This window comes from Micromonospora sp. CA-269861 (genome assembly GCF_050948505.1).
Taxonomy (GTDB): domain Bacteria; phylum Actinomycetota; class Actinomycetes; order Mycobacteriales; family Micromonosporaceae; genus Micromonospora.
The window spans coordinates 2,056,354-2,112,270 of the sequence record NZ_CP192014.1 but is presented as its reverse complement, the minus strand read 5'-3'; the positions used below and the strand labels follow the sequence as shown (position 1 = coordinate 2,112,270).

Here is a 55,917-nt window from a genome sequence, read left to right as displayed (position 1 = left end):
GTCGAGCCCCTCGGCGTCGGCGATGTCGATCGCGGCCCGCACGATCCGCTCGACGCTGAGCGCCGGACCGGCGCTGCGGCTGGTCGGCTCCCGGGTGCGCCAGAGAAGGGCCAGGCTGCGGGCCGGGTCCGCGGTCGCCTTGCGCTCACTCGCCATGGTGCGGCCATCCTAACAACGCGGCCGTACGCCGTACGTCCGCGCCGGCCTGCTGGCGGATGCGCCGTGCGGTCGCGACAGGGCGTGGTTCAGAGCGCCTCGCGGTCGTCCGACAGCGTCGGACCGGCGGCGGCGGGCACCAGGTGTCGGACCTCCGGCTCCCCGTCGGTCAGCTCCCGGGCCCGTTGCTCGGCGGCGCGGTCCTCACCTGTCAACCGGCCACCGTGCTGGCGCAGATGCTCGTCCCAGGACGGCACCAGGTACACCTCGACGAACCGGTCGGTCGTCTCGGCCGGGCGGAACAGCCCCCAGCGCATCGCGCCGGTCCGCTGCCGCGCGCCACGCACCAGGTCCATCGCCGACAGGAACCGTTGGGTCCGCTCCGGCCGCACCGTGTACTGCACCGTCACCAGCACCGGCCCCACCCCCGGGTCCGGCTCGTGCGCGAGGTGCAGTTGGGGCCAGTAGGCCGCCGGTTCACGGTTCACCGACCGCAGGTCCGGCAACGGCCAGATCCGACTCGTCAGGGTGCCGACAAGCATCAGCGCCGCCGCGGCCAGGTACGCGACCACCAGCCCGGCCATGTCGGCCACCAACCCCCAGACCAGCGCGCCGAGCGCCTGCCCACCGGCGAAGCACACCTGGTACACGGCCAGGCCCCGGGCCCGTACCCAGCTCGGCAGGTAGAGCTGCATCTCGGCGTTGACGTTGGCCAGCACCGTCACCCAGGCCGCACCGGCGGGCAGCAGGGCGAGGAGCACCAGCGGCACCACCCGCACGGTGCCGACCACGGTCAGCGCCACGGTGAACAGCGCCCCGGCGATCAGCAGGAGCTGGTTGGCCGACAGCCGGGTACGGATCACGGCCAGCAGCACGCCACCCGCGATGGCGCCCACCCCGAGGGCGGCCAGCAGCACCCCGTACCCGCCGGAGCCCAGCCCCAGCCGCCGATTCGCGACCAACGGCAGCAACGCCCACAACGCGCTGGCCGGGACCACGAAGACCAGCGCACGGCGCAACAGCCGGCGGACGGTCGGCGAGTGGCGGACGTAGCGGCTGCCCGCGCGCAACGCGGCGGCGAACCGCTCGGGCACCTCGACCGCGCGGGCGTTGCCGGGCCGCCAGCGCCACAGCGCGTACGCGAAGATCGCGAAGGCGACCGCGTTGATGCCGAAGACCGGGGCGACGCCGGTACGGGCGATCAGCACGCCTGCCACCGCGGGCCCGACCGCCCTCGCCACGTTCACGCTTATCGACCCGAGCGCGGACGCCGACCGCAGTTGGTCCTGCGGCACCAGCTCCGGGATCACCGCCGCCCAGGCCGGCAGGGTCAGCGCCTGCCCGACCCCGAACGCGAAGGTGAGGGTGAGCAGCAGCGCCGGCGGCATCCGGCCGGTCAGTGTGAGCAGGGTCAGCGCCACCGCGACCGCCACCAGGAACAGCTGCACGGCGATCAGCAGGTGCCGGCGGTCGAAGCTGTCGGCCAGCACCCCGGCGGGCAACGCCAGCAGCAGGACCGGCAGCAGACTGGCGGTCTGCACCAACGCGACAAGGGTCGAGGCGTTGGAGTGGTTGATCAGCAGCCATTGCGCGCCGACGGTCTGCATCCAGGTGCCGATGTTCGCGGCGAGCAGGGCCAGCCACAGGTTGCGGTAGACCGCCGTACGCAGCGGCGCCCAGGCCGAGGCCGGACGGTCGGCGGCTCCGGCTGCGGCCGTCACCACCGCCCGTCCGCGCGCAGCACGCGCTCACCGGAGACGTAGAGGTCGTCGGGTTCGAGCAGCAGCAGCCGGACGACCTCGGTGGCGACCTGTTCGGGCATGGCGTACACCTCGTCCAGGAACTCGGCGCCCACCCGTTCCTGTAGCCGCGTCGGCATCGGGCCGGGATGCAGCTGCATTACCTTGACCCGGTTGCTGTGCTGGGCCTCGGCCAGCGATTCGACAAGGCTGTTGCCGTAGCTCTTGGTGGCTCGGTAGACGGGGATGCCGGGCCGGGGGGCCGCCAGCGCCAGCGCGCCGATGTACACGACGTTGCCGTGACCCTGCCGGTGCAGATGCTGCACCGCTTCCCGCAGCAGGTACGTGATGCCCAGAACGTTGATCTCCACGGCCCGGCGGATGTGCTCCACCGACAGATCCCCCAGGTCGCCGCCCGCCCACATCGAGGCGCAGGCCGCCACCCCGTCGATCGTGCCGTAGCGCTCGACCACCTCGGCGAACCCGTCGCGTACCTGCTCGTAGGAGGAGATGTCGCAGACGGCACCGTCGCAACCCAACTCGTCGGTTGCGGCAGCGACCTCGGCCGGCACGTTGCCGAAGACCACGACCTGATGCTCGTTCACGAGCAGTCGGGCCACCGCGAGGCCGAGACCGCTGGTCCCGCCGACCACCACGAAGGTTCTGGCACCCATGTCTCTCCAGCCGCCGCCAGCACAGGTCACGCGGGCCGCGCGACGGCGCGTTCTTCCCGTTTTCGGACCTCGCACACCCGTTCGGCGGTAGTGCTGGGCATACCCCGAAGAGTGGATCTGGACGGCTGGGGCGGCCGGTCGCTCCCGATTAGCGTCTGCTGCATGACCACGGAACACCCTTCGCACCTGGCCGAGGCGCTGCGCCGCCGCCGCTGGCTGATCTCGGCGTGGCCCTGGCGCGCACTGGCCTACCTGGTGACCACCGTGCCGATCGCCGGCGTGCTCGGCGTCGGGCTGCTCATCATCGGCGCGCCCATGCTGCCCGTCTTCAGCACGCTCCGGCAGCACGGCCGACCGCCGAGCATCGCGCTGATGCTGTTCCTGATCACCGGAAGCGTCATCCTGGTGGCGCTGGCCCCGATCCTGAGCTTCGCGGTCTCCGCCGTCGAGCGGTGGCGGGTCCGGCTCGTCGACAACCGTCCGCTGCCCTCGTCGCCGTGGCCGGGCCTGGCCGCCCGCTACCGCAGCGCCGCGACCTGGCGGGAGGTGGCGTACCTGTTCTGGCTGGGCGGGTTCACGCCTGTCGCGTACTGGGTGTTCCTGGTGCTGGTGCTCCTCGACCTCGGAATGATCACCAGCCCCTGGCTGGCCGGCGACGCCAACGAGCCGGTGGTGATCTGGCAGCCGATCGACAGCACCGGCGAGGCCGTTCCGTACGCGATCGTGGGGGTGCTGCTGATCCCGGTGCTCTGGTACGCCGCCGGGCTGCTCGCCGCGCTCCAGGGGGCCGTGGCCCGGTGGGTGCTGGCCCGACCGGTGGACGCGGCGGCGCTGCGCGAGGTCACCCGCTCCCGCACCCGGCTGGTCGGGGCGTACGAGGCCGAACGCCGCCGCATCGAACGCGACCTGCACGACGGCGCACAGCCCCGGCTCACCAGCCTCACCCTCCAGCTGGGGCTGGCCCGGCTGGACGTACCCGAGGACTCCCCCGCCTCCCGACCCCTCGCCGTGGCGCACGACCAGGCCCGGGGCCTGATGGTGATGCTGCGGCAGTTGGTGCACGGCATCCGCCCGCAGAGCCTCACCGACCTCGGCCTTGCCGGCGCCGTACGCGAGCTGGCCGACGCCGCCACCATCCCGGTCACCGTGCACGCCGACCTGCACGACGAGTTGTCGGAGATCGTGGAGACCACCGCCTACTTCGTGGTCTCCGAGGCGCTGGGCAATGTCGCCCGGCACGCCCAGGCGACGCGCGCCGACGTACGCCTCACCCGGGCCGGCGGTGACCTCGTCGTCGAGGTGACCGACGACGGCCACGGCGGCGCCGACCCGGCCCTGGGCACCGGCCTGACCGGGCTCGCCGATCGGGTCGCCGCGGTGGACGGCCGGCTGCTGCTGTCCAGCCCTCCCGGCGGGCCTACAGTGGTCCGGGTGGAGCTGCCATGCCGCCGGTGACCCGGGTGGTGCTCGCCGAGGACGAGGTGCTGCTGCGGGAGGGGCTGGTCGCCCTGCTGACCCGCTTCGACTTCACGGTGTGCGCGGCCGTCGGCTCCGCGCCCGAACTGCTGGCGGCGGCCCGCGAACACCAACCGGACCTGGTGCTCACCGACATCCGGATGCCGCCCGGCCGCCGCGACGACGGGCTGCGCGCGGCCGTCGCGCTGCGCGCCGAGCGCCCCCACCTCCCGGTCGTGGTGCTCAGCCAGTACGTGCAGACCGGGTACGCGGCGGCGCTGCTGGACAGCGGCGACGGCCAACGGGTGGGCTACCTGCTCAAGGACCGGGTCGCCGAGGTCACCGAGTTCGTCGACACGCTGCACCGGGTCGCCGGAGGTGGCACCGCCATCGACCCGGACGTGGTCCGGCAGCTCCTGCACCGCCCCCGCGACCCGCTCGCCGCGCTGTCCGCCCGGGAACGCGAGGTCTTGGCGCTACTCGCCGAGGGGCGGTCCAACGCGTCGATCGCCGGCCGGCTGCACGTGAGCGAGGCGGCGGTCGGCAAGCACGTCGGCAACATCCTGTTGAAGCTCGACCTGCCACCCAGCGACGACACCAACCGTCGGGTGCTCGCCGTCCTCACCTACCTGCGCGCCGATCCGGCGAGCTGACGGGCCGAGATCGGGCCCGGCCACCCCGGGCGTAGATTCACCTCAGCGGTACCGACGCCAGGTCAGGGCGCGGACCAGGGAGACGGGGGCACGGCATGGCGAAGGCGCTGCGGGTTGGTCTGCTGGGGTACGGGCTGGCGGGCCGGGTGTTCCACGCACCGCTGATCGCCGCAACCCCCGGGCTGCGGCTCGACGCCATCGTGACCCGTGATCCGCAGCGGCGCGAGCAGGCGGGACAGCACTTCCCGGACGCCCGCCTGGTCGACGACGCCGACGAGTTGTGGCGTACCCCGGACGCCCTGGACCTGGTCGTGGTGGCGACGCCGAACCGGCACCACGTGCCGCTGGCGCGCGCGGCGCTCGCCGCAGGCCTTCCGGTCGTCGTCGACAAGCCGTTGGTGGCCACGGCGGCCGAGGGTCGCGCGCTGATCGACGAGGCGACCGAGCGTGGGGTGCCGCTGACCGTCTTCCAGAACCGGCGCTGGGACGGCGACTTCCTGACCGTCCGCCGCCTGGTCGAGCAGGGCGAGTTGGGGCAGGTGCTGCGCTTCGAGTCCCGGTTCGAGCGGTTCCGGCCGACCATCAAGCCGGGCTGGCGGGAACTCGCCGGTCCGGAGGAGGCCGGGGGTGCCCTCTTCGACCTCGGCGCCCACCTCGTCGACCAGGCGGTGCAGCTGTTCGGCCCTGTCGACCGCGTCTACGCGGAAGTAGACCGTCGCCGCGCCGGCGCGGCCGTCGACGACGACGCCTTCGTGGCGTTGACCCACGCCAACGGGGTCCACTCGCACCTGTGGATGGGCGCGGTGACCGCCCAGCTCGGGCCGCGCCTGCGGGTGCTGGGCGACCGGGCCGGCTACACCAGCTACGGGCTGGACGTGCAGGAGGCGGCGCTGCACGACGGCGGCCGACCGGACCAGCCGGGCTGGGGCGAGGTCCCGCCGGACCGCTACGGCCTGCTCGGCGTCGACGGTGACCTGCGGCCGGTGCCGACCGAGCCCGGCGCGTACCAGAGCTTCTACGCGCAGGTGGCGGCCGCGCTGCGTGACGGCACACCGATGCCGGTGGACCCACGGGACTCGGTCGACACCGTCGAGTTGATTGAGCTGGCGCACCGGTCGGCGGCCGAGGGCGTCGTGCTGCCGGTCCCGGCCGCCTGACCGGGCCGGTCGGCGGCCGAGGGCGTCGTGCTGCCGGTCCCGGCCGCCTGACCGGGCCGGTCGGCGCCTCCTGCCACCTGGGCTGCTGAGGTCTGCGCGAAAACCAGTGGAGCGGCGCCGCCGTGCGCCGTTACCGTGCTGCGCAACTTGGTCGTCTAGGCAAGGACGTGCCGTTGTACACCCTGTGAGACCTCCCGAGAGCTGATCTGTCGCGCGTCGCGCCATCTGCGCCGCGCTCCTTTTGCTGCGGATTTCTCACTGAAACCGGTGTACCTCTGTGCTCAAAAATTGGGCCGTCGTGCCCACCTGCCTGCCCATCATCAAGCGCCGTTGCCACGCGTGCGCGTCCCAACGCCTTCGGGCGAGCGGCAAGTTCCGCGTCAACGCCAACCACAAGCTCCTCGACGCCTGGCTTCTCGCGCTCTGCACCGCGTGCGGGGAGACGGCGAAGCTCACTGTCCTGGAGCGGATGACCGTGCGCTCCATCCCACCCGAACTGCTGGACCGGCTCCATGCCAACGACCCGGGCCTGACCGCCGACCTGCTCCAGGACCCGACCGTTCAGCACCGAAACCGGTTCGTCCTGGACTGGACCGACGCCTGGCGTCTCGACACCGGCGGATCGGATCACCTGGACCGCGACATGATCGATGTCGCGGTCCGCAACGCGGCGCGGATCCCGGTCCGACCGACCCGACTGATCGCCGACGGTATTGGTCTGTCGCGGGCCGAGGTCGACCGGCTGATCACGGAGGGGAAAGTCGTTTCGGCGGTCCGGTTGAGCGGCAAGCTCTCCGGCGACTTCACCTTCACGCTGAAGCGCTGACCCACCCTGGGTGCCTGTCCGGCAGGACGCCGGGCAGGCACCCTCGGCGATTGCGCGCGTTGATCAACTCGGTTTTGTGAAAGTCGCGGTGTCAGACCGCCTGCAACACCGCGATTTCACGGAAGACGAGTGGATCATGCCTACGGGCAGCATCAGTCGGCGTCCCGCTCGGAGGGGGCGTCGTCCGGCGCCCGGGCGTCGTCGTCGGTCAACGCGTCGTCGTCAACCAGCGCGTCGTCGCTCAGCGCGTCGTCGGACGGGGTGGCGAGGTCGGCGAGCCGCCGCTCGGCCTCCCGGACCTCCTCGTCGAGCCTGGGGTTGTCCTCGTCGGGACCCTGCGACATGGGCGACCTCCATCGGGCGCGACCGGCACATCTGCGTGTACCCGACCTGAGGGCGGAGACACGGAGGTCTGCCACCATCCCTTGATCAGATGTCCTCGGCGACCCACAAGCCACGGCCCTGGAGACCCACCACCAAGCCGCGGGTCTGAAGAACGATGATCGCCCGCTGGACCGTGGTCACACTGACGTCGTAGAGGTCCGATAGTTCGTTGTACGTGGGAAGACGCTCCCCTGCCGCGTACTCGCCGCTCTTGATGCGAGCGGCGAGGTCATCGGCCACCTCTCGGTATCCGCCGGTAGGTATGGGCATGTGAAGGTTCCTTCGTTCGGCACCTTTCATCGGACCACGCTGCCAACACACCTTCAACACCAACATTGCCTTAGGTACTAAAGGTCTCTAAGGTCGAAGGCAGTGGTCAGTTTCCTTCGTTCGGCAACGGCGGACCGGGCCACCCCCTCCCAGGGGCGACGCTGAACCTGTCGGCTCTGGGAGGGCCTGATCGCGTCTCGCGGAAGGGTGCCGATCATGGCGATCGACGAGCCCGTGTCCAAGGCGACCGAGTTGTTCACGGCCGGACGGGTATTGAATACGCACTGGACTCGGGCGTACGACAGACCGTGGCGAGCGGGCGGCTGCCTTGAGTGCCGAGGTCGCGACAACTGCCCGCAACTGGATTGGGCGTTGGCGCTTCTGGCCGAGGTTGCTTCCGTCATGCTGCAGAAGCGGTGACCCTGTGCGCTACACGTGGCCGGAGAGCGACCGCTGAGCGCGTTCGGTGGACCGGTGTACCGAGCGCCGGGCCGGTCGGCGGGCGCGCCGGGCTGGAGCCCGGGAGCGTTGCCGACCCGGCCCGGTGCCGGATCAGCGCTGCTTCAGCTCGCGCCAGGATGGGTGGGTGCCGCGCCAGGCGTCGGCGAGGATGGCCGCCGAGGCCCGGCTGGGGCACTGCTGCACCCGCTCACGACCCGACGCCCCACCGATCTGGGCGCGGACCTCCCAACCCTGCCCGTCAGTACGGATGTACACGTCCCGGCGCCCGCGCGGGGTCGTGTCTCCGTTCCACCAGTGTTCCTCCACCTTCATTCGCCGACCGTATAGCAATTCCCGCGCCGAGGGTACGGCGCAGGTATGCCCGGACTGGGGCAAGGGCGACATTCCAGGCGCATTTCGGCCCAACCGTTGACGGTTCGAAACCATAACGGGCGGTTCTCCCGCTCCTGACTTGCAAATCAGGAAGCCCTACTGTGCACCCTCCCCGCAACCCCCACCCCCGAACCCTGTCGATCAAGAGGTTCGCGTCATCAAGCACGCTCCCGATGACGCAAACCTCTTGATCGACGCGCGAGGACCCAGGGCGGTCAGGTCTGGGTGGTCAGGAGGTAGTCGTCGGCCTCCGGGCTCCAGCGCAGATCCAGTACGCCGGCGGTGGCCGCGGCCTTGCAGAACTGCAGGAAGCTGCGGTAGCCGAGCTTCTTCTCGCTGAAGTCCGGGCGGGCCCGGCGTACCTGGTTCTTCAACCCGGACAACGCCACCGGGTTGCCGCTGCTACCGAGGTCCGCCACGACGCCCCGGAGCAGGCCGAACGCCACCTCCCGGTCGCCGTGCTCGGGCAGCGAGACCTCGGGGTCACCCTTGGCCGGGCCCTCGGCCAGCTCGATCACGTTGCGCTCGGCGAGGTGCCGCAGCAGTTCCCCGAAGGTGCGGAAGCCGTAGTCGGACTCGCTGAAGGTCGGGTCCTTGCGCAGCAGGGTGCGCTTGAGTCGGGAGGCGGTGACCTCACCGTTGGCGCTGCCCTGCAATCCCGCGACCGACTGGGCGACGAGCACGGCGAGGGTGTCAACGTCCCGTTCGGGTTCTTCGCCCTCCGGTCGACGGTCCACCTCCCGCTCCGGCTCCGGTGGGCGCTGCTCCGCGCCGGCCTGCCGGGTGGTGGGACGAGCACGCCGACCGCGGGCCGGCGGGATGTCCACACCCTCCAGCCGGTCGTAGTAGAGGAACTCGTCGCACGCCGGGGGAAGCAGGCCCGAGGTGGACCCCTCGACCCCGACGCCGATGACCCGCTTGTTCAGCTCGCGAAGCTTGTGCACCAGCGGGGTGAAGTCGCTGTCACCACTACAGATCACGAAGGTGGAGATGTAGTCGCGTTCGAACGCCAACTCGATCGCGTCGACCGCCATCTTGATGTCCGCGGCGTTCTTGCGGGACGCGCCCATCCGCTGCGGGATCTCGATCAGCTCGACATGGGACCTGGTGAGCATCCGACGGTCCTCGTCGAAGTAGGACCAGTCGGCGTACGCCCGGCGGACCACCACCCGACCGCGTTCGGCCAGCGCGTCGGCGATGGGCCGGAAGTCGAAGGCCGCGCCGCCGCGATGGTCACGCGCGCCCAACGCGAGGTTCTCGTAGTCGAGGAATAGGGCGATCCGGTCTTCTTGATCCACGCGGATCAGCCTACGCCGGGCGCGAGCTGGTCGGGGCGGGCGACGCGCGACACCTCAACTCGACGACCGTCCATTTCTTGCGGCCTGATAGTCGTTTATTTTCGTTGTTCGATAGGCGTCTTGCAGTGGCATGTCTGGTGCTGCATCATGACGATCAATGTCGGGCGTCGGGGGAGCGCCGGGCGGACCTCCACCACCACCCACCCAGGAGGGTCACCGATGTTTCGCAGCCTCATGCCGGCCCGGGGACGCCCCGGCCGGCCCGGCGGCACCGCCGTCGCGCTCGCGGCCGGTCTCGCCGTGCTGGTCGCCGGGCCCACCGTGGCCACCGCCAGTCCACAGGCGTCCGCCGGCACGCAGCCGGTGGTCACCCGGGCCGCCCTCGATCCGGCGCTGGTCGCCGGACGGGGCGCGGACGTCGACTTTCTCGAGCAGGAAGCCGAGAACGCCCGCACCAACGGCGAGATAATCGGGCCCGACCGGTCCGCCTACACGCTGCCCGCGGAGGCTTCCGGCCGCCGGGCGGTCCGGCTCACCCCCGGCGAGTACGTCGAGTTCGTCCTGCCCAGCGCGGCGAACGGGATCACCGTGCGGTACAGCATCCCGGACGCCCCGCAGGGCGGTGGGATCACCGCGCCGCTGCGGGTCGCGGTAAACGGCAAGCACCTGCGCACCATGACGCTCACGTCGCAGTACTCGTGGCTCTACAACCAGTACCCCTTCACCAACGACCCGCAGGCCGGGCTGCTGCACCCGGACTGGTGGATCACCGAGTGCCAGTGCGTGCCGTCGGCCACCACGCCGTACCCGAGCATCAGCACGCCGTTCCGGCCCACCCACTTCTACGACGAGCAGCGGCTGCTGCTCGGGCGTACCTACCGGGCCGGCGACAAGGTCCGGCTCACCGCGCCGCCCGGTAGCGCCGCCGCCTGGACCGTCATCGACCTGCTCGACTCCGAGTTGGTCGCGGCGCCGCACGTCCGGCTGCTCGCGGCGAACGTGCTCGCCTTCGGCGCCGACCCCACCGGCCGGCGGGACTCCGCCGACGCGCTGGACCGGGCCATCGCCTTCGCCCGGCGCGCCCACCTCAAGGTGTACATCCCACCGGGCACCTACCAGGTCAACCGGCACATCATCGTCGACGACGTGACCATCGAGGGCGCCGGCAACTGGTACACCATCATCAAGGGCCGCGAGGTCGCCCTGCCGACCCCCGCGCCGGACGGCTCGGTGCACACCGGGGTCGGGTTCTACGGTCGCGACGCTGCCGACGGCGGCAGCCGTAACGTGCACCTCTCCGGCTTCACCATCGAGGGCGACGTGCGCGAGCGCATCGACACCGACCAGGTCAACGCGATCGGTGGGGCGATGAGTGACTCCACCATCGACGGGCTCTACCTGCACCGCACCAAGGCGGGCCTGTGGTTCGACGGCCCGATGCGCAACGTCCGCGTCACCAACAACATCATCGTCGACCAGATCGCCGACGCGCTCAACTTCCACACCGGCGTGACCGACTCCCTCGTGGCGCACAACTTCGTTCGCAACACCGGCGACGACGGCCTGGCGATGTGGTCGGAGAAGACGGCCAACGCGCGGAACACGTTCGACCACAACACCGTGCAGTCACCGACCCTGGCCAACGGCATCGCCATCTACGGCGGCACCGACACCACCGTCTCGCACAACCTGGTCGCCGACCCTGTGCGCGAGGGCAGCGGTCTGCACGCCGGGTCCCGTTTCGGCGCGGAGCCGTTCACCGGGTACCTGCGGTTCACCAACAACACCACGGCCCGCGCCGGCACGTACGAGCTGAACTGGAACATCGGGCTGGGCGCGATCTGGGTCTTCGCCCTGGACCGCAGCATCGAGGCGCCCATCGAGGTGACCGGCGACGCGTACCTGGACAACACGTACAACGCGATCATGCTGGTCAGCGACTGGCCGGTGAAGGATCTCTACTCGATCAATGACGTGCGGTTCCGGGACGTCCGGGTCGACGGCACCGGCACCTCGGTGGTCAGCGCCCGCGCGGCCGGGTCGGCCTCGTTCGCCAACGTGGACGCCCGCAACGTGGGCGCGGTCGGCGTCAACAACTGCGGATCGTTCCACTTCACCCCGGCCGGTTCGGAGTTCACCCTGACCGACAGCGGCGGTAACGACGGCGGCTGGCTCGCGCCGTGGCTGCTGCCCAACACCATCACCTGCGACGACCGGCCGCCCGTGTCGCCGCCCCCGCCTCCGGCGCAGTGGTGAGAGCGGTGGGCGGCCCGACCTTCTCGGGCCGCCCACCGCACGCAACAGATCAGCGCGTCCTGGCGTACGCCAGCGGCACGGTCGTCGACTGACCGTGCCAGCGGCCGCTCAGCGTGGCCCCGGCCGACGCGTCGGCCCCGGCCCCCGGCCGGCGCACGACGACCAGCTCGACGGTGTCGGTGTCGATGAGCGTGGTGTCCTCGTCGACCACCCGTCGCACCGCGCCGACGGCCGGTACGCGGACGCCGGTGACGCCGTCGACGACGACAGTCACCGTCGGCTCCCGCACCTCGCGCCGGCCGTCGACCTCGAAGTACTGCTCCGCCTGGCCGCTGCCGGTGAGGATCGCGTGGGCGAGCGCGGCGGCGTACACCGGGTCGACGCAGCCGTCGTACACCCAGCGCCGGCCGAGCACCGAGTGCTCGGTGGTGCCGACCAGCCAGCCGTCCGCACCGTCGAGGGGCGCGGCACGGTAGGTGAGCGGAACGTGGTGGACCGGCCCGTCGGCGGCTCCGATGAGGATCGTCTCGATGCCGACCTCGCCGGCCGGGTCGTCGAAGCGGTAGGCGCCTCGGCTCACCACCTCGACGCCCTTCGGTCCGGCGAACCACTGTCGGTCGGGCAACCAGGCCGTCAGCAGGTCCAGCTTCGTGGGGTGCAGGGTCGCCTTGTGCAGCAATGCCATGACGGCAGCCTAGTCAGAGGCCTGCGCAGGGTTGCCCGCCGATCGCGCAGCTCTCCGGTTCCCGGGCCTTCGGCCGGCTGTCGCGGACGTCGAAGTTGATCGTCCGGGATCCCCCGGGCGCCACGGCGGCGCCGGTGAAGGTGATCGTCCGTCCGTCCTGTCGCCAGTTCGCGCCGTCGACGTCGTCGACGGTGGTGCCTTCGGCGAGGGTGACCACCACGGACCAGTCCGCCACCGGCGCGCCGCCGGGGTTGCCGACCACGATCTCGCCCGTGTAGCCGAACAGGCGGTCGGAGTCGGTCTCGTAGCGGGCCACCATGGGCGTCGCCTGCGGCGGGGGTGGCGCGGCCGACGTGGGCGTCCGCGAGGGTTTCGCCGACGGGGTCCGGCTCGGGCGGGTGGTCGCCGACGCGGTGGTCCGCGTGGGGCGTACCGAGGGGGTCGCCGTGGGCGCAACTGTGGTCCTGCCTGCCGCCACGCTCGGCGACGCGGTGGCTGTCGGCGCGGGCGCGGCGACCGGCTTCGCGTCGGGAGGCAACGTCACCCACGCCGCCGTCCCCACCACCAGCACGGCCCCGGCGACCACGGCGACAAGCGTGCGACGCCGACGGGGGTTGCGGCCGGCCCTGCCGCGTACGCCGACCAGCGGCAGTTCGGCTGTCATCCCGCCGTCGCCGCGGCGCAGATCGACCTGCTGGAAGGCGAGCCAGTCGAGGATGGCCGGCAGCCGCACGGTCAGCGCCTGCCGGAGCTGCTGCTCGCGGGGCTCGTGCTGCTCGGCGGACCACGCGCCGTGCGTGGTGACCTCCCGCAGCTCCATCCGGCAGCCCTGCTTCGTGGCCGTGACCGTGCAGGTCAGCTCACTGAGCCGGCCGGCCTCGTCGCAGGCCAGCACGAGGAGGTCCGGCTCCTGCCGCTCGGTCACCTCGACCTCGACGTTGGCCTCGAAGCCGGGCAGGTCGGCCGTCTGCAGCAGCATCCGGTCCGGTACGCCCTCGACCGTCTCGGCCTCGGCGAACCACCGGCCGAGCAGCTCCCGATCGGTAAGTGCGAACCAGACCCGCTCAGGCGGGTGGGACAGGTCGACCTGCGCACCGATCTCAATCACGGCGAGACTCTAACGGGTTGCCCGCCCGGCCTGTCCCGCCCGCCCGAGTCGGTCGCCGGTGTGCTGGTCAGCCCCAGCGGCTGGACCGCTCGACCACTGTGGCCAGCGCGGCCCGGGCGTCGGCACTCACCTCGGCGACCACCTGCGCCGCGGGCAGGTCCCGGGCCAGCGGGTGCGCCTGCCCGGCCCACAGATTGGCCACCGACGCGTCCCCGTCGCGCCGGGCGGCGGCGAGCAACGGACGCGTCAGGTGCAGCACCTGGGGGTAGCCGCGCGGTGCCACCGTGTCGTGCTCGCGCAGGAAGTCGTTGGCCACGCCACGGGCCCGCTTACCGGTGTACGACCGGGTCAACGCGGTGGGCGTAACGCCGGCCACCGCCGCCCGGTGCATCGGCGAGCTGCCCGCCTCAGGGCAGCGCAGGAAGGCCGTGCCGAGTTGCGCGGCGGCGGCGCCGGCGGCCAGCACGGCGGCCACCGCGGGGCCGTCGACGAGGCCGCCGGCGGCCACCAGCGGCCGGTCACAGCGGGCTGCGGTCAGCCGGAGCAGCGGCAGCAGCCCGTAGTCGTCGTCGTCCGGTAGGCCACCGCGATGTCCGCCGGCCTCGGTGCCCTGCACCACCACCGCGTCCACACCCCTATCGGCGGCGGCTATCGCTGCCTCCGGGCGGGTCACCGTGGCCCACACCTCGGTGCCGCGCTCGCGCAGGGCGGTCACCGCCGCCCGGTCGGGCAGCCCGAACACGAAGGACACGACCGGGACCGGGTCCGCGAGCAGCGCGGCCAGCTTCTCCAGGTACGCGTCGTCGCCGCCCACCGGCTCGCCCAGGCTCACCCCGCGCTGCGCGGCCTGCGGGGCGAGACGTTCGGCGTACGCCTGGATGGCGGCCTCGTCGACGCCGCCGGGGTCGGGCAGGAAGACGTTGACCCCGAACGGCCGATCGGTACGGGCACGGACCTCGGCGACGTCGGCGACCAGCCGGCCGGCGTCGATCATGCCGGCGGCGAGGAAGCCCAGCCCACCCGCTGCGGACACGGCGGTCACGAGCGCGGGCGTGGACGGGCCACCGGCCATCGGGGCGGCGATGATCGGGTGGCGCAACGTGGACAGGACGGACATCCCCCCATCCTGCCGCAGGCCTGGTCCGCTCACCGGCGCGCGGTGTGCCTCCACCGCAGCACCCCGGCCAGCGCGAGCAGGACCAGCAGTGTCCCGGTGCCGACCGCCAACGGCCAGGTCCGCTCACTCAGCCCGGTGGTGTCCTCGGCGATCGGACGGTCGAGGGTGGGCAACACCGGAGCGGCGGACTCCGTGGGAGGCGCGGCGGTGGCGGTGGTGGCCGTGGCCGGGTAGCGCAGGATCGTCGAGCGGGTGCCGGCAGGTTGACCGGCGGACTCGGAGACGGTGAGCAACGACCGGCCGTCGCGACTGTAGGTGATCGACTCGCCCTGGGGCTCGTCCGGCAACGGGGTGATCCGTGGGGTGCCGGTGGTCAGCGCGCGCACCACGTCGCCGTCGGGCACGTCGTACTCGAAGGCGTCGGCGTAGCTGCGCAGCACCACCCGCCGACCGTCCGGTGCGCTCGCCGCGCCGGTGATCACCCCGCGACCCAGGAACGAGAACGGGTTGCTGGTCGTGGTCGTCGGTACTGTCACCTGGCCGAGCGCGGTCAGCGGCGTCGTCGCCTCCGCCCGCAGCGCGGTGGTCGGCGCGTACAGGAAGACGGTGCCACTGCCGCCCTTGGTGACGATCAACGGTTGACCGGACGCGTCCAGCAGCAGCGCCTCGGCGTCGTGCGGACGGTCCGGGTAGGTCATCCGGTGCAGCACCGGCTGCTCCGCCCCCGGCGCGAGCCGCCACACGCCGACCGTCGGCCGGGAGCGGTCGTTGTCGCCGATGTCGGCGACCCAGACGGTGCCGTCCCGGCCGACGGCGAGGTCCTCGGTGTCGCGGGGCCGGGACGGGAAGGAGACGGTTCGCGCCACCGCGCAGCGCTGGTCGAGGAAGAAGATCCGGCGGCGGGCCTCGTCGTCGGCCCCGTCGTTGATCACCACGTACCCGTCGTCGGTGGCGACCATCCCGGAGATCTCGCGGAGCCGGTCGTCGCGCACCTGGCAGACCGGGGTCCCCGCCGCCGCCGCGCCCGCCGTGGCGGCGCCCGGCACCAGCGCCACGGCCGGCGGCAGCACGCCCGCGAGCAGCGCGGTCAGCACCACCCCCGCGCGAGCACGCCGCCCCCAGGTCAACCGTCCGCGTACCCGCATCGCCCACCCTCCTCGTCGCGGCCGGGACCGGCCACCCGCCCATCCTGGCCGATCCCGGCCACCGGCGGCGGTCATCGGGGGGACACGCGCGGGCCCCTGTCGATGTGCTGTCGCCCGGCCTGATTCTGGAGCGGGAGGGTGGCCGCGTCCGCTGGGTGTCCGCTAGCGGACGGACCAGCGCTGGGCGCCGCTGCCGTTGCACGTCCAGAGCTGCGTGGTCGTGCCGTTGGCCGTGCCGCCGGAGGTCACGTCGACGCACTTGCCGGCGGCTGTGAGCACGATCGTGCCGTCCGTGCGGAACGTGAAGCGCTGCGCGGCGGTGCCGTTGCAGGTCCAGATCTGCACCCTCGTGCCGTCGGCGCTGGCTCCACCGTTCACGTCCAGGCACCGATCGCCGTAGACGCGCAGCTCCCCCGTGGCGGTGCGGGTCCAGCGCTGGTTGGTGCCCCCGTGGCAGTCCCAGATGATCGTGGGGGCGCCGGCGGTGGTGCTGGCGCCGGAGACGTCGAGGCATCGCCCGGAGGCGGGGTTGACCAGGCCGACGGCGGTGCCTACCGGCGGCCCGCCCGCCGGGACCAGGCTGCCGGGCACCGACTGCAGCGCGGTGAACCAACGGGCCGCCATCTTGTCGTACCCGCCGGCGTTCGGGTGGACGCCGTCAGCGAGGTCGGCGGTGGTGAGCGCGGCGTGCATGTCGACCAGGTGCACCCTGCTGCCCTTCTGCGCCACGATCCCGGGGATCGCCGCGTTGTACGCCTGCACCCGGGCCTCCAGGTTCGGGTCGGCTTCCGGGGTGATGGTGGCGACGAAGACATCCGCTCCCGGAGCCGTCGACCTGATCTTGTCGATGAGGGCGGAGAGCCGGGCCGGAGCGTTGGCGAGGTTGTAGTTCTGGTTCACGTCGTTGGTGCCGATGTGCAGCAGCACCGTCCGTGGGTCGGTGGCCCGCAACCAGGTGACGATGTTGGCGTCGAGCTGGTCGATCCGCCAGCCGGAGTGGCCCTCGTGGTCGTGGTCACCGAGGCTGGCCGGCCCGTTGAACCCCGAGCCGACGAAGTCGACTGTGTAACCGCCGCCGGCCAGCCGCTGCCACAGGTTGATCCGGTACCCGCCCGGCACGTTGAAACCGTCGGTGATCGAGTCACCGAGTGGCATCACGCGTACGCCACCGTTCGACTCGGCCTGGGGCGGGTGTGACCTGGGCCAGCGCCAGCACGGCGCCGAGGACGAGCCCGAAGGCCCCGGCGGCGGCCTGTCGTGCGTTCCATCGCATGGTTGATACCTCTCCTCGAAGGTCGTCCGGGACGGTCGGTGGTACGCCGTCCGCCGAAAACGGCGACCACACCCGGAGATATTCATAGATGCTCGACTATCAACTGGACGGTCCGGGCCGGGTCCGGCGCGGAATCGAGCCGAGCGCCGGGCTGGCTGCGCCGAGCGGTCCAGGTCCGACCGGGCTCGACGTCCACCGAGGACCGTCATGGGTTACCCGTCGGTCCGCAGACCGGTACGGTCCGAGATGTCCACGGTCGCGGCAGGCCCGGGGCGACGGCGTCCCGGTGGCCCGGTGGCCCGGCACCGCCCGGCCGACCGGCACAGGGAAGGGGCGCAGGGTGCGGATCAGAGCGGGGTTGTGTGTCGCGGCGCTCGTCGCGGCGGGGCTGACGGTCGCCACACCGGCCGCCGCCGCACCAATGGCCAGCGCCACAGTGGTGCCGATCCAGGTCACCGGTGACCCGGCGACACGGTTCAACCTGGTGCTGCTCGGCGACGGCTACACCGAGGCCGACCAGCCCACCTTCCGGGCGCACGTGGACCGGCACCTCAACACCCTGTGGACGATCGAGCCGTTCAAGTCCTACCGCAGCTACTTCAACGTCTACGCCGTCGAGATCGCCTCGCCGGAGTCCGGGGTGGACTGCGACCCCGGCCTGTCCGCGCCGAGACGTGACACCGCGCTGGGCATGGGCTTCTGGGGTGGTTGCAACCCGGCGAGCGTGCAACGCCTGCTCACGGTCGACGGCACCGCCGCCAACACGTACGCCGACCTGGCCGTCGGCACCAATCCCGGCAACCGGCAGCTCATCGCACTGGCCAACAGCGGCACCTACGGTGGGGCCGGCGGCAGCAACGCCACCGCCTCCGGCGGCAACGCGCTCTCCGCGCTGATCAGCCCACACGAGCTTGGGCACTCCCTCGGTGGTCTGCAGGACGAGTACGACTACTACGGCCGTGGGGTTCCGGGCGACACCTACAGCGGGCCGGAACCGGACTCGGTGCACCACACCGTGCTGACCGAGCGCCAGATGCGCGACACCCGGGCGAAGTGGTGGCGTTGGCTGGGTGAGCCGAGCGAGGCGGGCGGGACGATCGGCCGCTACGAGGGCGGCCTGTACCTCCAACGCGGGGTGTGGCGACCGAGCCGGCACTCGATGATGAAGTCGCTGGGCTTCTACTTCGACCAGGTCGGCCGGGAGCGGATGACCGAACGGATCGCCGCCCGCGTCGGCATCGTGCAGGGCGGCACGGCCACCGATCAGGCGGTCGGCGCGGACCGTCTGCTCTGGGTGGACACGCTGCACCCGGTGAGCCATGCGTTGACAGTGACGTGGTCGGTGGACGGCAGGGCGGTGCCACGCACCGCCAACACCCGCCACCTGGACCTGCGGAAACTTCGGCTCTCCCCCGGCCGGCACACGGTTACCGCCACGGTGACCGACCCGACGGAGTTCGTCCGCGACCCGGCGGTCCGCAGCTCACCCGCGCTGACCCAGACCCGCACGTGGACCGTGGACACCGCGGTGCGTACGCCTGTGGTGGAGTCACCGCTGGCGATCACCGCATCCACCGCGACCGACCGGTCGGTCGGCGCGCACGACGTGGTGTACGTGCGGACCAACCAGCCCACCGATCGGGCGCCTCGGGTGCGCTGGTCGCTCGACGGCCGACCGGTGGCCGACACCGGCACCGACCGGGACGTGGACCTGGGCGGCCTGCGCCTGTCACCGGGCACCCACCGGCTGACCGCCCGGGTCAGCGACCCGGGCACCGGCAGGACGGTGACCCGCACCTGGACTGTCGACGCGACCCGGCCCGACGTGGCGTACGCGCTCTCCGAGCCGCTGCTCACCACGACCCGGCCCGGCCGACCCCCCGAGTACGTGTACAACGGCCCGTTCACCATGGGGCTGACCGGCACCGACGACGGCACCGGCCAGGTCACCTCGGAGTTCCGGCTCGACGGCGACGGTTGGCACAACTACTACGGCTGGCCCACCGACGCCCGATCGCCGTTCCTGTTCACCGCCACCGGCACCGACGTGGACGGCCTGGTCTACGGCAACCTCGGCTCGGGCGGTCTGTCCGTCTCCCCGTTCGCCGAGCGGTCGCCCGGGTACGGCCGGCACACCGTCGAGTACCGGGGCATCGACGCCGTGGGCAACATCGGGTCGGCTCGCGCGTTCGTGGCCACGCTGATCCCGCCACCACCGGCCTGCACCACAGTGGTCACCGGCCGACACGCCGGCCCGCTGACCGTCGCCGCCGGTGTCACCTGCCTGCGCGCGGCCACCGTGACCGGCTCGGTCACCGTCGCGCCCGGCGCCGCCCTGGTCGCCCAGGGCTCCTCGATCGCCGGCAACCTGGCGGCGTCCCGCGCCACCGCCGTCGAGTTGCTGAACACCGAGGTACGCGGCGCGGTGGCGCTGACCGGCACCACCGACCACGTCACTGTGGTGGGGGCGCGGGTGGCCGGGCCGCTGACGCTGACCGGTACCGCATCGGCGCCCATCCTCGCCGGCGGCCAGGTGGGCGCGCTGGCCTGCTCGGGCGGCCCGGCCCCGGTCGACCTGGGGGCACCCACCACGGTGCGGGGTATCAGCCCGGCGCGGGGGGCCTGACTGCGGCGGTGGCGGGTAGGCAGCGGACCGGCGGCATGTCGACACCCGCCGGGTGGGAGGCTCCGATGAGCACGTACCGGGACGAACAGGGCGGCACGTTCCCTCCTCCGGAGGCGGATGCCCTTGAGCAACGACAGGACGCGTTCGACGTCGGGCCGCCGGACCGGGTGTCGGGTGACGTGGACCCGGAGGCGGCCGAAGCCGACCTGGCCGAGCAGGGCGCCTTCCCGGCGGGCACGCTCGAGGAGGTGACGTCGCTGCCGGCCGACGCCAACGCGGCGGACGCGCTCGAACAGCGCCAGGAGATCCCCGCCCGCGACGAGGGGCGTCGTACCTGACCACCCGCCCCGCCGGCTCCGGCCGAGCCCGGCCGGAGCCGACGCTGACCGGCCGGCTCAGCCGGCGACGACCTGCCACAGGAGGAACGCGTTGAGCGCGACCACCAGCACGGCCACCAGGGACGCGGCGGCGGTGGTGAGCGGGTGGTTGACCAGGTTGCCCATCAGGTCGCGCCGACGGGTGAAGGCGACCACCGGGATCAGCGCGAACGGGATGCCGAAGCTGAGGATGACCTGGGACAGCACGAGCGCCCGGGTCGGGTCGAGGCCGATGGCGAGCACGGCCAGCGCGGGCAGCAGGGTGACCAGCCGCCGCAGCAGCAGCGGAACCCGCCGCCGCAGGAAGCCCTGCATGATCACCTCTCCGGCGTAGGTACCGACGCTCGTGGAGGCGAGCCCCGAGACCAGCAACGCGACCGCGAACCCGAACGCGGCGGCGGTCCCGATGGTCTGCCCGAGCCCGGCGTGCACCCCCTCCAGGCTGTCCGCGCCGGCCGGACCGCCGCCCCGGAAGCTGGCCGCGGCGATCAGCAGCATGGCGAGGTTGACCGCGCCGGCCGCGCTCAGGGCGAGCAGTACGTCGGTGCGCTGGCCGCGGAACAGGATCCGGCGCTCGGTGTCGTCGGCTGCGGGAATGCGGTCCCGGGTGAGCGCGGAGTGCACGTAGATGACGTGCGGCATGACCGTCGCGCCGAGGATGCCGGCGGCCAGCAGCACGCTGTCCGTGCCCTGCAGGCGCGGCACCAGACCGGCCATGGCCGAGGCGGGATCCGAGCCGGAGGCGAGCAGGTTGGCGGCGAAGGCCAGCACGATCACCCCGAGCAGGACGGCGATGACGACCTCGAAGGCGCGGTACCCGCGCGAACGCAGCGCGAGCACGGCGAACGCGGCCGTGCCGATGATGATCCCGCCGGGCAGCAGGGGGATGCCGAAGAGCAGGTACAGGGCGACCGCGCCGCCGATCACCTCGGCCAGGTCGGTGGCCATGGCGACCAACTCGGCCTGCACCCACATCACCCGGTTCACCGGCCGGGGTAGGCGTTCCCGGCACAGCTCGGGCAGGCTGCGCCCGGTGGCCAGACCCAGCTTCGCGGTGAGCGTCTGCACCAGCATCGCCATCAGGTTGGCCACCACCACGACCCAGACCAGCAGGTAGCCGTAGCGGGCACCGGCGGCGGAGTTGGTGGCGAAGTTGCCGGGGTCGACGTAGGCGACGGCGGCGACGAACGCCGGGCCGAGCAGGATCAGCCGCCCGCGTACGCGACCTCGGGCGCGGGCGGCCTGTAGTGGAGTCGCCCTCGACGTCGTCAGTTCGCTGGTGACCATCGAACACCCCCGTCCACGCGGATCGCTGCCGGTCCCTTCCCGTCGGGTTGACCCGTCGGTGCCAACCGCTGGCCTGCCGGTGCCATCGAGGTCGGCCCGCCGCGCGGCCAGGGCACGGACGGGCAGGCGCGCCGGACGGGACACGCCGCGCCCGAACAGAACGTGCCGCGACGGGCTTGACAGCCGGAGGGTCGCCGATGAAGCTGTCTATTAGTCCTACTGTCGTAGGACAACAGGAAGGATCATCGGGAGTGATCGAGTTCGTACTGGACAGCCGGTCGAAGGTGAACACCTACATGCAGCTCGTGCAGCAGGTGAAACAGGCGCTGCGGGTCGGCCTGCTGACGCCGGGCGACCAGTTGCCGAAGGTCCGGGACGTCGCGCAATCCCTGGCGATCAACCCGAACACGGTGCTGAAGGCGTACCGGGAGTTGGAGATCGAGGGTCTGGTCGGCGGCCGACCCGGGGTGGGCACGTTCGTCCAGCGCACCCTGGCCGGCGCGTCCCTGCCCAATCAGGCCGAGCTGCGCGACGACCTGGTCGCCTGGCTGCACCGGGCGCAGACCGCCGGCCTCACGGCCGAGGACGTCATCGCCCTGGTGGAGACGACGCTGCGCGCCACCCTCGCCGACGACGCCCCGCAGAAGGAGCCCGCGTGAGCGAGCAGAGCGCATGAACCATCAGGCACCGCAAGCACTCGCACGACCGCGCAGCGGTGGCGAGCAGAACGAGAGGACACGGGATGGACATGGTCTTGGAAGCAGACCGGCTCGGCAAGAAATACGGCAGCACCTGGGCGTTGCGGGACTGCTCGCTGCATCTGCCGGCCGGACGGATCGCCGCGCTGGTCGGGCCGAACGGCGCGGGTAAGAGCACGCTGTTGCACCTGGCCGTCGGGCTGCTCAAGCCCGACGCGGGCACGGTCCGGGTGTTCGGCAGGTCCCCGTACGGCGACACGGAGGGCCTGGCCGACATCGGCTTCGTCGCCCAGGACACCCCGCTGTACCGGGACTTCACGGCGTCCGAGTTGGTCATCGCCGGCGGCAAGCTGAACAGGCGGTGGGACGCGGCATTGGCCCGCCAGCGGCTGGCGCAGCTCGGCATCCCACCGGACAAGCCGGTCGGCAAGCTCTCCGGCGGTCAACGGGCCCAGGTCGCGCTTGCCCTGGCACTGGCCAAGCGCCCCCGGCTGCTGCTGCTCGACGAACCGGTCGCCAGCCTCGACCCGCTGGCGCGACGGGAGTTTCTCCAGTCGTTGATGGGCAGCGTCGCGGAGTCCGGCACCACAGTCCTGCTCTCCTCGCACCTGCTGGCCGACCTGGAACGCGTCTGCGACTACCTGATCGTGCTCAACGCCTCCCAGGTGCAGCTCACCGGCGCGGTCGACGACCTGGTCGCCGAGCACCGGCAGCTCGTCGGGCCGCGCCACGACGGCGGCGTGATCGGGGGCGTCGCCGCCGTGGTCCGGGCCAGCCACACCGATCGGCAGTCCACGCTGCTGGTCCGCACCGACGGGCCGGTCACCGATCCGGCCTGGACGGTCCGCGAGGTCAGCCTGGAGGACGTCGTGCTGGCCTACCTTGCCGACGGCACCACGCAGACCAGTCACAGCGAGTGGGGAGTAGCAGCATGATCTGGTTGACCTGGCGGCAACACCGCAAGCAGGCGCTCTACACCGTGCTGGCGTTCGTGGCGCTCGCCGCTCTGCTGGTGCCGATCGGCCTGTCGATGCGGAGCACCTTCAGCGACCTCGGGCTGACGGACTGCGTCAGCCAGCTTGCCCGTGCCGACGTGGCGCAGACAACCCGCGAGACCTGCGACGCGGGCTTCCACCGCTTCAGCAACCAGTACGGCAGCCTCAACCTGCTGGCCGTCCTGCTGATCACGCTGCCGGTGCTGGTCGGCCTGTTCTGGGGCGCCCCGCTTGTCGCCCGCGAGGTGGAGCAGGGCACGCACCGCTTCGTCTGGACGCAGGGGGTCGGCCGGAACCGGTGGGCCCTGGTGAAGTTCGGACTGGTCGGCGCGTCCGTGCTGGTCCTCGCGATCGGCTACGGGCTCGGCATGTCCTGGTGGGTCGAGCCGCTGACCCAGACCGCCCAGGAGGGTCGCCTCGGCATGATCGTCTTCGATCTGCAGGGCATCGCCCCGATCGGCTACACCCTGTTCGCCGTGGCGCTCGGCATCTTCGCCGGCACGGTGTGGAAGCGGATGCTGCCCGCCATGGGCATCACGCTCGCCGGGTTCATCGGCGTACGGGCGGCGGTGGAGATCCTGGCCCGGCCGCACTACCAGGAGGCCCGCACCAAGACCTTCCCGATCGAGGGGGAAGGGCCACCGGAGATCAGCCGAGGGGACTGGATTCTCACCCAGGGCGTCCGCAACCCGGACGGGACGATGATCGCGGAGGACACCCGGATCCAGTGCCCGCCGGGCGGGAAGGGGCCGGACGGTCGGGTCTGCGGGTCCGAGTTGGGCCTCGAACCGGGCGCGTACAACTGGCAGCTCTACCAACCGGCGGACCGGTTCTGGCTGTTCCAGAGCATCGAGACGGGCATCTTCGTCGCCCTCGCCGTGCTCCTGCTCTACCTCGCGGTGCGCCGGGTCCGCCGGATCGCCTAGGGCGCGACGCCGGATCGCGTGGGCAGTGACGGGTGTTCGCCGGGGGCGCGGGGGCCTCGGCGAGCACCCCGTCAGCGCAGGCCCTCGACGGTGAGCGACAGCCAGGACGCCAGGTCGTGCAACTCCTCGTGTACGCCCCGGGTCACCTCCGGGCTGAAGGGCACGTCCTCATGGACGGCGTGCACGGTGAACGTGCCGCGCCGACGCTCGGCGGTGGCGTCCACCTTTCCGACCAGCCGATCGCCGTGCAGGATCGGCAACGCGAAGTAACCCCACCGTCGGCTCGTCCTGGGCTTGTACATCTCCAGCACGTACTCGTACTCGAAGAGGTCCGCGAGGCGGACCCGGTCGTGCACCAGCCGGTCGAACGGCGACAACAGCGCCGTACGCCCGGTGAAGGGCTGCCCGAGCGCGGCCGGGTCCACCCGCCACTCCCCTGCGACGCCCTCGATCACCGCCGGCTCGCCGGCGGCACCGACCTCGGCCGGCTCGCCCGGCACCACCACCGCCTTCTGCCGAGCGATGCCGAGCGCCCGCAGCCGTCGCTCGTCGCGGAGCCGGCGCGCCTGCTCCAGCTCGACGGCGGGCACGCCGGCCGGGTAGACCCGCTCCGCCACGTCCCAGAGCCGCTGTCGGCCCTGGCGGCCGGCGATCGCGACCTCACCGCGCAGGACCAGGAACTCCAGCATCTGGGTGACGTTGCGGTTGTTGGTCCAGCCCGACGACGGCCAGGGCACGACGCTCGTGTCGGGGATGTCCCGGGAGAGCAGCGGACCGGCACTGCCGAGCAGGTCGAGCACGTCCCGCCGGAACGAGTCGTTGGCGCGCAGCCACTCGCGGTGGCGCTCGTGACCGGGCGACGCCGCCATCGCCGCGAGGAAGAGGCCCAGGTCGTCCATCGGCCGCACCATCGCCTGGTGCTCGAAGAGCGTCCGGTGCCGTTCGAGGGCCTCGCGCATCTGCGCGGGCTGGTACGACGAGCCGAGCCGGCTCCAGCAGACGAGGTCGGCGCTGGGTGCCACGGCGGCGGTCGGGTCGATCTGCACCAACGTCAGTTGGCGGATCACGGTCAGCAGGTCGGTCGGACGCGGAGCGGCCAGTAGTTGGGCCCGGATGGCGATCCGCCGCGCCTGGGCCCGATCGAGTCGGTACGCACCCACGTCGGCGAGCCTAACCGCGACCACCGACAACGAGCGGGCCCAGGCAGGTTGGATGATCGCCATCCGGGTTCGGGCTCAGCCGGCCAGCCGCCGGTAGCGGGCGACCGAGAGCGGCAGGAAGACCGCGACCAGTACGAGCGGCCAGACCACCGCCAACCACGGGTAGTGCTGCGCCGCCCAGGAGTCGCCACCCCAACCGGGGTTGCCGAACAGCTCGCGGGTGGCGCCGACGGTCGCCGACAGCGGGTTCCAGGCGGCGACCGCACCGAGCCAGGCGGGCATGGTGGACGGTGCGACGAACGCGTTGGAGAGGAAGCCGAGCGGGAACTCCAGGGTCTGCACGGCCACCACTGCCGTCTGCCCACGGGTGACCAACCCGAGGAAGATGCCCACCCAGATCAGGGCGAAGCGCAGCAGGAGGATCAATCCCACCGCTGCCAGCGTGGCACCGACCCCACCGTTCGCCCGCCACCCGATGGCGAGACCGGTCAGCAGCAGGGCCCCGAGAGTGACGAGCGCGAACAGCATGTCGGCCACTGCCCGCGCCACCAGCGGCGCGAGCGGCGAGACGGGCATCGACCGGAGCCGGTCGGTCACCCCGCGCTCCAGGTCCTCGGCAACGGCGATCGTGGTGAGGCTGATGCCGAAGACCATCGTCATCACGAACATGCCGGGCATCAGGAACTCCCGGTAGCTGCCGCCGCCGGGCACCTGCAACGCGCCACCGAACAGGTAGGCGAACATCAGCACGATCAGGATGTTGAAGCCGAGCGAGGCGATCAACGGGCCAGGATCGCGTCGCCACCGGGCCAGGCCGCGCCAGATCAGCGTGCTGCTGTCGGCCAGGAGGGTGGGCCGGCCGGGCGTCAGGTCCACCGCCGGGGCCGGCATGCTGACCGCGCTCATGCTGCCACCTCGGCGGCCGGTGCCCGGTGCCCGGTGAGGTGCAGGAACACGTCGTCCAGGGTCGGGCGGCGCAGCGCGACGTCCGCCACCGGAACGTTCACGGCGTCGAGCGCCCGCAGCACGTCGACGAGCGCGCCGGACCGATGACCGACCCGGACGCTCAGCATCCGCCGGTCCACGTCGACAGTCGGTTCGTCGTCAGCGGCCCGGCGTACCTGGATGACGGCGGCGGCGAGGTCGGTCGGTGCCGCGACGACCACCTCGATCCGGTCGCCGCCGAGCCGGGCCTTGAGGTCGTCCGGGGTCCCCTCGGCGATGACCCGCCCGGCCTCGACCACCGAGATGCGGTCGGCGAGCTGGTCGGCCTCATCCAGCTGCTGGGTGGTGAGCAGCACGGTGGTGCCGGCGCGGACCAGCTCCCGGATCGACTCCCACACCTCGTTGCGCCCCCGCGGATCCAGCCCGGTGGTGGGCTCGTCGAGGAAGAGGACCGAGGGGGCCAGGATCATGCCGGCAGCCAGGTCGAGCCGACGCCGCATGCCCCCGGAGTACGTGCTGACCGGCTGGTCGGCCGCGTCGGCGAGGCCGAAGCGTTCCAGCAGCTCGACCGCCCGGTGGCGAGCACGGCGGCGCCCCAGGTGGAACAGCCGGCCGAAGAGCACCAGATTCTGCCGACCGCTGAGTGCCTCGTCCAGCGCGGGATGCTGCCCCACCAGCCCGATGCGGTAGCGCACCTGCTCGGGCTGGCGGGTCACGTCGAACCCGGCCACCTCGGCACGACCCTCGTCGAGCCGGAGCAGGGTGGACAGGATCCGTACCGAGGTGGTCTTGCCGGCCCCGTTCGGGCCGAGAAGGCCACACACCGTTCCCTGCCGTACCCGCAGGTCGAAACCGTCAAGCGCGTGCCTGTCCCGATACCGCTTGCGCAGCCCTTCGGCCCTTATCGCGTCACCACTCGTCGCCACAGCGCTCCCCTCGTCCCACCGACGTTGCTACCGTACGACGTACGGTAGCTGATACGCCAAAGGTGGTCGACTAGGTTCGGCGACATGTCGATGTCATTGGACGGGCGGCGGTTCGCCGCCGTCGCGGAGGTGGTCGCCGGCGAGGTGGGCACGGAGACTGTCTTCTCGTACCACGAGCGGGACGGTGAGGTGTGGGCCGAGTACGTCGGCGGGTCGATCCGCCGCGGCCGGCTCGTCGGCACCCGCGACGGCGACCTGTTGGACTTCCGGTACGTGCAGCTCAACACCGACGGAGAGACCTCGTCGGGGCACTGTGTGTCCGAGGTGACGGTGCTCGACGACGGCCGGCTCCGGCTGCACGAGACCTGGTCCTGGGAGTCCCGACCGGGCAGCGGCACGAGTGTGGTGGAGGAGCTGCCGCCCGCGTCAACCCCGTGATCCACTCGACACCGCGACGGCTATGCCGACTCTGCGGTCCCCACCTGGCCCGCGACGCCGACATTGAGCGGGTCGGCCAGGAGTTTGTCGAACGCCAACTCGGCGGCGCCGATCAGGACCGCGTCGCGGCCCAGTGCCGCCGCGTGCAGGCGCAGGTGCTCGCGGGAGGCGGGCAGTGGCATCGTGTCCAGCCGGGCCCGGACCACGTCCGCCCCGGCGGTGAAGATGTCGCGCAGCGAGCCACCGAACACCACGGCGTCCGGGTTGACCACGTTGACCAGGTTCGCCACGCCGAAGCCCAGCCAGTCCGCCACCTGCTCGACCGCCGCGCGGGCGGTCGGGTCGCCGTCCTCTGCCGCGCGCAGCACCTCGGCCACCGCCGCGCGGTCGCTCGGGTCACGGCCCGCGTGCCGCAACAGCGCGGCCTCGGAGATCTCGGTCTCCCAGCAGCCGCGTGAACCACAGCCGCAGGGCAGGCCGTTGGGGTTGACGACCATGTGCCCGACCTTGCCGCTGTGACCCCGGTGACCGATCACCAGTCGGCCGCCGACGATGATGCCGGCGCTGATGCCCAGGTCGCCGTGCAGGTAGATGACGTCGTCGATGCCGACCGCGACGCCCCGGACGTGCTCGGCCAGGCCGGCGATGTCGGCCAGGTCCCCGGCCACGAAACCGGGACCGGCACTGAACTCCGCCTCCAGGGCGGCGCCGAGCGTCTCGTCGAGGCTGGCGACCCGGATCCTGCCGTCCGGGTCGCGAGTGGTGTCGGTGACCGCGGCAGCGCCGCCGACCAGCAGCACGTCGCCGGCTACGGAGCGTTCCATGTCACGGACCAGATCGGCGAGGGGCCCGACGGCGTCGATCGCCGACATGCCGCTGGGCCGGGGGATCTCCCGCAGATCGAGGATCTGCCCGCCGAGGCCGACCCGGGCGGCACGCAGCCGGTCCGCGTCGATGCTCAACGCGTGTGCGTAGACCCGGTCGGAGCGGGGACTGACCACAAGTGAGGGGCGGCCGGCCCGGCGGGTGGTGGCTGGTGCCTCCTCGGTGACCAGGCCGCTGGTGACCAGGTCGGCCGCGAGGGCGCCGATGGTGCTTCGGTTGAGGCCGAGCCGGCTGGTCAGCTCGGCGCGGGACGTCGGTCCGTTCAGGTGGACGTAGCGCAGGACAGCGCCGAGGTTCTGCCGCCGGATCTCCTCCTGGCTGGCGCCGGGGACCGACGGCAGCGGGGATTCGGTGTTGCGGCCGACGCCGGCTGGCCTGGCCCGGACTGGTGTCGCCACGGTCAGACCTCCTTCCGGGTCGATGCCGGTTGGTGCGAGGGTGCGGGGACGACGATGGGTCCCGGTAGAGGAGACCCGGGACCCATCGGCGTTGCTACCTACCGTGCGGTGATTACTTGGTGAGCGGCGCGAGCTTCGGGTCGTTGGCGTACGCCTCAGCCGCGTTCGCCTTGGTGACGGCGACCGGCGGGAGCAGGTACGTGTCGACGACCTTGCTGCCGTTGTTGTACGACTTGGTGTCGTTCACCTGCGGGGCGTTACCGGCCTGGAGAGCCTTGACCATGTTGATGGTCTCCTTCACCAGGTTGCGGGTGTCCTTGTTGATCGTCATGTACTGCTCGCCCTTGACGATCGACTTGACCGACTCCACCTCGGAGTCCTGACCGGTGACGACCGGGGTCGGCTTGCCAGCACCCTTGACCGAGGTCAGGATGGCGCGGGCCAGCGTGTCGTTCGGGGAGAGGACGCCGTCCAGCTCCTTGCTGCCGTAGGTCGAGGTCAGCAGCTGGTCCATGCGGGCCTGCGCACCCTCGGCCTTCCAGCCCTGGATGGCGGTCTGCTTGACGTCCTTCTGACCCGAGGCGACAACGACGTTGCCCTTGTCGATCTCCGGCTTGAGCACGTCCATCGCGCCGTTGAAGAAGACACCGGCGTTGTTGTCGTCCGGCGAGCCGGAGAACAGCTCGATGTTGTACGGGCCGTTCGGCTTCTTGGCCTTCATGCCGTCCAGCAGGGCCTGGCCCTGGAGCTGGCCGACCTTGAAGTTGTCGAACGCGACGTAGTAGTCGAGGTCCGGGGTGTTGGTGATCAGCCGGTCGTAGGCGATGACCTTCACGCCGGCGGTGTGGGCCGCCGCGACCTGGGTCGACAGCTGCGCGGCGTCGGTCGCGCCGATGACGATGACCTTGGCGCCCTTGGTGACCATGGCGGTGATCTGAGCCTGCTGGTCGGCGACAGTGGTCGACGCGCCGGCGTACTGCACGTCACCCTGGAAGCCGGCCTCCTTGAGGCCGTTGGTGAACAGGTCACCGGCGAGGACCCAGTTCTCCGAGGTCTTGGCCGGCAGCGCGACACCGATCAGGGAGTTCGCCGCGAAGCCCTTGGCGGCCTCGCCCTTGGAGCCCGAGTCGCCGTCACGGCCGGAGCCGCAACCCGCGAGGGCAAGCATGGCGGCGGCGCTGACCGCGACCACCGACGTGCCGAAGAATTTACGCATGGTGAGGACTTGCCTTTCTAGATGGTGAGGCGGGTAGAGAGATCGGTGGCCGTCAGCCGGACACCGCTGCCTTGGCGGGCTGGCGCTCCGCGTCCGGCGGTGAGGCGGGTGGGGCGGAGTCGTCGCGGCGGAAGGGCCGCATCAGGCTCCCGATGATGGAGAAGCGCCCCTGGCTCTTGTTGTAGACGTCGATCGCGACGGCCAGCAACAGGACCAGACCCTTGATGATCTGGACGCGGTCGGTGCCGACACCCATGAGCTGGAGGCCGTTGTTGAGCACGGCCATCACGAGACCACCGACGATGGAACCGCTGATGGTGCCGATACCGCCGGCGACGGCCGCGCCACCGATAAAGACCGCGGCGATGGCGTCCAGCTCCCAGCCGTTGCCGTCCTGCGGTCCGGAGGCCGCCGAACGGGCCACGAAGATCATGCCGGCCAGTGCGGCCAGGACGGACATGTTCATCATGACGAAGAAGTTGACCCGCTTGAGCTTCACACCGGACAGCTCGGCCGCCCGGGAGTTGCCGCCCACCGCGTAGATGTGCCGGCCACCGGCCGTGTTGCGGGTGTAGAAGGAGTACGCGATGACCAGGACCAGCAGGATGATGCCGGAGATCGGGAAGCTGGTGCCGACGCGACCGCTGGCGAAGCGCAGCGCCGCGAAGGCGATGACGCCGACCATGATGGCCATCCGCAGGATGGAGATCCACATGGGCGCCGGGTCGGCGTCCATCGCCCGTCGGGTCTTGCGGGCCTGGATCTCGCGCCACACCACCGCCAACGCCGCGGCCAGACCGAGCAGCAGCGTGGCGTTGTTGTAGCCGGTGTCCGGACCGAACTCGGGCAGGAAGCCGGAGCCGATCTCCCGGAAGCCCTCCGGCACCGGGACGGTGCTCGCGTTACCGATGAACTGGTTGCCGCCCCGGAAGAGCAGCATGCCCGCCAGGGTGACGATGAACGCCGGCACCCCGATGTAGGCCACCCAGAACCCCTGCCAGGCGCCGATCACCGCGCCGATGGCGAGGCCGAACACGATGGCGGCGGGCCAGGGCAGGTCCCACTCGGTCATCGACTTGGCGACCAGGATGCCGGCGAAGGCCGCGACCGAGCCGACCGAGAGGTCGATGTGCCCGGCCACGATCACCATGAGCATGCCGATGGCCAGAATCAGAATGTACGAGTTCTGCTGGAACAGCGCGATCAGGTTGTCCGACCGCAGGGTGAGCCCGTCGGTCAGGATCTGGAACAGGACGACGATCGCCACCAGAGTGAAGATCATTCCGAACTGGCGAGCGTTGGAGGTGGTGCCTCCGAACAGGTTCTTCTGAAGGTCCTTCAATCGGCTCATCGTGTGGCCATCTTCTTCGTCGAGGTCATCTGCTTCATGAGGGTTTCCGGGGTGGCGTCCGCCCGGGCGATCTCGCCCGTGATGGCACCTTCGAACACTGTGTAGATGCGGTCGCACAGCCCGATCAGCTCAGGCAGCTCCGAGGAGATGACGATGACGCCCTTCCCCTGGTCGGCGAGCCGCTGGATGATGCCGTAGATCTCGTACTTGGCACCCACGTCGATGCCGCGGGTCGGCTCGTCGAGGATCAGCAGGTCCGGGTCGGTGAACATCCACTTGGCCAGGACGACCTTCTGCTGGTTGCCGCCGGAGAGCTTGGAGACGCTCTCGTCGACAGTCGGGGCCTTGGTCCGCAACTCCTTGCGGTACGACTCGGCCGCCTGGTACTCCTCGACCTCGTTCAGGACGCCGCGGTGCGAGATCTTGGACAGCTTGGCGGCCACCGTCGACGTCTTGATGTCGTCGAGCAGGTTGAGGCCGATCGCCTTGCGGTCCTCGCTGACGTACGCGAGGCCGTTGTCGATCGCGTCGGCGACCGACTTCAGAACGATCTCCTTGCCGTCCTTGATGATCGTGCCCGACTCGTACACCCCGTAGGAGCGGCCGAAGACACTCATCGCGAGCTCCGTACGGCCCGCGCCCATGAGACCGGCGAAGCCGACGATCTCGCCGCGGCGCACCACGAAGCTCTCGTTCTTGCAGACCTGCCGCTCGGCGGAGATCGGGTGTCGGACGTTCCAGTTGCGGACCTCGAAGAAGACCTCACCGATCTTCGGCGTGTGGTCCGGGAACCGGCTGCTCAGCTCGCGGCCGACCATGCCCCGCACGATCCGGTCCTCGTCGACCCCGTCCGCCTTGACGTCGAGGGTCTCCACGGTCCGGCCGTCGCGCAGGATGGTGATCTGGTCGGCGATCGCCTCGATCTCGTTCAGCTTGTGCGAGATCATGATCGAGGTGATGCCGCGGGAACGGAACCCACGCAGCAGGTCCAGCAGGTGGCGGGAGTCAGCCTCGTTGAGAGCCGCGGTGGGCTCGTCGAGGATGAGCAGCTTCACGTCCTTGGCGAACGCCTTGGCGATCTCGACGAGCTGCTGCTTGCCGACCCCGATGTCCTTGATGAGGGTGTCCGGGTCCTCTTCCAGACCGACCCGGGCCATCAGGTCCAGCGCCATCCGGTTCGCGGCCTTCCAGTCGATCGCGCCCCGCTTGCGCGGTTCGTTGCCGAGGAAGATGTTCTCGGCGATCGACATCCCTGGAATGAGCGCGAGCTCCTGGTGGATGATCACGATGCCGGCGTTCTCGCTGGCCCGGATGTCGGAGAACTTGCTCTCCGACCCCTGGTAGACGATCTTGCCGTCGTAGGTGCCGTGCGGGTACACCCCGCTGAGCACCTTCATCAGGGTGGACTTGCCCGCGCCGTTCTCGCCGCAGATGGCATGGATCTCGCCGGCGCGAACCACCAGGTTGACGTCGGAGAGGGCCTTGACTCCGGGAAACTCCTTGGTGATGGAGCGCATCTCAAGGAGGATGGGCACGTCGCTCATCGCTCGTACCACCTCGCCAACGTCATCGGTTGCCTCCGGAAGGTTGAACCTTCACTTGGTTTTGTTGTTGACGGCAACGTATTGCGGCCGGAGGGCCATCCGCAAGGCGAGGGGCTGTTGAAAAAGTAACAATCCGGCAATATAGACGTGGCAGAGTATTCGCCCGTCACAGCCGCCCCGACAGCCCCGCACGGCACTTTCGCCTGCCGGTGGCAACGTTGTCAAATGGAAGGCGATCCGGCGATCGACTCCGGCCACCCTCGACAGGCCCGCCACCAGGCACGATCCGCTGCCGGAGCAGAGCAGGGGCGGCGGACGGCCCGCCTGCCATCATCGAATGATCTTGATTGGGTCGCCACGCCGACAGGACGGCCACGACGACACGACGACCTTCGGTCGACGGTGTGACCCACGCCTCTACCGAGGGGCCGGATCGACGATGATCGTCTCGTCAGGCGCGCGACCAGGAGGCGGACATACGACTTAACGTCCCTTAAGGGCGTGATCGGGCCGTTCGTCGCGAGCCATGCCGGCGGCGCCAACCGGTCAGAACGGGTGCAGCACCGCCTTGATCACGCCATGCTCCCGCTTGTCGAACCGGCGGTACAGCTCGGGGGCGTCGGCGAGGGTGCCGTGGTGGGTGACGATCATGCTGGGCCGCGCCCGGCCCGCGACGACCAGGTCCCGCAGCAGGACCGTGTAGCGGCGGTCGTGGGTGCGGCCGAACCGGACCGCGACCCCCTTGCTGAACAGCGCTCCCCACGGCGCGACCAGGTTCTCGTGGCTGTCCGCGCCGGGGCCGGGGTGTGGGTCCCGGTCCGGGTACACGCCGGCGACCGCGATCGCGCCAGCGGCGTTGACCAGCCGAGCCGCGTCGGCGATCACCTGGTTCGGACGCTCCTGGTCGGGGCGCTCCCGGTCGCGGGCCTGGAACCCGACCGCGTCGATGACCTTGTCGACCCCGCCGAGTTTCTCCTCGCCGAGCGGCAGCCCGGTCCGGGACCGGTCGGCGCGGATCTGCTCGACCGGGTCGCCCCGACGGAAGTCGATCGGCACGGCACCGATCTCGCCGGCCTTGTCGAGCCGGGCGTCGACCCCGTCGACGCAGTACACGACCCGGGCACCTCGGAGCAGCGCCGAGTAGGCGCCGAGCAGGCCGATGGTGCCGGCGCCGAACACCGCCACCGTGTCACCGGCCTCGACCTCGGCGAGAGTGGCGGCGGCGTGCCAACCGGTAACGAACGCGTCGGCGAGCAGCACGAAGTCGTCCTCGTAGGCGTCCCCCGGCTCCCCGGGCAGGGGTACGCAATTGGCGTCGGCCCACGGCACCCGCAGCAGGTCGGCCTGCGCCCCGCGGTACGGGCCCATGCCGGCATACCCGTACGCCGCGCCCGGCCCCTCGGCCCGAGCCCGCAGACAGGCCGCCGAGAGCCCGCGGGCGCACATCACACACGTGCCGCAGAACAGGTGCGTGGGGATCACCACCCGAGTCCCTGGCCGGACGGTCTGCACCGCGGCGCCGACCTCCTGCACCACACCCAACGGTTCGTGACCGAGCACCAGGCCGGGCTCGGCGCTGGTCCGTCCGTCGTACATGTGCAGGTCGGTGCCGCACAGGGCGGTGGAGGTGATCCGCACGAGCGCGTCGGTCTCCGCCTCCAGTGTCGCGTCGGGCACCTCCCGCACCGCGACGGTCCGGACGTCCGCGTAGACGACGGCTCTCATCCCGGGTCTCCTGTTCGGCGGTGGAACGCCCGGTCTTCCCCCACCTGGACCGTTCATGCCTGCCCCGGGCCGAGAGCCCAGCGCGGCGCACACCAGCACCCATTCGGCGGCCCAGCCGAGACGGGGGCCGCCGTCAGCCCATCGAACGCACCCGGTCGGGCTCGATGGTCAGGATGATGCGGACCTGGTCACGGCCACCGAACCACGGGTACGGCCCGCCGAGATAGCGCTGCGCCAACCTGTCGATGTGCTCGGCGGCGCCCTCGGTGCTGGTGTGCACCACCCGCCCCCGAACCTCGTGGTAGCGGCCTGGCTTCTGCGGGTCGGAGATCGCCACCGCCACCCGCGGGTCCCGTCGGACGTTTCGCGTCTTCTGGTGGGTCTCCACCGTGTTGATCAGAATGTGCGTGCCGTCGGTGTCCACCCAGGTCTGGGTGAGCTGTGGTGAGCCGTCGGGCATCAGCGTCGTGACAAAGCAGGTGCTCGGCTCGCGCAGCAATGTGAGCAGGTCGTCGGGCAGATCCACGAGACGGTCTCCTTCCGGGTGACCAACCTCGTGTTGATCACCCGGCAACGGTCGCACGGAATGATCAGCGATGCCGACTGGCGGGCACATCCGCACCACCCGGTACGGAAGGCCCGCCCAATCGGCGGGCATCCTCGGCCTACTCGCGCACCTGCTGCTGGCGGAACTGCTCGACCGGGAGGCCACCACGACCCCAGTTCTCGGTCTCCACCTCGTCGATCACCACGAAGGTCGACGTCAACGGCTTGTTCAGGACGTCCCGCAGCAGTTCACTCACCCCCTTGATGAGGGTGGCCTTCTCCTCGGCGGTCGCTGCGGACGCGCCAGCGGTGCTTCCCTCACGGGTGATCTGGATGGTCACGATCGGCATCGCCTACTCCCTTCTCGGTGTGGGGGTGGAGTCAGTGACCGGCGTTCTGACCGCCGTCGACGTGCAGGATCTCGCCCGTGACGAACGGGGCCGACTCGAGGTAGACGACGGCGTCGACCACATCGCTGGTCTCGCCCATCCGGCCGACGGGGTGCAGGCCCGCGAGCGTCTGGTGCGTCTCGACCGGGTGCATCGGGGTCTTGATGACGCCGGGCGCGACGGCGTTGACCCGTACGCCGCGAGTCGCGTACTCGATGGCCAGCGACTTGGTGGCGGAGCTGAGCCCGCCCTTGGTCAACGACGCGAGCACCGACGGGACGTTCGAGTTGGGCTGGTCGACGAAGCTGGTCGTGATGCTGACGATGTGACCGGCGCCGCTGGCCAGCAGGTGCGGCAGGACACGGCGGGTGAGGTGGAAGAACCCGGCGAGGTTGATCCCGGTGACCTGGTCGAAGTCCTCGTCGGTGTAGTCGGTGAACGGCTTGGCGACGAAGACGCCGGCGTTGTTCACCAGGGTGTCGATCCGCCCGAAGCGGTCCAGAGCGGCACGCACCACCCGCTCCGCGGTGTCGGCCTCGGCGATGTCGCCCCGGACCGTGACGATCTCCGGGTCGTCGGACGCGCCGATCGAGCGCGACGTCGCCACGACGCCGTACCCGAGCTTGCGGTAGGCGTCCACGAGGTCGGCACCGATGCCCTGGGAGGCGCCGGTGATCACAACGACCTTCTGTCCCTGACTGCTGTTCATGAAGAAACCACTTCCACTAGACGACTGGTCTACTAAAAACTAGCCGACCGGTCGTGTATCGTCAAAGCATGGGACGGACCAGTGACGCGAAGAACAAGATCCTCGACGCGGCTGCCACGCTTATCGAGCAGCGCGGCTACACGGCGCTCGGCGTGGCCGAGATCTGCGCGGCGGCGGGCGTGCCGAAGGGCAGCTTCTACTACTTCTTCGAGTCCAAGCAGGCGCTCGCCCGCACCGTCATCGACGAGCACTGGGTCACCCAGCGCCGCCAGTGGGAGCAGTTGCTCGGCAGCGAGCGCGACCCGCTACAGCGGCTCCGGGACCTGTTCGAGGCCACCGAGGAGGTGCAGCGCGTCGGCCAGCAGAAAGCCGGCGTGGTCGCGGGCTGCCTGTTCGGCAACCTCGCCCTCGAACTCAGCAACCAGGCCGAGGAGATCCGCGGCCGGCTCCAGGAGATCTTCGAGGAGCAGATCAGCCTCATCGAGCAGGTCGTCGTCGAGGCGAAGGAGCGCGGCCTGGCGGGCCAGTCGGTCGACAGCCGGGAGGCCGCCCGATCGATCGTCGCCCAGATCGAGGGGCGGGTCCTGCTCGCGAAGTTGCTCAACGATCCGACCCAGCTGGAGACGCTGTGGCGCAACTGCCTGGATCTGCTCCAGGTGCCGGCGCAGGCGCGGACCACCACCGGCTGAACGGACGACTGTCGCTGACCGTCCACTCCGGGCGCACTGCGCGGTCGCTCAGTAGCATCGGCGAGGCACGATATTCAGGCGGACCACTCCCCGACCGGATCGAGCACTCGACATGACGACCGAGCAGACCACGTCTCCCCCGCGTGCCGGTGTCGGCATCGCCGCTGAGGGGCTGGGCCAGAGCGTCCGCGGCGGTCGCCAGATCCTGGCCGACATCTCTCTGCACATCGTGCCGGGCGAGCTGGTCGCGATCATCGGTGCGAGCGGCGCCGGTAAGACCACCCTGCTGGAGATCCTCGCCGGGATACAGCAGCCGACGGCCGGCACCCTGACCTACGACGGCACGGCGGCGGCCGGTGCCGTCGGCGTCGTTCCGCAGGACGACATCATCCACCGCGAGCTGCCCCTGGCCCGCACCCTGCGGTACGCCGCCCGGCTGCGCCTGCCCTCCAGCACCGGGCCGACCGAGATCAGCGACCGGGTCGCGGAGGTGCTCGCCGAGCTGCGCCTCACCGACCGGGCCGCCACGCCTGTCGGCCTGCTCAGCGGTGGTGAACGCAAGCGCGCCAGCATCGCCGTCGAGCTGCTCACCCGGCCCGGCGTGTTCTTCCTGGACGAACCCACCTCCGGGTTGGACCCGGCGATCGCCGTGGAGCTGCTCCGGGTGCTCCGCGCGCTCGCCGACACGGGAGCCACAGTCGTGCTGACCACCCACCAGGTCACCGACGTGGACCACTGCGACCGGGTCGTCGTGCTGACCCGTCAGGGCCGGTTGGCGTTCACCGGCACCCCGGCCGCCGCCCGGGAGTTCTTCGGCCTGCGGTCCCTCGTCGAGGTGCACCTTCGGCTCGACGAAGCGACGCACCCCGCCGAGTGGCCCGATCGCTTCGCCGAGGAACGCGACACCGAGCAGCCGCCCCCTACCACCGGTGTTGGTGACAGCGCCGCGACGCCGCCCCGGCACGTCGGCCGACTGCGCCAGTGGGCGGTCCTCACCGCGCGCAACGCCGAGATCGTCGTCCGCAACCGGCTGACCCTGGCGATCCTGCTCGGCTCGCCACTGATGGTGCTCGGCATGTTCGCGCTGCTGTTCCGTCCGGGGGCGTTCGAGCCGACCAGGCCCAGCCCGACGGTGACCGTGATGATCCTGTTCTGGATCGCGTTCGGCGGCTTCTTCTTCGGGCTGACCTACGGGCTCCTCCAGATCTGCACCGAGCTGCCGATCCTGCGCCGGGAGCGGCTGGCCGGTGTCCGGCTGGCCCCGTACCTGTTGGCGAAGGTCGCGGTGCTGCTGCCGCTGCTGGCCCTGGTGGATCTGGCCCTGCTCGGGGTGTTGCGCGGCATGGACCGGCTGCCGCCGGTCGGCGGCGCCGACTTCGCCGCCCTGTACGCGACCCTGCTGCTCTCCTCGGCGGCGGCGCTCGCCCTCGGCCTGCTGTGCTCGGCTGCCGTGTCCGACGCTGCCCAGGCGACACTCATGCTGCCGATGCTGTGCTTCCCACAGGTGCTGTTCGTCGGCGCGATCCTGCCGGTGCCGGCCATGGCGGTCGGCGGGCAGTGGCTCAGCTACGCGATGTCGAACCGGTGGGCGTTCGAGGGCCTGGGGCACACCGCCGGGGTGGAGCGCCTCTGGCGCGACGGTGGCTCCCCGCTCGGCCCGCCGCTGCTGGCCACGTACGGCGACAGCTTCTCCCGACCGGTGTGGGTCGACTGGCTGGTGCTCGGCGGTTTCGTGCTGCTCTTCCTGGGCGCGGCCTGGGCGGTCCTGCTCCGACGGGACTACCGTCGTGCGTCCTGAGCCGATCCCGCACGCCTCCCCCTCCGCGCTGCCGGGATACGCCGCCACCGGCCGGATCGACGAGCTGCGCGCCACCGAGTACCGACACCTGGACACCGACGGGCAGGTGTACCTCGACTACGCCGGGGCCGGGGTGGCGGCCCAGGCCCAGGTTCGCGCACACCACGATCGGCTGCTCGCCGGCCTGTACAGCAACCCCCACTCGGAGAACCCCACGAGTGTGGCGGCCGGCTCGCTTGTGGAGTCGGCGCGGCGCGCGGTGCTCGACTTCTTCCGCGCCAACCCGGCGGAGTACGCGGTCGTGTTCACCCCGAACGCCAGCGGCGCCTGCCGGCTGGTCGGCGAGGCGTACGACTTCGGCCGGGCCGCGCCGCTGGTGCTGACCTGGGACAACCACAACTCGGTCAACGGCATCCGCGAGTACGCCCGGTCGGCCCGCGCGCCGGTGCGCTACGTGCCGCTGAACGGGCCCGAGCTGCGGGTCGCCGAGTCGGACCTGGTCGCGGCGCTCGACGCCGGCCGGGGCAGCCTGGCCGGTCGGTGGGGTCGGCCCGGTCGCCGTGGGCTGTTCGCCTATCCGGCGCAGAGCAACTTCTCCGGGGTGCAGCACCCGCTGGACTGGGTGGAACTGGCCCACCAGCAGGGCTACGACGTGCTGCTCGACGCCGCCGCCTTCGCGCCGACGAACCGGCTGGACCTCAGCGTCGTCCGGCCCGATTTCGTGTGCCTGAGCTGGTACAAGCTCTTCGGCTACCCCACCGGGGTCGGCGCGCTGCTGGCCCGCCGTACGGCGCTGGCCCGGTTGCGCCGCCCGTGGTTCGCCGGGGGCACGATCCGCGCGGTCAGCGTGCAGGGCGACTGGCACCGGCCGATGGACGACGAGTCGGCGTTCGAGGACGGCACGCTCAACTTCCTGAGCATCCCGGACGTGGAGTTCGGGTTGCGCTGGCTCGACTCGATCGGCGTGGACCTCGTCCACTCCCGGGTCGGTCTGCTCACCGAATGGCTGCTGGAGCGGCTGGCCACCTTGCGGCACGACACCGGTGGCCCCCTGGTCCAGGTGTACGGGCCGACGACGGGTGCGGGGCGCGGTGGCACCGTGACGTTCAACCTGCGCCACCCGGACGGCACGCTCGTCGACGAACGGCTCGTGGCGCGGGAGGCCGCGGCCTCCGGCTTCTCCCTGCGTACCGGCTGTTTCTGCAACCCGGGCGCGGGCGAGGGCGCGTTCGGGATCAGCCGGACGTCGACGCGGCAGCGCCTGTTGGCGGGGGTCGACACGATCGACAGGTACCTCGCCGCGCTGCGCCTGCCGACGGGCGGCGCGGTCCGTGTCTCGTTCGGACTGGCCTCCACGGCGACCGACGCGGAACGCTTCGTCGCCTTCGTGCAGTCGACCTACCTCAACCGTGGCGTCGGCGTCGAGGCCCCACTGCCACCTCGGCTGCGCTGCTGACCTGCCCGACCGCTCCGTCTAGCTGACCTGGGCCACCGGCGCCGGGCGGTGCTTGATCTCCTCCATGAACGGGAACCGGGCGGTCAGCTCGGCGACTGTCAGGCCGGCCCGCCAGGCCGCTGCCACCTGGGCGACCTGCGCCAGGTCCATGACGTCACCGCGCGCGAGAACCTCTCCCGAGATGCGGAGGTCAATCATGAAGTACCGGGCCTGCGAACCCAGCCCCACGCAGACCACACCCTCGTCGGAGTGCAGTTCGGCGCAGGTGAACCGGGCCCGCCCCTGCTCGGGCGCTGTCACCCGGCCGACATCGAGCCCGTGCCGGGCAGCGGTTTCGATGAGCGCGGGGGCCAGGCCACCCCGCTCGACCAGATCCGGGTAGAGGCGCACACCCAGCGCCGTCGACGCCTCGCTCATGACTGACTCCCACTTCCTTGTGACAGAGACCAGCAGCGCGCAGGTTACGGGAAAGTTTCCGGCACGCCTCGTCATCCTGTCCCGCGTGGACGCCCCACGGCAATAGGAAGGGTCGATTCGACAGCTATCGAGTAACCCTCGGCCGCGCCGGCCTCCCGGCGACGGGTCCGCTCGGTCCATCCCGGAGGCATCGACCACTCCCCCGGTGGTGACCGGGGCAGGCGCCCTGCCGCTCACTCGTCAGCATCGGGCGGTAACGGACGGTCGTGATATTGGAAACACTCTTGACAGAAAGACATGATATCGACATGCTTCGCTTTAGAGAGCGCTCTCTACCCTGGTAAACCGCCTTCACCACCACCACCCCACGCTGAGGAGCCTCCCGTGTTCACAGCCCGGCCCAGCCTCCGCTTCCGCCCCCTCGTACTCCTGGCGGTCGCCCTCGTCGCGACCACGACGGCGCTCGTCCTCCCGGCGCACCCCGACCGGGCCGAGGCCGCCATCGGCCCCATCAGCTGGCAGGACGAGTTCAACTCGCCGGCCGGCACGCCCGTCGACCAGAACAAATGGCGGTTCGACATCGGCGGCAGCGGCTGGGGCAACAACGAGCGGCAGTACTACACGAACAGCACCAGCAACGCCGTCCACGACGGGCAGGGCAACCTGGTCATCACCGCCCGCCGGGACAACCCCGCCAACTACCAGTGCCACTACGGGCGCTGCGAGTACACATCGGCGCGGTTGCTGACGGCGGCCACCTTCACCCAGACGTACGGGCGCTTCGAGGCCCGGATCAAGATCCCGCGTGGTCAGGGCATCTGGCCGGCCTTCTGGATGCTCGGCACCGGCGGCGGGTGGCCCGACGCCGGCGAGATCGACATCATGGAGAACATCGGCCGGGAGCCCAACACCGTCTACGGCACCGTGCACGGGCCCGGCTACTCCGGTGGCGGCGGCATCACGGGCGGCCGCACCCTCGGGGCGCCGCTCGCCGACGCCTTCCACACCTACCGGGTGGACTGGGAGCCGAACGTGATCACGTGGTACATCGACGGGGTGCAGTACCACCGGGTCGATCCCGCTCGGCTCGGCGGCAACCGCTGGGTGTTCGACCACCCCTTCTTCATGATCCTCAACGTGGCGGTCGGTGGTAACTGGCCCGGCTACCCGGACGGCTCGACGCAGTTCCCGCAGCAGATGCTCGTCGACTACGTCCGGGTGTCCAGCTACACCTCTGGCGGCGGGGGCGACCCGGCCCCCGGCACCAGCCGGATCAGGGGTGCGCAGAGCGGTCGCTGCATCGACATCCCCGGCGCCAACCCGGTGGAGGGCGCCAAACTCCAGATCTGGGACTGCAACACCACGGCGGCCCAGAGCTGGACCTTCGCCTCCGACGGCACCGTCCGCGCGATGGGCAAGTGCATGGACCCGGCCTGGGCCGGCACCGCCAACGGCACCGAGGTCAACCTGGTCAGTTGCAACGGCAACACCGCACAACGCTTCACCCTCAACGCCTCCGGTGACCTGGTCAACCTCAACGCCAACAAGTGCGTGGACGTACGGGAGGCCAACCCCAACAACGGCGGCAAGCTGCACCTGTGGGACTGCCTCGGCGCCGCCAACCAGAAGTGGTCTCGCATCTGACGCCACGGGCACGAGTGAGTGGGCCGTCCGAGCACAGCTCGGGCGGCCCACGCCGTGCGCGCCTCGGCTCAGCTCCTCGCACCGGATTGGCTCGATGAGCGGAGAGGCCCGGCTTACGCCCACTATGTTCGGATTAGTCCAGAATCCGGCAGTTCCGGGAGTGAGCTCATGTCGCACCACCTCGATACGCCCCTCGCCGCCCAGGGCGGCCAGCTGTACATCGACGACCTGTACGTCTTCAACGGCGACCGCGCCACGGTGTTCGTCATGGACGTCAACAGCTCGGTGACCAAGGCCGACATCAAGCGCGGCTTCCACGCCGAGGCGCGCTACGAGATCAAGATTCATATCAATGGCACCGAGGTGGAGGACCTGACCTACCGGTTCGCCTTCGGCGAGCCGGACGGCGACGCCCGGCAGGCCCTCCAGTTGTACGAGCTCACCGGAGCGGACGCCCGCGACGACGCCGCGATGGGCACCCCGATCGCCCAGGGGCGGACCGGCGAGGTGACGACCGGCAGCAACGTCCGGATCTGGGCCGGGCGGATCACCGACCCCTTCTTCATCGACCTCGACGAACTCGCCACCATCAACGGCGCGGTCAAGAACGGCTCACGGGTGGACCGCTCCGCGTGGCGGGTCGACCAGGCCAAGAACAGCTTCGCCGGCACCACAGTCGAGTCGATCGTCCTCGAGGTCTCTCATGACGAGCCGCTGCTGCGCGACGGCACCGAGATCGGCGTGTGGTGCCGCACCATGCTCGCCACCGACGCCGGCGGATGGCGTCAGATCAACCGCGCCGGCCACCCCATGATGTGGCCGATCTTCTGGCCCCACGACACCGACTTCTCGAACCCCGCCAACTTCCGGCACCCCGGCAGCGACCTCACCGAAGGCGGCGAGGAGATCGCGAACGCTGTCGCCGGGGTCGTCAAGGCGAACGGCACCGCCCCGGACCCGCAGGCGTACGGCTGGAGCGTCGCCCGGCAGCTCTACCCCGACCTGCTGTCGTACAAGGTCGGCACTGCCGCGAACTTCGGCTTCGCGATCCGCAACGGTCGGACCCTGGCCGACAACGCACCCGAGGTGATGTTCTCCCTGGTCCTCAACACCGGCACCACGTCCGGCCTCACCTCGGACGTCACCAAGGCCGCCCGCTCCGCCACGTTCCCGTACGTGGTCGCGGCCTGAATCTGCTCGCGGGGGCTCGGCGGCCAGCACGGCGCCGGGCCCTTGCCATGCGCGCCCTCCGCGACGGCCGCGAGCAGGACGCCACCACATCCAGGATCAGCACGATCACTGACCGACGACCGGGTGACCCTCGTGCCATTCGCCCCCGTCTGGGCGTTTTGCGTAGTTAGTCTCCAAATGCTTCCTATGGGTTCTTTAGCACAAAGGAGACTCGATGCGTAGAAAGATTCTCGCGGGCCTGGCCGGCGTAGCCGCCGTCGTCGCGCTCGCCGGCCCGGCCGCCGCGGACACGACGGGCGACACGATCGTGACCCTCACCGTCGACGCCGCCGGTGGTCTGTCGATCACGGTGCCGGCGACGGCGAACATCGGGCACGGCGTGGAGGGCTCGACCATCACCGGTCAGCTCGGCCCGGTCACCGTGCTGGACCAGCGCGGGTCACTCACCCCCAACTGGACCGCCAACGTCATCTCCACCGACTTCATCACCGGCGGCGGCTCCTCCGGGGAAACCATCCCGAACATCAACGTCCTGTACTGGTCCGGTCCCGCCACGGCGACCGCCGGTGGCGGCACCTTCACACCGGGTCAGCCGACCGCCGCCCAGCAGGTGATCATCAATGTTCCGCGGACGGCGATGACCCACACCGGCGGCACCGGCAACAACTTCGCCTCCTGGAACCCCACCCTGGTGGTGAACGTGCCCGTCGGCACCGTCCAGGGTGTCTACACGGGGACGGTGACACATTCGGTGTTCTGAGCCGCTCGGCCGGCTGGTGCTGCTGGCCTCGGTCGCCCTCGTGGCGCTCGGGGTTTCGGCGGCACCAGCCGTTGCCGTGCGGGAGCAACGACAGGACCCGGCCGAGGAAGCCGCCATCAGCATCCGCATGCTGGACATCCCGGCCAGTCGGGTGCAGGACCCCCGGGCCCAGGTCTACATCGTGGACCACCTGAAGCCGGGGACGACGATCCACCGCCGGGTCGAGGTGCAGAACACCTCCGGCGAGACGCAGAAAGTCGAGTTCTACTCCGGCGCCGCGTCGGTCGAGAACAACGCCTTCACCGTGCCCGAGGGGCGTGCGGGCAACGAACTCAGCGGTTGGATCCGGGTCAAGGCCGCCGCGATCGAGCTGGACCCGGGCGAGCGACGTCCGGTCGAGGTCGAGATCGCCGTTCCGGAGAAGGCGTCCAAGGGCGAGCGGTACGCCGCGATCTGGGCGCAGGTCACCAGCGCGAAGGAACGCACCGGCAACGTCACCCAGATCCACCGGGTCGGCATCCGGGTCTACCTCGATATCGGTCCGGGCGGTGAGCCGCCGACGGACTTCCGTATCGAAGGGCTGGCCGCGGAGCCCGGCACCGGCGAGTTCCCAGTGGTCACCGCGAAGGTCACCAACACCGGCGAGCGCGCACTGGACATGACCGGCACCCTGTCGCTGCGCAAGGCGGCGGTCCAGGCCGGACCGTTCAAGGTGACGAACGGGGTGACGATCCTGCCCGGCCAGAGCGGCCAGGTCCGGATCGAGGTCAACCAGGCCCTGCCCGCGGGGACCTGGGACGTGCACGCGAAGCTCGCCAGCGGCACCGTGGAGCGCACCGCGACGGGGAAGATCGTCCTGCCCGTCGCGGCACCGATGACGGTCTCGACCTCCAGCGGGCCGAGTTGGCTGGTCTACACGGTCGGCGGGATCGCCCTGCTGGTGCTGGTCAGCCTTGGTGGCTGGTATCTCGTCCGCCGGCACCGGACCCAGCTGGCCTGACGTCAGCAAACCAGAGACTGCCCGGCCGTTCCCTGGGAACGGCCGGGCAGCGACGTCTGGAGGGGACGGGCTGGCTCAGATGACGGAGTGCGTCACCACCGCCACGTAGTCGCCGACCACCACCCCGGACGGGAGTGTCACCAAGAGGGTGGGGTTCCAGGTGGCGGAGTTCGGGCCTCCGGCCTGGCCGGACCACCCGGCGGCCGTACGCGGGGTGTTCAGCACCGCCCCCGGCTGCGGGACGAACGATCCGACGCCGGTGCTGGCAACGGCGGCCCCGGAGGCGTACGTGATGTTGCTGTTGGGGATGGTCTCGCCGCCCGAGCCGGAACCCGTGGTGAAGCTCGTGCTCGAGACGACGCTCACCCAGTTGCCGGAGAACGGCCCGCGGTCGTCGGTGACGGTCACCGGGCCGAGCTGGCCCGAGACGCCTGTCGTGCCCGAGGTGACGGTGCCGAGGGCGGAGACCGCCGGGACGCTGATGGAGAGCCCGCCGAGCGGGGTGATGACCAGGTCGACCGGTCGGGTCGCGGACTGGTTGAACGCGTCGGTCACCCGGACGGTGAACGGGAACGTCCCGGACACGGTGGGCGTGCCGGAGAGCAGGCCGGTGACCGGGTCGAGGGTCAGCCCGGCGGGCAGGCTGCCGGCGCTGACCGCCCAGGTGAACGGGCCCGTGCCGCCGGTCACCGTCAGCTGGTACTGGTACGGGTCGTACGCCTTGCCGGGTGGGGGCGGTGGGAAGGTGAGCGTCGGCGGCGCGTTGACAGTCACCGCCGCGGTGGGCGCTGACTGCGGGCCGGTCCCGGCGGCGTTCGTCGCGGCCACCCGGAAGGTGTACGTGGCGCCGGCGGTCAGCCCGGTGACGATCTGGGTCGTGGCGGTCCCGCTGAAGACCCGGGGTGTCTGTGCCACGGCACCGAGGTAGGGCGTCACTGTGTAACCGGTGATCGGCGACCCCCCGTTGGCCGGGGCCGTCCAGCTCACCGTGGCGGCGTTGGTCCCCGCGGTGGCCGAGGCGTTCGTCGGCGCTCCCGGCAGGGTGTACGGGACCACCGCCGCCGAGGGTGGGCTGGCCGCGCCGGTTCCGAACGCGTTCACGGCCGCCACCCGGAAGGTGTACGACGCGCCGGCGGTCAGCCCGGTCAGGGTGCGGCTGGTCGTGGAGGCGTCGAACGTGACAGTCGGTTGGGTGACGCCGTCCCGGATCGGGGTGATCAGGTAGCTGGTGATCGGGCTGCCGTTGTTCGCCGGCGCGGTCCAGCTCACGGTGGCGCTGGTGACGCCCGCGACCGCGGTCGGCGTGGTCGGCGTGCCCGGCGTGGACGCGTAGACGAAGTTCGCCGACCCGGCGGAGCCTCGGGTGACGACGCTGACCGTGACCGTCGCCGGGCTGGACCGGGCGGGCATGGCGGAGATGCCGAGGGTGCCGTCGGGGTTCACTGTGAAGCAGCCGGCGGCCGGGCCGGAGGTGCACGGCACCAGCAGCACCGACGTGCCGGCCTGCTGTTCGGCGGCCGTACCGATGGTGATCGCGGTCGCCCCGGTGAGGTTGCTGCCGCCGACGGTGACCGGGATGCCCCCGGAGACCGAGCTCTGGGCCGGGGTGACGGTGACGCCGCTGGGCGCGGTGGCCGGCACGACAGGCGTGGTGCCGGTGGCGAGACCGGGGTTCGCGTCGATCGACGACGAGGTGGCCACCGTCGCGGTCTGGATCTGTGTCGGGGTCACGCCGGTGCCGGTGACTGTCGCGACGACAGTGATGGGAGGCAGGGTGGTGCCGCCGGCGAACGGGCCGTTGCTGTTGGTGCAGGTGACGGTCTGGCCGGACGGTGCGGCGCAGACCCAGCCGGAACCGTACGCGGCGCGCGGCACGACACCGGTGGGCACGGTCTGGGTGACCGAGATCGGCGACGTCTCGGTGGCGCCGGCGTCGACCCCGGCGGTGATCGAGTAGGTGACCGGGTCACCGGGCTGCGGGGTGGCACCGACCGCGCTGGTCTGCGCCACGTTCAGGTCCGGCACCGGGTTGAAGGTGACGGCCCGGGCCTCGTCGACCTCGTGGAAGTCGGTGACCGAGCCGGTGGAGCCCACCCAGCCGAAGGCGAGTTGCCGTGGGTAGCCACTGACGTTCAACCAGGTCGGCGACGGATACAGGCTGGGCGACACGACCGGGAGGCTGCCGGACAGCGTCCGCGCCGCGCCGCCGACCGGGGTGAACCTGACCCGGTACTCCCCGGCCGGAACGGTGATGCCGGTGTCGGTGGTGAACGGCGAGGCGGTGGTGTTGGCGACCACCTCGACCGGCACCACCGAGGCGGGCCGGGTGGCGGCCCGCAACGCCAGTGCCGCCGAGGACGTGGTGGTGGCGGTGCTGTTGATCGCGCAGTAGCCGACCCCGTTGCGGCCCGGCCCACGGATCACGACCTGGCCGGGGACCCGCCCGTTGGTCGTCGAGATGTACGGCGGGTTCGTGCAGCCGGTCCCCTGGTAGGTGCTGTTGCTGAAGTTGCCGAAGACGTCCAGCCCGATGCCCAGGTAGCCGTTGGAGAGGCCCGCCGACACACCGTTGAACGCGGCCGAGTAGCCCAGCGAGCCGCCCGGCTGGCCGAGGGTGGACGGGGGTCTCGGGTTGGCCGGGTCGACGGCGGCCAGGACGAAGGCGAGGCCGTCCGCGCCTGGGTTGTTTCCGCCGTACTGGTACGTGTTGAAGCTGACGTGCAGGCCCTGCGAGGTGGGCACACTCGCCGCGCCGAACACACCGCCCTGCCGGGTGATGGCGGCGGGGGTCAGGCGTAGTTTGCCCGAGCCCTGCGGGTCGGTGGAGCTGGTGCAGCTGAGCAGCGGGCCGGTGGTGGAGTTGCCCGCTGCGGTCAGGCAGGCGGCGTTGGTGGCGAGGAGACCGGGCACGGCTGGCACCGCCACCGCGCCGATGCCGTTGGCGGTGTTGTTGTGGAAGGGCTGGTCGAACAGCACGGAACCGGCCGCCGATGCCGGGAGTGGGGCGACCGCGAGAGTTAGCACGGTCACGGCCACCGCCAGCGCTGCGATGCTGCTCGGACGACGCCGGCCCCGAAACGACATGCCCACTCCCAGCTTTCACTCCAGTACCGATCTGCACTATATCGCCCTAAAACGCCCATACTTCTCGCAAAGGGATAAAGCCGGCCCAGTGCTCGACCACGTGAAAGCGGACCGACCTCCTCGGTCATCCGAGGAGGTCGGTCCGCTGAGACTGGAGGCCGTCAGCCCTCGATGTCGCGGGGGTCGCGGCTGCGGGGGTAGGTGTTCTTCTCCCCGATCGTGCCGTCCTGCTTCTTGATCACGTGCTCGACGCCGCGGTCGGCCGCCATCTCGCGGCCCTGGGCCTGCGCGTCGGCCTTCACGTCATGCGTGCTGGTGGCCCGCTCGTGGCCCTCCGGCTTGTTCTTCCACTGTCCGTCCTCGTGGTACGTGTCGACGTCACCCTTGACCATGGCCGGCTCCTCCCTGCGTCTGAACTGTCTCCGGAATCAGTGCCCCGAGCCGTGCCGGGCAAACCGCATTCCTCAGGAGACGGCCGGGCAGTTGTTGCTCACCCGCCGGAGGATCTGTTCGCGTTCGTCGGTGGTGATGCCCGACGCCACACCGTCGAAGTAGGTCTCGACCTTGTCCCAGCCACGGCGCTGCTCGTAGTGCAGGTGCGGTGCGCCGGAGTTGCCGGTGCTGCCGAGCCGCCCGATCTGGTCACCCTGGGCGACCTTCTGGCCGACCGTGACCAGTGGCGGTTCGAGCATGTGCAGGTACTGCGTCTCCCACTTCCCGCCATGGTCGATCTTCACCCAGTAGCCGCCGCCACGCCCCCGTGGGCCCTCCGGGTTCTCCGGGGTGCGGCCACCCAGCGATCCGTTGATGCCCGCCACGGTGACCGTGCCGGCGTACGACGCGAGCACCGGGCGCCCCCACGTCTCGCCCTCGGTCGGGAAGAAGTCGACGTCGTAGTCGTCGTGACCGGGGTAGGTGCTGAGCTGCCACGTCTCGCCGCAGGAGACCGGCATCTGGAAGAGCGGGCGCGGGCCGGCCGGTCGCAGCATCGGCACCGCGACCACCGCGACGCCCAGGAGGGCCGCCACCGCGACCAGCGCGAGGAGGACCCGGATGGCACGGCTTCGAGGGCGGCGGTGGGAACGGGCTCTGGTGGGGCGGCCGGTCGTCACCGGCCCGAGCATGGCAGATCCCGGCAACCTCCCGGCGGCGGGCCGCAGCCGAGCAAGGAGGCATTGCAGTCGCATCGCAAACGAGCTACGGTCAGATGCAATGCAGTCGTATTGCAATGAGAGTGGGCTCCCCATGCACGTGATCGCGTTGTCCGAGGTGACCGCCGCCATGACCGACCTGGTCGGCGGCAAGGCGGCCGGGCTGGGCGAGCTGATCCGGCACGGCGAGCAGGTCCCCGACGGTTTCTGCGTCACCACCGAGGCGCACCGGCTCGGCGTCATCCCTGCGGCCGAGGTCGTCGCCGCGTACGAGCGGCTCGGCGCCGGCCCGGTGGCGGTACGCTCCAGCGCCACCGCCGAGGACCTGCCGGACGCGAGCTTCGCCGGGCAGCAGGACACCGTCCTCGACGTCACGGGCGCCGTCGAGCTGATCGCGGCCATCGAGAAATGCTGGGATTCGCTGCACAGCGACCGCGCGACCGCCTACCGCGACGCCCGCCAGATCGATCACCGGGCGGTGCGGATGGCAGTCGTGGTGCAGCGCATGGTCACACCCACGGTGGCGGGGGTGCTGTTCACCGCGAACCCGCTGACCGGGCGCCGCGACGAGATGGCTGTCGACGCCGCTCCGGGCCTCGGCACGACTGTGGTGGACGGCGGGGCGGCAGTTGACCACTACGTCCTCGACGACGTCACGCGCGACGACGCCGGATGCCTGACGTCCGCGCAGCTGACCCGCCTCCGCGCCACCGGCGAGCGGTTGCAGGCCCACTTCGGCTGCCAACAGGATGTCGAGTGGGCGATCGACGCGGACGACGTGCTGTGGCTCCTCCAGTCCCGGCCGATCACCAGCCTGTTCCCGGCCCCACCGCCGAGCGGGAAGCCCCTCCCCCGGGTCTACCTGGAGTTCGGGCACGTCCAGGGCATGCTGCAACCGGTCACCCCGATGGGCATGTCCACCCTGCGGACGCAGATCGCCGCGATGCTCGCCGCGCTCGGGGTTCGGGTCGAGATCGTCGACATCGGCGGACGCCTCTACGGCGACCTGACCGACCTCTCGCGCGACAGGTCGTCGCGCAAGCGACTGGTGAAGCTCCTGGCTGTCGACTTCGGGCCGCGCGCCCAGGCGGTGATGCAGCACGTGCTGGCGGATCCCCGGTTCGCCCCGACCAGCGGCGGTGCCGGGCGCGGCGGGGCATCGGGGGCAGCGTCGCTGCGGACGGCCGGTCGCGCGGTGGTGGGGATCGTGCGGGCGCTGGCCCGTCCCGATGCCGCGCGGACCCGGATGTTCGAGGCGATCGAGCAGATGAGAGTACGCTCAGCCGCCCCCGCCGACCTGCGTACCGCCGCTGACCGGCTGCGCTTCGTGCAGGCGCGGAACGCCGACGACAGCGCCGACGCGATCATGTGGCCGATCGTCGCCGGGATGCTCGCCGCCGCGCTGCCGACCGCGTTGCTCAAGGGCGTCGCCGGGCCGGACGAGATCCACACCGTGCTGGGCGGCATGCCGCACAACGTCACCATCGAGATGGACCTGGCCCTGTGGCGGCTCGCCCAGGGCGCGGGCGAGCACCGCCAGCTCCTCCGCGACACCCCGCCGGCCGAGTTGGCGGCACGCTACCTGCGCGGGGCGCTGCCCGAGATCGGCATGGCGGCCTTCCTGGACGTCTACGGTCACCGGGGCGTCGCCGAAGTCGACCTCGGGGTGCCGCGCTGGGCGGAGGACCCCACACCGGTCTTCGCCGCGGTCGCCAACTACCTACGGGTCACCGACCCGCGACAGGGCCCCGACCAGCGCTTCCAGCGGGCCGCGTCGGCGGCGGAGACAGCGTTGCGGGAGCTGGTCACGCGAGCCCGCCGTCGGCGTCCGGTGCGGGGCAGGGTCGCCGGTTTCCTGTTGCGCAGGGCGCGGTCGTTGGCCGGCCTGCGCGAGGCCGGCAAGTTCGCCGGGCTGTACCCGCTGCGCGAGACGCGCCGCCAACTGCTGCTCATCGGCGCCGACCTGCACGGCTCCGGGCTGCTGGACCAGCCCGCCGACATCATGTTCCTGACCCTCGACGAGGTGCACACCGCCGTACACCAGGGTGTTGATCTGCGCGGCACCGTCACCTCCCGACGGACGGTGCACCGCCGGGAGCTGCGGCGTCGGACGGTGCCGGTGGCGCTGCTCTCCGACGGCACGGACGTCGAGACCGTCCTGTCGGCGGCGCCGACCGGCGACGGGACGCTCTCCGGAGTGGGCGCGTCGGCGGGCCGGGTGACCGGCCCCGCCCGGGTGGTGCACGACGCGAGCACCGCCCACATCGAGCCCGGCGACGTCCTGGTGGCCGCGACCACCGACCCCGGCTGGACCCCGCTGTTCCTCACCGCGGCGGCGCTTGTCACGGAGACCGGCGCGATCATGGCGCACGGCCCGACGGTGGCCCGCGAGTACGGCATTCCCGCAGTCATCTGCGTGCCGGACGCCACCCGGACCATCTCCACCGGGCAGCTCGTCACAGTTGACGGGGCTGCCGGAACCGTCACCCTGCACTGACCGTCGGCCCCGAGCGAGAAGGACGACAATGACCGACCCGAAGACACCGACCAGGGCGCGGGTGGGCCCGCTGCTGCGGCGGGCGGCCGAGGCCGAGGCCGCGATGTGGCGCAGCCTGTACGTCTGGGCGCGCCGCCGCCCACTACCGCTGGGGCCCGGCGACGAGCCGTTCGGCTACCTCGGCGTGGTCAAGCCGATCCTGGGCATCTTCATCGGCCTGTCGGTCGTGGAGATCCCGATCTTCGACATCGTCGTCACCCACGTGGTGCCGTGGCGGCCCGCCCGCTGGATCGTGCTCGGTCTCGGCATCTGGGGTCTGCTCTGGATGATCGGCCTGTTCGCCAGCATGACCATCCATCCCCACGTCGTGGGCGACCGGGGCCTGCGGGTGCGCCTCAGCTCGGGCATCGACATCTGGATTCCGTGGACCGACGTCGAGGCCCTGCGCAAGCGCTACCGCTCGCTGCCGTCGAGCAAGTCGGTGCAGGTCGAGCAGGAGGGCGACCGCCGGGTGGTGTCCATCTCGGTCGGCAGCCAGACGAGCATCGACGTCCTGCTCCGCCGGCCGCTGACCTTCGACCTGCCCAGGACCGGGTCGACGCCGATGAATGAGCTGCGGCTGTACGCCGACGACCCGGACGGCCTGCTGCGCAGCGCGCGGGGCACTCCCGCCACCACCACCGCCAGCCGGTGACCGCCGCCGCTGGCGGGGGTCCGGGCCACCCACTGTGAAACGATCGAGGCCATGCCCAAGAAGGTCGATCACCAGGAGCGACGCACCCTCATCGCGGACGCGCTGATGCGGGTCGCCGCGGACCAGGGCCTGGAGGCCGTCAGCCTCCGACACGTCGCAGCCGCGGCCGGCGTGTCCGCCGGGATGGTCCAGCACTACTTCCGGACCAAGGACGAGATGATGGCGTTCGCGTTGAGCGTGGTGCGGGAGCGCAGCCAGCTCCGGGTCACCGACGCGGTGGCGCGGCTGGGCGAGAACCCGTCGCCTCGGCTGCTGCTGCGCACGATGCTCGCCGCGCTGTTGCCGCTCGACGAACACACCCGCGACGACGGGCGGGTGGCGCTCGCGTTCCTCGCCTACACGGCGGTGCGACCGTCGGCCGCGCCCGGCCTGCACGAGGACACCGCGCAGTTCACCGGGTTCATCGCCAGCATCCTGCCCGACCGCCACGGCGCCGCCGCCGCGGCCGGCCTGCTGGCGCTGATGGAGGGGCTCGGTGTCTACCTGCTCGGCGGGCAGTACACCGCCGAGCAGGCGCTGGGCGCGCTGGACGCCCACCTCGACCTGCTCTTCGGCTGATCCGGTCGCAGCTGCGCGTTGACCCCCGGCCCGGGTGGTCGGCAGACCAGGATGAACGGATGAGCCGCGTCCACCGGTCCCGGCCGGTGCTTGTCGAGGAGGCACACCGGGCCACCACCTTCGAGATCTTCTTCGACCTGGTCCTGGTGTTCGCGCTGACGCGGCTCATCGGTTTCATGGCGGAGTCGCTGAGCCCACTCACCCTCTATCAGGGGCTGCTGCTCCTGCTCTGGTTCTGGTACGCGTGGAGCTGCTACGCCTGGCTGGGCAATCAGGTCCGCGCGGACAACGGACCCGTGCTGGCCGGGATGCTCGCGGCGATGGCGGCGATCTTCGTGGCCGCGCTGGTGATCCCGCAGGCCTGGCACCGCAACGACGGGGCGCTGAGCCCGCCGCTCACCCTGGCCGTCGCCTACATCGTGGTCCGCGGGCTGCACCTCGCCGTGGAGGCCTACTCCACGTCCGGCAACCCGCAGTACCGCCGCCAGACGCTGCGCTTCGCCGCGTCCACCACACTCGCCTGGGTCCCGCTGCTGGTGGGAGCCATCCTCGGCGGGACCGCGCAGACCGTGCTGTGGACCGTGGCGTTCCTCGTCGACTACGGCGGCGGGCGGATCGCCACAGCCGCCAGCTTCGGGGAGGTCCGCAGCGGGGCCCACTTCGCCGAACGCCACGGCCTGGTGCTGATCATCGTGCTCGGTGAGTCCCTGCTGTCGGCCGGGGCCGGCGCGGGCCTGTCCGTGCTCACCTGGCCGGTGCTGCTGGCCGCGGTCTTCGGCTTCGCCGCGACCGTATGCCTGTGGTGGCTCTACTTCGTGGGCGTCGCCCCGGCCGCCGCGAAGGTGCTGACCTCGGCCTCGCCGCGCTCCCGCCGTCGCCAGCAGTTGGCGTCGGACGCGTACACGCTGGCGCACCTGCCGCTGGTCGCCGGGGTCGTCTACTTCGCCCTGGGCATCCACCTGATCCTCGCGAGCCTGACCGATCAGCCTCGACTCCTCGCCGGGGAGCCGATGGGATGGCCGGCGACGACGGTGCTCTACGGCGGGGTCGCGGTCTACCTCGTCGGCCGCCTGCTGTTCCTCCGGCTGACCGTACGCGGCGCGCCGGATCAGCTCGTCGCGATCGGCGTCGTCCTCCTGCTGCTGCCGGTGGCCCGGATCCTGCCCGCGCTGGCCGCCCTCGGCCTGCTGACGGCCTTCCTCGCCGCCCTGGTGCTGTACGAGCGGCTGACCCGGGCCGTCCGAGCCCGGGCCAGCTGACCCGTTCAGTGGGTCGTGACGCCCGCCCGCGCCTTCAGCCGGCGCAGCTCGTCGGCGGACATCAGCCAGGTGGAGTTCGTCGTCCCCAGGCCGAGGAGCACCTGGTCGAAGGTGTTGCCGTCGTTGTCGTCGGTGTAGCAGACGCTCACCTCACCCCAGGGCGACGCGGCGACCGCGAAGTGCTCCTGGCGACCGGTAGTGGTCTGGCTCAGCGCCTGGGCGGCCAGCCGGCCGGTGGACGTGCCGTCCGGGTTGAGACCCCGCGCCCAGACGTCCGGGTTGGCGCCGGACACCGTCCAGCCCACCACGATGTTGTCCTGGTCGTCGATGCCGACCCCCGGGGCGATGGCGCCGGTTCCGGTGGACACCTGGACCTCGTCGTGCCGGGCCGCGCCCGTCACGGTGAACGATCGCGCCCAGACGCCCCGGGCGCCGGTGTGGTCGGACTCCCACCCGACGGTGAAGTCACCGGCGAAGTTCGCCGCCACCGAGGCACGTTGCTGCTGGCCGCCGCTCTGGGCGTTCGCCGTCCGCCGCGACAGCGCCACGGCACCGTTGGACCGGGCCAACCGGGTCAGCCCGATGTTGTACGACCCGTTCGCGTCGGCGTCCTCGTCCCAGACCACGAGCGCCTCGCCGGAGGCGGACACCGCCACATCGGGACGGTGGTGCGTGCCAGTGGTCTGCGAGGCCGTCACCTCGTACGCCTTGGTGGTGGCCGCGGTGAAGCCGGCGGCCTTGACGGTGGCGGGAGCGGTGCCCTGCACGTCCTCCCAGACCACAGTGAAGCCGACGGCGGCGTTGGTGGGCGCGCCGTCCGGGTCGACCGCGACCTTCGGCCAGATCTGCTGCCCGGCGTCGCTGGCGTTGGCCTGCCCGGAGCCGAGCACCGCTCCGGCGGGCGACACCACCCGGTACTGGATGTTGTAGACGCCGTTGCCGTCGCCGTCGGCGGCCCAGACCACCACGGCGTTGCCCTTGTCGTCGAGCCCCACGTCCGGGCTGATGTGCCGCCAGGCGGCGCCGCTGGTCCCGCCGTTGGAGAGCTTCAGCTCGTACGCGGGCGTGCCGTCGCGGAACAGCCGCAGGTAGATCTCGCTGTGGGTGTCGTCCTCCGGGGCGGTGCTGTCCCGGTCGTCCTCCCAGACCACTGCGACGTGACCGTTGCGGTTCATGGCGATGGAGGGCAGGTCCTGGTCGCCGGTGGCGACGCTGTTCGCGGTCGTCCAGGTGACCGCCTCGGCGGTCATCGCGGTCGGTGCGAGCACCATGTTCGGGACCAGCAGGGACGCGGTGAGCAGTGCGGTGATTGCGGTCATGGTGGTTCTCTCCCTTACCCGGCCTGCAGGCCGGGCTGGCCGTCGAGGATGACGAACGAGCGCACGGTGGACGCCGCCGCGCCGTGCTCGGTCACCGAGTTCACCGCGCGGAAGTCCGCACGGACCTGGCTGCGGCTGATCGTGGTACGGACGTAGCCGCGCCGGTCCG

At 71.2% G+C, this 55,917-nt stretch carries 53 protein-coding genes (2 of these 53 cut by a window edge); 23 read left to right on the top strand and 30 right to left on the bottom strand.

Translation table 11 applies throughout. The annotated features are described in order from the left end of the window. The 3 genes from ACQP0U_RS09715 to ACQP0U_RS09705 form a co-directional block, all read right to left on the bottom strand. Positions 1–156, bottom strand: the start of a protein-coding gene (locus ACQP0U_RS09715; RefSeq protein WP_433317675.1) for a TetR/AcrR family transcriptional regulator. Its footprint begins 612 nt before the window's first position; 156 of the gene's 768 nt are visible here — the first part of the coding sequence; it begins with the start codon at positions 154–156; the stop codon falls past the left edge of the window. Between the two features lie 89 nt (positions 157–245). Then, a complete protein-coding gene (locus ACQP0U_RS09710) occupies positions 246–1,880 on the bottom strand; it encodes an MFS transporter (protein WP_433317673.1) in 1,635 nt (544 codons plus the stop codon). Next, the gene (locus tag ACQP0U_RS09705; protein WP_433317671.1) at positions 1,874–2,569 is read right to left on the bottom strand and encodes an SDR family NAD(P)-dependent oxidoreductase; all 696 of its coding nucleotides are present in this window, start codon (positions 2,567–2,569) and stop codon (positions 1,874–1,876) included. Before ACQP0U_RS09705 ends, ACQP0U_RS09710 begins: the two co-directional genes overlap by 7 nt. A gap of 162 nt (positions 2,570–2,731) precedes the next feature. Between ACQP0U_RS09705 and ACQP0U_RS09700 the strand changes: the two genes are divergently transcribed. From ACQP0U_RS09700 to ACQP0U_RS09685, 4 genes are all read left to right on the top strand, one after another. Next, complete coding sequence (locus ACQP0U_RS09700; RefSeq protein WP_433317669.1) at positions 2,732–4,024, top strand: sensor domain-containing protein; 1,293 nt, start codon at positions 2,732–2,734, stop codon at positions 4,022–4,024. Then, positions 4,012–4,677 carry a response regulator transcription factor gene (locus ACQP0U_RS09695; RefSeq protein WP_433317667.1) on the top strand — a complete coding sequence of 222 codons (666 nt, stop codon included), beginning with the start codon at positions 4,012–4,014 and terminating at the stop codon, positions 4,675–4,677. The genes ACQP0U_RS09700 and ACQP0U_RS09695 overlap by 13 nt, the downstream gene beginning before the upstream one ends. A 95-nt stretch (positions 4,678–4,772) precedes the next feature. Next, positions 4,773–5,834 carry a Gfo/Idh/MocA family oxidoreductase gene (locus ACQP0U_RS09690; RefSeq protein ID WP_433317665.1) on the top strand — a complete coding sequence of 354 codons (1,062 nt, stop codon included), beginning with the start codon at positions 4,773–4,775 and terminating at the stop codon, positions 5,832–5,834. 277 nt (positions 5,835–6,111) lie between these two features. Further along, the gene (locus ACQP0U_RS09685) at positions 6,112–6,660 is read left to right on the top strand and encodes a DUF1062 domain-containing protein (RefSeq protein WP_433317663.1); all 549 of its coding nucleotides are present in this window, start codon (positions 6,112–6,114) and stop codon (positions 6,658–6,660) included. Positions 6,661–6,812: 152 nt separating this feature from the next. On the opposite strand, the gene ACQP0U_RS09680 is transcribed toward ACQP0U_RS09685, so the two are convergent. Then, positions 6,813–7,004: a hypothetical protein gene (locus ACQP0U_RS09680; protein ID WP_433317661.1), complete on the bottom strand. Its 192-nt coding sequence runs from the start codon at positions 7,002–7,004 to the stop codon at positions 6,813–6,815. Positions 7,005–7,089: 85 nt separating this feature from the next. Continuing rightward, positions 7,090–7,314: a winged helix-turn-helix domain-containing protein gene (locus tag ACQP0U_RS09675; protein WP_433317659.1), complete on the bottom strand. Its 225-nt coding sequence runs from the start codon at positions 7,312–7,314 to the stop codon at positions 7,090–7,092. A gap of 216 nt (positions 7,315–7,530) precedes the next feature. On the opposite strand from ACQP0U_RS09675, the gene ACQP0U_RS09670 reads away from it, so the two are divergent. Then, positions 7,531–7,734, top strand: a complete 204-nt coding sequence (locus tag ACQP0U_RS09670; protein ID WP_433317657.1) for a hypothetical protein — start codon at positions 7,531–7,533, stop codon at positions 7,732–7,734. A 132-nt stretch (positions 7,735–7,866) separates the two neighbouring features. Here the strand turns inward: ACQP0U_RS09670 and ACQP0U_RS09665 are convergent, their stop codons facing one another. Then, entirely contained in the window at positions 7,867–8,088 is a 222-nt protein-coding gene (locus tag ACQP0U_RS09665; RefSeq protein ID WP_030335934.1) for a hypothetical protein, read from the bottom strand. A gap of 275 nt (positions 8,089–8,363) precedes the next feature. After that, complete coding sequence (locus ACQP0U_RS09660; protein WP_433317655.1) at positions 8,364–9,446, bottom strand: NYN domain-containing protein; 1,083 nt, start codon at positions 9,444–9,446, stop codon at positions 8,364–8,366. Positions 9,447–9,665: 219 nt separating this feature from the next. Between ACQP0U_RS09660 and ACQP0U_RS09655 the strand changes: the two genes are divergently transcribed. Next, positions 9,666–11,702 carry a glycosyl hydrolase family 28-related protein gene (locus ACQP0U_RS09655; protein ID WP_433317653.1) on the top strand — a complete coding sequence of 679 codons (2,037 nt, stop codon included), beginning with the start codon at positions 9,666–9,668 and terminating at the stop codon, positions 11,700–11,702. Between the two features lie 49 nt (positions 11,703–11,751). Here the strand turns inward: ACQP0U_RS09655 and ACQP0U_RS09650 are convergent, their stop codons facing one another. The 5 genes from ACQP0U_RS09650 to ACQP0U_RS09630 all read right to left on the bottom strand — a co-directional run bounded on the left by ACQP0U_RS09650 (position 11,752) and on the right by ACQP0U_RS09630 (position 16,912). Next, complete coding sequence (locus ACQP0U_RS09650) at positions 11,752–12,387, bottom strand: CG0192-related protein (RefSeq protein WP_433317651.1); 636 nt, start codon at positions 12,385–12,387, stop codon at positions 11,752–11,754. A gap of 13 nt (positions 12,388–12,400) precedes the next feature. Beyond that, on the bottom strand, positions 12,401–13,495 hold the full coding sequence (locus ACQP0U_RS09645; protein ID WP_433317649.1) for an SRPBCC domain-containing protein: 1,095 nt from the start codon (positions 13,493–13,495) through the stop codon (positions 12,401–12,403). A 67-nt stretch (positions 13,496–13,562) separates the two neighbouring features. Beyond that, the gene (locus ACQP0U_RS09640; protein ID WP_433317648.1) at positions 13,563–14,612 is read right to left on the bottom strand and encodes an NAD(P)H-dependent flavin oxidoreductase; all 1,050 of its coding nucleotides are present in this window, start codon (positions 14,610–14,612) and stop codon (positions 13,563–13,565) included. A 29-nt stretch (positions 14,613–14,641) separates the two neighbouring features. Further along, complete coding sequence (locus tag ACQP0U_RS09635; RefSeq protein ID WP_433317646.1) at positions 14,642–15,757, bottom strand: hypothetical protein; 1,116 nt, start codon at positions 15,755–15,757, stop codon at positions 14,642–14,644. 162 nt (positions 15,758–15,919) lie between these two features. Beyond that, positions 15,920–16,912: a lectin gene (locus ACQP0U_RS09630; protein WP_433317644.1), complete on the bottom strand. Its 993-nt coding sequence runs from the start codon at positions 16,910–16,912 to the stop codon at positions 15,920–15,922. 458 nt (positions 16,913–17,370) lie between these two features. Between ACQP0U_RS09630 and ACQP0U_RS09625 the strand changes: the two genes are divergently transcribed. Both ACQP0U_RS09625 and ACQP0U_RS09620 read left to right on the top strand, forming a co-directional pair. After that, complete coding sequence (locus ACQP0U_RS09625) at positions 17,371–19,656, top strand: M64 family metallopeptidase (protein WP_433317642.1); 2,286 nt, start codon at positions 17,371–17,373, stop codon at positions 19,654–19,656. A gap of 65 nt (positions 19,657–19,721) precedes the next feature. Beyond that, the gene (locus ACQP0U_RS09620; protein WP_433317640.1) at positions 19,722–19,994 is read left to right on the top strand and encodes a hypothetical protein; all 273 of its coding nucleotides are present in this window, start codon (positions 19,722–19,724) and stop codon (positions 19,992–19,994) included. 57 nt (positions 19,995–20,051) lie between these two features. Here ACQP0U_RS09620 and ACQP0U_RS09615 read toward each other — a convergent pair whose 3' ends face one another. Then, the gene (locus ACQP0U_RS09615; RefSeq protein ID WP_433317638.1) at positions 20,052–21,320 is read right to left on the bottom strand and encodes an Nramp family divalent metal transporter; all 1,269 of its coding nucleotides are present in this window, start codon (positions 21,318–21,320) and stop codon (positions 20,052–20,054) included. A gap of 251 nt (positions 21,321–21,571) precedes the next feature. On the opposite strand from ACQP0U_RS09615, the gene ACQP0U_RS09610 reads away from it, so the two are divergent. The 3 genes from ACQP0U_RS09610 (at position 21,572) to ACQP0U_RS09600 (ending at position 23,939) form a co-directional block, all read left to right on the top strand. Then, entirely contained in the window at positions 21,572–21,979 is a 408-nt protein-coding gene (locus ACQP0U_RS09610; protein ID WP_204944225.1) for a GntR family transcriptional regulator, read from the top strand. An 83-nt stretch (positions 21,980–22,062) separates the two neighbouring features. After that, positions 22,063–22,953 carry an ABC transporter ATP-binding protein gene (locus ACQP0U_RS09605; RefSeq protein ID WP_433317635.1) on the top strand — a complete coding sequence of 297 codons (891 nt, stop codon included), beginning with the start codon at positions 22,063–22,065 and terminating at the stop codon, positions 22,951–22,953. Beyond that, positions 22,950–23,939 carry an ABC transporter permease gene (locus tag ACQP0U_RS09600; protein WP_433317633.1) on the top strand — a complete coding sequence of 330 codons (990 nt, stop codon included), beginning with the start codon at positions 22,950–22,952 and terminating at the stop codon, positions 23,937–23,939. Before ACQP0U_RS09605 ends, ACQP0U_RS09600 begins: the two co-directional genes overlap by 4 nt. Before the next feature lie 71 nt (positions 23,940–24,010). Here ACQP0U_RS09600 and ACQP0U_RS09595 read toward each other — a convergent pair whose 3' ends face one another. The 3 genes from ACQP0U_RS09595 to ACQP0U_RS09585 form a co-directional block, all read right to left on the bottom strand. Then, complete coding sequence (locus tag ACQP0U_RS09595) at positions 24,011–25,099, bottom strand: DNA glycosylase AlkZ-like family protein (protein WP_433317631.1); 1,089 nt, start codon at positions 25,097–25,099, stop codon at positions 24,011–24,013. A 75-nt stretch (positions 25,100–25,174) separates the two neighbouring features. After that, a complete protein-coding gene (locus ACQP0U_RS09590) occupies positions 25,175–26,005 on the bottom strand; it encodes an ABC transporter permease (RefSeq protein ID WP_433317629.1) in 831 nt (276 codons plus the stop codon). Next, positions 26,002–26,970, bottom strand: a complete 969-nt coding sequence (locus ACQP0U_RS09585; protein ID WP_433317628.1) for an ATP-binding cassette domain-containing protein — start codon at positions 26,968–26,970, stop codon at positions 26,002–26,004. Before ACQP0U_RS09585 ends, ACQP0U_RS09590 begins: the two co-directional genes overlap by 4 nt. Before the next feature lie 84 nt (positions 26,971–27,054). Between ACQP0U_RS09585 and ACQP0U_RS09580 the strand changes: the two genes are divergently transcribed. Continuing rightward, the gene (locus ACQP0U_RS09580; RefSeq protein WP_433317626.1) at positions 27,055–27,408 is read left to right on the top strand and encodes a hypothetical protein; all 354 of its coding nucleotides are present in this window, start codon (positions 27,055–27,057) and stop codon (positions 27,406–27,408) included. Between the two features lie 20 nt (positions 27,409–27,428). Here the strand turns inward: ACQP0U_RS09580 and ACQP0U_RS09575 are convergent, their stop codons facing one another. The 8 genes from ACQP0U_RS09575 to ACQP0U_RS09540 all read right to left on the bottom strand — a co-directional run bounded on the left by ACQP0U_RS09575 (position 27,429) and on the right by ACQP0U_RS09540 (position 36,171). Next, positions 27,429–28,691 carry an ROK family transcriptional regulator gene (locus tag ACQP0U_RS09575; RefSeq protein ID WP_433317624.1) on the bottom strand — a complete coding sequence of 421 codons (1,263 nt, stop codon included), beginning with the start codon at positions 28,689–28,691 and terminating at the stop codon, positions 27,429–27,431. 112 nt (positions 28,692–28,803) lie between these two features. Then, positions 28,804–29,907: a substrate-binding domain-containing protein gene (locus ACQP0U_RS09570; RefSeq protein WP_433317623.1), complete on the bottom strand. Its 1,104-nt coding sequence runs from the start codon at positions 29,905–29,907 to the stop codon at positions 28,804–28,806. Between the two features lie 52 nt (positions 29,908–29,959). Beyond that, positions 29,960–31,258 (bottom strand): multiple monosaccharide ABC transporter permease, encoded by a 1,299-nt coding sequence (mmsB, locus tag ACQP0U_RS09565; RefSeq protein ID WP_433317621.1) that lies wholly within the window; start codon positions 31,256–31,258, stop codon positions 29,960–29,962. After that, positions 31,255–32,802 (bottom strand): multiple monosaccharide ABC transporter ATP-binding protein, encoded by a 1,548-nt coding sequence (mmsA, locus tag ACQP0U_RS09560; RefSeq protein WP_433317619.1) that lies wholly within the window; start codon positions 32,800–32,802, stop codon positions 31,255–31,257. The genes mmsB and mmsA overlap by 4 nt, the downstream gene beginning before the upstream one ends. 546 nt (positions 32,803–33,348) lie before the next feature. Next, positions 33,349–34,527 (bottom strand): alcohol dehydrogenase catalytic domain-containing protein, encoded by a 1,179-nt coding sequence (locus tag ACQP0U_RS09555; RefSeq protein ID WP_433317617.1) that lies wholly within the window; start codon positions 34,525–34,527, stop codon positions 33,349–33,351. A gap of 133 nt (positions 34,528–34,660) precedes the next feature. Then, positions 34,661–35,053 carry a PPOX class F420-dependent oxidoreductase gene (locus tag ACQP0U_RS09550; RefSeq protein WP_433317615.1) on the bottom strand — a complete coding sequence of 131 codons (393 nt, stop codon included), beginning with the start codon at positions 35,051–35,053 and terminating at the stop codon, positions 34,661–34,663. 139 nt (positions 35,054–35,192) lie between these two features. Continuing rightward, positions 35,193–35,423, bottom strand: coding sequence for a tautomerase family protein (locus ACQP0U_RS09545; RefSeq protein WP_433317613.1), 231 nt, complete (start codon positions 35,421–35,423; stop codon positions 35,193–35,195). A gap of 31 nt (positions 35,424–35,454) precedes the next feature. After that, positions 35,455–36,171, bottom strand: a complete 717-nt coding sequence (locus tag ACQP0U_RS09540) for an SDR family NAD(P)-dependent oxidoreductase (RefSeq protein WP_433317611.1) — start codon at positions 36,169–36,171, stop codon at positions 35,455–35,457. A 68-nt stretch (positions 36,172–36,239) separates the two neighbouring features. On the opposite strand from ACQP0U_RS09540, the gene ACQP0U_RS09535 reads away from it, so the two are divergent. The 3 genes from ACQP0U_RS09535 to ACQP0U_RS09525 all read left to right on the top strand — a co-directional run bounded on the left by ACQP0U_RS09535 (position 36,240) and on the right by ACQP0U_RS09525 (position 40,114). Further along, entirely contained in the window at positions 36,240–36,860 is a 621-nt protein-coding gene (locus tag ACQP0U_RS09535; RefSeq protein ID WP_433317609.1) for a TetR/AcrR family transcriptional regulator, read from the top strand. A 112-nt stretch (positions 36,861–36,972) separates the two neighbouring features. Continuing rightward, entirely contained in the window at positions 36,973–38,658 is a 1,686-nt protein-coding gene (locus ACQP0U_RS09530; protein WP_433317607.1) for an ATP-binding cassette domain-containing protein, read from the top strand. Beyond that, positions 38,648–40,114: an aminotransferase class V-fold PLP-dependent enzyme gene (locus ACQP0U_RS09525; RefSeq protein WP_433317605.1), complete on the top strand. Its 1,467-nt coding sequence runs from the start codon at positions 38,648–38,650 to the stop codon at positions 40,112–40,114. The genes ACQP0U_RS09530 and ACQP0U_RS09525 overlap by 11 nt, the downstream gene beginning before the upstream one ends. A gap of 18 nt (positions 40,115–40,132) precedes the next feature. Here the strand turns inward: ACQP0U_RS09525 and ACQP0U_RS09520 are convergent, their stop codons facing one another. Beyond that, entirely contained in the window at positions 40,133–40,531 is a 399-nt protein-coding gene (locus ACQP0U_RS09520) for a hypothetical protein (RefSeq protein ID WP_433317604.1), read from the bottom strand. 384 nt (positions 40,532–40,915) lie between these two features. Here ACQP0U_RS09520 and ACQP0U_RS09515 point away from each other — a divergent pair, with 384 nt between their 5' ends. From ACQP0U_RS09515 to ACQP0U_RS09500, 4 genes are all read left to right on the top strand, one after another. After that, positions 40,916–42,175 carry a family 16 glycosylhydrolase gene (locus ACQP0U_RS09515; protein ID WP_433317602.1) on the top strand — a complete coding sequence of 420 codons (1,260 nt, stop codon included), beginning with the start codon at positions 40,916–40,918 and terminating at the stop codon, positions 42,173–42,175. Between the two features lie 168 nt (positions 42,176–42,343). After that, a complete protein-coding gene (locus ACQP0U_RS09510; protein ID WP_433317600.1) occupies positions 42,344–43,366 on the top strand; it encodes a DUF4331 family protein in 1,023 nt (340 codons plus the stop codon). 214 nt (positions 43,367–43,580) lie between these two features. Then, positions 43,581–44,126, top strand: a complete 546-nt coding sequence (locus ACQP0U_RS09505) for a hypothetical protein (protein ID WP_433317598.1) — start codon at positions 43,581–43,583, stop codon at positions 44,124–44,126. Between the two features lie 16 nt (positions 44,127–44,142). Beyond that, on the top strand, positions 44,143–45,126 hold the full coding sequence (locus ACQP0U_RS09500) for a hypothetical protein (protein ID WP_433317596.1): 984 nt from the start codon (positions 44,143–44,145) through the stop codon (positions 45,124–45,126). 75 nt (positions 45,127–45,201) lie between these two features. On the opposite strand, the gene ACQP0U_RS09495 is transcribed toward ACQP0U_RS09500, so the two are convergent. The 3 genes from ACQP0U_RS09495 to ACQP0U_RS09485 all read right to left on the bottom strand — a co-directional run bounded on the left by ACQP0U_RS09495 (position 45,202) and on the right by ACQP0U_RS09485 (position 49,334). After that, a complete protein-coding gene (locus ACQP0U_RS09495; protein ID WP_433317595.1) occupies positions 45,202–48,210 on the bottom strand; it encodes a fibronectin type III domain-containing protein in 3,009 nt (1,002 codons plus the stop codon). A 161-nt stretch (positions 48,211–48,371) separates the two neighbouring features. Next, positions 48,372–48,602, bottom strand: coding sequence for a DUF2188 domain-containing protein (locus tag ACQP0U_RS09490; RefSeq protein WP_366611463.1), 231 nt, complete (start codon positions 48,600–48,602; stop codon positions 48,372–48,374). A 72-nt stretch (positions 48,603–48,674) separates the two neighbouring features. After that, on the bottom strand, positions 48,675–49,334 hold the full coding sequence (locus ACQP0U_RS09485) for a M23 family metallopeptidase (protein WP_433317593.1): 660 nt from the start codon (positions 49,332–49,334) through the stop codon (positions 48,675–48,677). Positions 49,335–49,455: 121 nt separating this feature from the next. Here ACQP0U_RS09485 and ACQP0U_RS09480 point away from each other — a divergent pair, with 121 nt between their 5' ends. From ACQP0U_RS09480 to ACQP0U_RS09465, 4 genes are read left to right on the top strand one after another with little or no spacing between them, the layout of a single operon-like run. Next, positions 49,456–51,858, top strand: a complete 2,403-nt coding sequence (locus ACQP0U_RS09480; RefSeq protein WP_433317591.1) for a PEP/pyruvate-binding domain-containing protein — start codon at positions 49,456–49,458, stop codon at positions 51,856–51,858. Positions 51,859–51,886: 28 nt separating this feature from the next. Continuing rightward, entirely contained in the window at positions 51,887–52,552 is a 666-nt protein-coding gene (locus ACQP0U_RS09475) for a PH domain-containing protein (RefSeq protein WP_433317589.1), read from the top strand. Positions 52,553–52,603: 51 nt separating this feature from the next. Continuing rightward, positions 52,604–53,170, top strand: a complete 567-nt coding sequence (locus tag ACQP0U_RS09470; RefSeq protein WP_433317587.1) for a TetR/AcrR family transcriptional regulator — start codon at positions 52,604–52,606, stop codon at positions 53,168–53,170. A gap of 59 nt (positions 53,171–53,229) precedes the next feature. Continuing rightward, positions 53,230–54,429, top strand: coding sequence for a low temperature requirement protein A (locus ACQP0U_RS09465; RefSeq protein WP_433317585.1), 1,200 nt, complete (start codon positions 53,230–53,232; stop codon positions 54,427–54,429). Positions 54,430–54,434: 5 nt separating this feature from the next. On the opposite strand, the gene ACQP0U_RS09460 is transcribed toward ACQP0U_RS09465, so the two are convergent. Together ACQP0U_RS09460 and ACQP0U_RS09455 are read right to left on the bottom strand one after the other, a co-directional pair. After that, positions 54,435–55,748 (bottom strand): hypothetical protein, encoded by a 1,314-nt coding sequence (locus ACQP0U_RS09460; RefSeq protein ID WP_433317583.1) that lies wholly within the window; start codon positions 55,746–55,748, stop codon positions 54,435–54,437. A gap of 14 nt (positions 55,749–55,762) precedes the next feature. After that, positions 55,763–55,917, bottom strand: partial view of an alkaline phosphatase D family protein gene (locus ACQP0U_RS09455; RefSeq protein WP_433317581.1) — the 3' portion only. Its footprint extends 1,372 nt past the window's final position; only the last 155 of its 1,527 coding nucleotides appear in the window; the start codon falls outside the window, past its right edge — the gene reads right to left on this strand; its stop codon occupies positions 55,763–55,765.

Bases quoted from the DNA above. Each gene is read 5' to 3' on its own strand.
- ACQP0U_RS09705 (WP_433317671.1), bottom strand. From the start codon at position 2,569: ATGGGTGCCAGAACCTTCGTGGTGGTCGGCGGGACCAGCGGTCTCGGC.
- ACQP0U_RS09700 (WP_433317669.1), top strand. From the start codon at position 2,732: ATGACCACGGAACACCCTTCGCACCTGGCCGAGGCGCTGCGCCGCCGC.
- ACQP0U_RS09695 (WP_433317667.1), top strand. From the start codon at position 4,012: ATGCCGCCGGTGACCCGGGTGGTGCTCGCCGAGGACGAGGTGCTGCTG.
- ACQP0U_RS09690 (WP_433317665.1), top strand. From the start codon at position 4,773: ATGGCGAAGGCGCTGCGGGTTGGTCTGCTGGGGTACGGGCTGGCGGGC.
- ACQP0U_RS09680 (WP_433317661.1), bottom strand. From the start codon at position 7,004: ATGTCGCAGGGTCCCGACGAGGACAACCCCAGGCTCGACGAGGAGGTC.
- ACQP0U_RS09675 (WP_433317659.1), bottom strand. From the start codon at position 7,314: ATGCCCATACCTACCGGCGGATACCGAGAGGTGGCCGATGACCTCGCC.
- ACQP0U_RS09670 (WP_433317657.1), top strand. From the start codon at position 7,531: ATGGCGATCGACGAGCCCGTGTCCAAGGCGACCGAGTTGTTCACGGCC.
- ACQP0U_RS09665 (WP_030335934.1), bottom strand. From the start codon at position 8,088: ATGAAGGTGGAGGAACACTGGTGGAACGGAGACACGACCCCGCGCGGG.
- ACQP0U_RS09655 (WP_433317653.1), top strand. From the start codon at position 9,666: ATGTTTCGCAGCCTCATGCCGGCCCGGGGACGCCCCGGCCGGCCCGGC.
- ACQP0U_RS09650 (WP_433317651.1), bottom strand. From the start codon at position 12,387: ATGGCATTGCTGCACAAGGCGACCCTGCACCCCACGAAGCTGGACCTG.
- ACQP0U_RS09640 (WP_433317648.1), bottom strand. From the start codon at position 14,612: ATGTCCGTCCTGTCCACGTTGCGCCACCCGATCATCGCCGCCCCGATG.
- ACQP0U_RS09635 (WP_433317646.1), bottom strand. From the start codon at position 15,757: ATGCGGGTACGCGGACGGTTGACCTGGGGGCGGCGTGCTCGCGCGGGG.
- ACQP0U_RS09630 (WP_433317644.1), bottom strand. From the start codon at position 16,912: ATGCCACTCGGTGACTCGATCACCGACGGTTTCAACGTGCCGGGCGGG.
- ACQP0U_RS09620 (WP_433317640.1), top strand. From the start codon at position 19,722: ATGAGCACGTACCGGGACGAACAGGGCGGCACGTTCCCTCCTCCGGAG.
- ACQP0U_RS09615 (WP_433317638.1), bottom strand. From the start codon at position 21,320: ATGGTCACCAGCGAACTGACGACGTCGAGGGCGACTCCACTACAGGCC.
- ACQP0U_RS09605 (WP_433317635.1), top strand. From the start codon at position 22,063: ATGGACATGGTCTTGGAAGCAGACCGGCTCGGCAAGAAATACGGCAGC.
- ACQP0U_RS09600 (WP_433317633.1), top strand. From the start codon at position 22,950: ATGATCTGGTTGACCTGGCGGCAACACCGCAAGCAGGCGCTCTACACC.
- ACQP0U_RS09590 (WP_433317629.1), bottom strand. From the start codon at position 26,005: ATGAGCGCGGTCAGCATGCCGGCCCCGGCGGTGGACCTGACGCCCGGC.
- ACQP0U_RS09580 (WP_433317626.1), top strand. From the start codon at position 27,055: ATGTCGATGTCATTGGACGGGCGGCGGTTCGCCGCCGTCGCGGAGGTG.
- ACQP0U_RS09570 (WP_433317623.1), bottom strand. From the start codon at position 29,907: ATGCGTAAATTCTTCGGCACGTCGGTGGTCGCGGTCAGCGCCGCCGCC.
- mmsB (WP_433317621.1), bottom strand. From the start codon at position 31,258: ATGAGCCGATTGAAGGACCTTCAGAAGAACCTGTTCGGAGGCACCACC.
- mmsA (WP_433317619.1), bottom strand. From the start codon at position 32,802: ATGAGCGACGTGCCCATCCTCCTTGAGATGCGCTCCATCACCAAGGAG.
- ACQP0U_RS09555 (WP_433317617.1), bottom strand. From the start codon at position 34,527: ATGAGAGCCGTCGTCTACGCGGACGTCCGGACCGTCGCGGTGCGGGAG.
- ACQP0U_RS09545 (WP_433317613.1), bottom strand. From the start codon at position 35,423: ATGCCGATCGTGACCATCCAGATCACCCGTGAGGGAAGCACCGCTGGC.
- ACQP0U_RS09540 (WP_433317611.1), bottom strand. From the start codon at position 36,171: ATGAACAGCAGTCAGGGACAGAAGGTCGTTGTGATCACCGGCGCCTCC.
- ACQP0U_RS09535 (WP_433317609.1), top strand. From the start codon at position 36,240: ATGGGACGGACCAGTGACGCGAAGAACAAGATCCTCGACGCGGCTGCC.
- ACQP0U_RS09530 (WP_433317607.1), top strand. From the start codon at position 36,973: ATGACGACCGAGCAGACCACGTCTCCCCCGCGTGCCGGTGTCGGCATC.
- ACQP0U_RS09520 (WP_433317604.1), bottom strand. From the start codon at position 40,531: ATGAGCGAGGCGTCGACGGCGCTGGGTGTGCGCCTCTACCCGGATCTG.
- ACQP0U_RS09510 (WP_433317600.1), top strand. From the start codon at position 42,344: ATGTCGCACCACCTCGATACGCCCCTCGCCGCCCAGGGCGGCCAGCTG.
- ACQP0U_RS09505 (WP_433317598.1), top strand. From the start codon at position 43,581: ATGCGTAGAAAGATTCTCGCGGGCCTGGCCGGCGTAGCCGCCGTCGTC.
- ACQP0U_RS09495 (WP_433317595.1), bottom strand. From the start codon at position 48,210: ATGTCGTTTCGGGGCCGGCGTCGTCCGAGCAGCATCGCAGCGCTGGCG.
- ACQP0U_RS09490 (WP_366611463.1), bottom strand. From the start codon at position 48,602: ATGGTCAAGGGTGACGTCGACACGTACCACGAGGACGGACAGTGGAAG.
- ACQP0U_RS09485 (WP_433317593.1), bottom strand. From the start codon at position 49,334: ATGCTCGGGCCGGTGACGACCGGCCGCCCCACCAGAGCCCGTTCCCAC.
- ACQP0U_RS09480 (WP_433317591.1), top strand. From the start codon at position 49,456: ATGCACGTGATCGCGTTGTCCGAGGTGACCGCCGCCATGACCGACCTG.
- ACQP0U_RS09475 (WP_433317589.1), top strand. From the start codon at position 51,887: ATGACCGACCCGAAGACACCGACCAGGGCGCGGGTGGGCCCGCTGCTG.
- ACQP0U_RS09470 (WP_433317587.1), top strand. From the start codon at position 52,604: ATGCCCAAGAAGGTCGATCACCAGGAGCGACGCACCCTCATCGCGGAC.
- ACQP0U_RS09465 (WP_433317585.1), top strand. From the start codon at position 53,230: ATGAGCCGCGTCCACCGGTCCCGGCCGGTGCTTGTCGAGGAGGCACAC.
- ACQP0U_RS09460 (WP_433317583.1), bottom strand. From the start codon at position 55,748: ATGACCGCAATCACCGCACTGCTCACCGCGTCCCTGCTGGTCCCGAAC.